This window comes from Gayadomonas joobiniege G7, assembly GCF_000300815.1.
In the GTDB taxonomy this organism is placed as follows: Bacteria; Pseudomonadota; Gammaproteobacteria; order Enterobacterales; family Alteromonadaceae; genus Catenovulum; species Catenovulum joobiniege.
The window spans coordinates 403,699-461,369 of the sequence record NZ_AMRX01000003.1 but is presented as its reverse complement, the minus strand read 5'-3'; the positions used below and the strand labels follow the sequence as shown (position 1 = coordinate 461,369).

Sequence of the window (57,671 nt, the reverse complement as noted above, 5' to 3'; positions counted from 1 at the left end):
CGCTGTGATTGATAACGCACTTTGTTGCTGCACTTGGTTAGCTGCTTGTTGCGCCGTTAAACTGGCATAATCCGCATCTTGCAGCCGTGATCGCGCTGCTTGCTGGTTAATGTCTGCAGTATTTAAATTATTGATAGTGCTACCTAAAGCGTTTTGAGTTGCGCCATAATTGGCCCGTTCTGCTGCTATTAGCTCGGCAGCACTGTCTAAGGCATCCAATGAGTCTTCGATATTACCCGAAGTGACATTTATATTTTGAATATCGGACAAACTACTGCTTAAATCACTGATATCTAAACTTTGTGTTTGCCCTGCGTCTGAGCCCACCTGAAAAACAAAAGATTGTTCTCGGTCAAATAAACTCTGCCCGTTAAACTCTGTATTCTCTAAGGTAGATTGGATGTTTTCTTGCAGCGCTGTGATTTCAGATTGAATCGCTTGACGATCCGCATCATTTAAAATGCCATTGCCGGCTTGCAGGGTTAATTCACGAATACGTTGAGTATCCTCTGTAACCCCTTGCAAAGCACCATCCGCAGTTTGAGCTAACGAGATCCCATCATAGGCGTTACGAACAGATTGCTGATAAGCGTTTGACTCAGCGGTTAACCGCTCGATAATCTGCTGCGCAGCTGCTGCATCTGCCGCACTATTGACTTTTTTACCTGAGGCAAGCTTTTCAGCGTTGCTGTCTTGCTTTTGCTGGATCTGCTCAAATAAAGTCTGAGTGGATGAAACACCGTTGATATTCATACCGTCACCTTTTACTATACTGCCCGTGCATTGATTATAACGGAATAACTAAAGTGTTCAATAGTTGAGCATCTTTAGCTGTGGAATGGAGATACCGAAAAGTCGAGATATTAGTTCTAAGCTTTCCAATATTAAAGCCGATACAATAAAAACAATAAGTATATAAGGACCTTACTATGCTATTTGATGAAAACTATTTTTCACCCGAATTAGAGTTGCCCATTTTAAAACAACGCACTAATTTTTTTAATCTCGCGGTTAACTACGGTCAGTTTAATACAATAGAAAAATGGGTTTGTGAAGACAAAAGGGGTAACCCAATCCCTTGGTATACCTACCCTGCTATTGAATATTTAAACAATCTCGATTTTTCTAAAAAGAAAGTTTTTGAGTTTGGCAGCGGTAACTCCTCTCTCTATTGGGCAAAACGGTGTAGTAAACTCGTTTCTGTAGAAAATAATAAAGCATGGTATGAAAAAATCATATCAAAAGCCCTTCCTAACCAAAAAGTAATATTGTGTGAATCCGAAAAAGATTATGCATCAACGATCGGCCACCAAGCGTTCTTTTTTGATGTCATCATTATTGACGGTATCGAAAGACGGGAGTGCGCGCTTGCAATAGAAGATAAATTAAACACGAAAGATGGATTTATGATCATCTTTGATAATTCTGACTGGCATTCCAATACTGCGAGAATACTCCGTGACAAATATGATCTGATACAGATAGACTTTCACGGATTTACGCCCATCAACAATTACACTTCCACAACTTCAATTCTACTCTCTAGAAATGCAAACTTTAAATCGAGCGACAATGTCCAACCACACTTTTCTCGCTGTGCACTCAGATTTTGTTCTGTAACCGATAAACCCGAATGAAGTCATTTTTTTGCAATAATCCAAGTGACTATCGGCCAAAGAGGATCATTTTTTGTCGCTAGCTTGTTTAGAGGATGCCAAGCTTTGTGGGGCACGGGTATCCCTCGAATGCCCTCATCAACAAACTTCCACACATCCTTATTACCCCAACCACCTAACTCTTCAACGGTTTCAAAATTCTGATGTAACAATTTAAGCGCATTAGGAGTAAAACGCCAATAGTCGTCTGGGGCCCCGTGAACTGGATTAATAAAACAGGTTGTATGAATAACATACCCTCCTTTTTTTAACACCCGATGACACTCATCAACCGCCGTGAACGGATCTCCTTCAACGTGCTCTAGCACTTGATCAGAAATAACAATATCGAAAGATTCGTCGGGATACGGCAGATCAACAATGCTTACATCAGGGTAATTGGCAACCTGAACCGTTTGGGCTTCTAAACCAATTTTATACATCATATTCGCTGAATTTCCGACGGCCAACAAAGCATTTGGCTGAATGTCGAGTTCCAACAAACACGCTCTTAGCCGTTTATACATACTGTACCGTGTAATATTGGCTCCAGTATCTAAATTCTCTGCTGACATAGCCCAAAGTGAAACCATCATTTTCCGGAAAACATTCATTAAAAATTCAGCTCTAATTTAAAAAGTTATTATTGAAACCTTATCGCCCACTAATGCATTTTCTTGAATCGTCATCAAGATATCTTTTTTAAACGCTTTTGATGCGATGATCAACGTATCTGGCGTAAACGCTTCTTGTTTAAGCTTAAAGGGACCTATCACGGGCATTCCTTTAACCGTGAAAGACTCGTAGTCGGCGCGCAGATCAACAAAGCAGATAACTTTTTCAGATAGTTGCTCTTTTTCCAATGCTTGCAGTATTTGAAGCCCAATTTCGCCACCACCATATATTGCAATTTTTTCTGCATTTATTGCTTTACATTTTAAAGCAATATCATCAACTGTTATTTTTTTGCCAAACGTGTTTTTTATAAAAGAAAACATATTTTTACACCGTGACCTAAAGAGATTTTTTTAATACAATATGTAAATTTGCGATTTTAGTTTCAGTATGTAATTCGTTTTTACAAGGCACCTTTTTAAATAAAAACAAGCCAAAATAAAAATCTAAACAAAATTTTTTCAACCGATTTAGCAAGTTGTTCCTTAAATCAGATTTTAAGAGCCTAACCAACCTATCATACGCTCCGGGATAACTTTCTGGATACAAGTCAATCGATTCAATTGTTACATTCGAAACTTTCTCAATTTCGTGAAGAATATCTTTTGTATTGAAACGATATTGAAAAAAAGTTTTATCCTTATTTCTTGCTTGATGAGAGTATATTTTTTGTTCGACCCACTCTTCCATTAACTCTGGTGCTGTATGTGTTGTCAGATAAATATACCCCCCAGGGCGAGTCACCCTAATCATTTCTTCAATCGCAGATAAATACTTTTGATAAATATGCTCAATCACGCTAATAGAATAAACAAAGTCAAAATGATTGTCTGGGAAGCTCAGCTTAGTTGCGTCCTCTTTTTTAAACCGAATGTTCCCTGTTTTTAGAGTATCAATAATGTACATCTCTTGAATATTGATATCCGTTTTAATAATTTCAGCATTAGCTTTTTTATCAAGACATTGGGCTGCAACATAAGGCGATGAAACATCAAGAATCAATTTTGGTTTGAAATCAGGATTTAAATTAAGCCACTTTAACATGTAGGATATTTCTAACGTACGGACCGCTTCAATCGGCCGAATGGCATGCCTTAACTGTGCTCTAATCGTTTTAAATCCACGACTCATTGAGATCGCAGTCAAAAATACAGACAACTTATTAGCAACAGTGATTTTCATATTGCCTTCTTTGGAAAAAGATAGTTAACTAAAGTTCGGCTTTTTACTTCACTGTAAGATACTTTTTGAGGAAACAAGGGCAATTTTTCTGCAGGTTTAACACTGTACCGCTCTGTCTCAGACAAATGCACCCCGGAGCCATCGTTTCCTATATTGTGAACAAGGGACTCTGGTGGTTGTAGGCAGGTCCCGCCTCTTATAAAAATACTCAGCGCCCAAAATACAGCCCAAGTAGAAATTGTTTTTTCTTTATTGCGAAGATACTGCTGCCAGTTAAACACCTGCCCATCATAACTAAATTGCTGTATCTTTTTCTCATCCATAAATTTATCTATCGTCGAATAGTCATTCGTAAAATGCTCCCAGCGATCTCTCCATGTTGCCCACCCCCAGCATAACATGATGTCGGTCAAATAAACTTGCTCAGAAATCTGTGTTCGGGACGAAAAAGCATTAATATGGAAAATTTTCGTGTTATTTTTGTATCGGTTTAAAGCCGTGTTCATATAGCGTAAAAAGACCTCTGAAACCTCAAGGTCATCTTCCATTATAATCAAGCTATCGCGATCAAAGAAACTAAACGCATACTCTATTCCCTCAACGATGCTCTGAGCTAAACCTAGATTCCTTTCTGATATTTTTAAATGCACGTCTGCGAAAGACGGAAAAAATGATTTACAAACCTCTATGACTTTTTTACTTAAGATATAATCTTCGTTTGTTTTGGGACCATCAATACAAATGCAAAGTCGACTGTTTTTAGCTTCAGAATTTTTTGCCAATGAGGTCAACGTTAATTCCAAATGCTGCGGGCGATTGTATGCAAATAGAACAATAGGGGTGTTTAAATTATCATGTGACATACTGTATAACCCTTTCAAAAACTGAATCCGCTGTAATACTCTCTGTATAATAGCTAGAACTAACCTGCAGTAATTTTATCTCATCAGTGCTTAGCTTATTTACATCCACCACTGGATATAAATAGTCTTGTTTCACCTTCAATTCTTCTGGGTAGGGATGAAACCTCAAATAATGATTAAGGTTAGACACACAAACATAAGGTACCTTGAGTCGTGCACAAATATGGGGTGTTGAGGATTCATTACAGACAACGATACTTGCACAAGACAATTCGGTGATAAAATGGGGCAAATCCGTTTTCCCCACTTTATTCACAATACGTTTGCCAAAACGCTCAGACAGTAATTGAGCCGCTTGCTCTTCACTTTTAGGACCGAGCAAGACTAGGTCCATATTTTCTCGTGAATGCAACTTATCTATTAACGCTGCAACCCGGTGAACTGGCCAGTTCCTTTTAGGGCTTCCAGCCCCTAATACTATGTAAAATGAGTTGTTGTTTGTATGACCGCTGGCGTTTGAAAATCCTCTCATTTTAAGATCCGCCACAGACCGATTAAAGGATTGACAGATAAATTCTCCATAACGGTTCGATTCAAACGTAACTTCCTTTGATAAAATAGTGACATCGCTAAATATTTTTTTTAATTCTTGCTGACGACAAAAACCATCTTTATCAGATGATGGAATAAAAGCTAATCGACTCTTTTTTATGGCACTTAACTCATTAAGATTAAAAAGTACCGGAAAGTGCTCTGGAGACCACATCCAAACACTCATTTCACTTGCTCGGTAACGCAGGAAAGCACATAGCAAAGCCAAACTTTGTTTTGCCGATCTGTGTTTTGGATCAATAAACAAATATCCATCAAAATCATTGTCTAATGTAACTAAAGTTTCTAATGCCTTATTTGCAACAAGAATTAGCTTCTTATTCGGGTAAACAGACCTAATCTCATCAACCCAATCACGAAAAATAACATAGTCACCTAAAGCATCAATTTTTACTATATAAACAGTACTCTTACTCTTTGGTAAAAGTGAGATAAAAATTTTTAATAAGGCTATTTTGATAGTGGTCAGCATTTTCACATCGAAAATTTAGCCAACAGCCAACCATTTTCTGAAGATTCAGCATAAATATCAAATCGGCTGTCATTCTGCATATAAAGACGACTTCTAAAATGTTTTAAGTGATGTATGTCATCTAATAGAAACCAGTAATTATTTTTAGAGTCTAAACACTGCAAGGTTGTTAAAAATTCTAAATACCCTATCCCACCTGCGGAATCCAAACAAATTAAGATATTCCCTTCAACTTCTTTAAGGGTGGAAGATATTAATCCCTCTTGAAGGATCTCATTTTGTTGACTACTTTGAGACAGTTGCCCGCTTAATTCATTCAAATAAAACGCTTTAGGGTCTGTGACATCATCAATATAGATATTAGGATAATCTTCATGTTGACTAATCGCTAAATCCGTATTCACAAACTCAATTGCATCTTGTTTCGAGACACTTAAACCATGCAAACAAACCACTTTAGGATACTTGATTAGATATTTCTGTGCAATTTCCCAGCTATACTTATCCACTTCACAGGAATACAGCTTTTTTAAGCTAGGTGTATCATGAAAAATCTGCGCTAAAAGCTCGGTAGATCCATCTCCTCTGTAGGTGCCCGTTTCCAGAATATAGTCAAAATCGACTTCATTTTTAAGGGAATTCAACGCTGAATGAAGGTTTTGATCGTGCACCATTTTAATTGACGCGTTTTCATACAATCGGTAAAGTTTCATAAACTACGCCTTTAAATCCCAATTAATTGGTAACGCTTATATATTTACGTTATCGTCCGCTAATTTTTTTTCTTTAATAATGTAGAAGTCTTAAGCTTCCAGCTTTGGCCTGAACTCCTATGTTACAATCAATAGAGAGCTCGGATTAACCGCTTATCACTTTAACTGTATCGTTTATTAACCGTTGTTCTTTAATGTTTTTTATAATTTTGTCGTGAAACGCTACTGAAGCGATCAATAAACAATCGATATCATCTGATTTCGACGTTAACAGAGACGGGCCAATAACCTGAATACCGCTAATATTAAAAGTTTCTTTTTCGGCACGCTGATCCACATAAAACTTAATTTCAATATCTGGCATTAGTGACTTAATCTGAGCCCCTAATTTATCTCCTAACTCACCCGCACCATAAATCGCTATTTTGTTCGCTTTATTGACAGCTAGCTTATGCAAAATTTTGTCAATATAAATAGATTCATCATTCTGTAATTGTTTCATACTCGGTAAAAATTTAGAGAATAATTGTAAAATCCAAATGCTCGCTCTAAGCATTAATAACTTCATACCGCGCAAAGGCTGTGTTTCTTTCACGTTTGCTATTTGTTTGTCGATTTGTACACCGACTGACTCTATTGCAAAGTTTTTATAAGCATATTCATACGCTCTGAAATTAAAACCTGGCGCGGACTGGGTAAGCGCATTTTTTATCACCTGAGCCCATTCTTCATATGAATTGGTTGTTGTGCAAAAACAATAATTTTCATGCTCAATACGACGAGCAAATCCTGTTTGAAACGTTAAAATAGGTCTGCCTAAAATAAGAGACTTAACAAGCCGAGATGACATCCGATATTCATTAAAACTATCTGCAAAACCTGGTGCTGCATTTATATCAGAATATAGATTCATCAACATATAATCGCGCTCATCGGGCGCATTCATAGAAACCCATTTAAAATTAAACACTGCATTGTTAAGCCCCTGGCCAACCTTTCCTCTACCTGTTGTCACCAAAGTCAATGGTTGATCAACCTGTTCGCAGACCAATTGCAAGGCTCGTAAAAAGCAATCAAATTCATCCGAGTAATCATATACCGTCCCAGAGATAAAAATAACTTTTGATGCAGGATCAATATTATAAAGCTCTAAAAACTTTACTCTGTTGCCAGAATCATACTGGTAGTCCAAATAATCTGACGCTTTTATCACCGGCGGAAGTACAAAATAGGGCTTTTCAAACCAGCCGTGGAGACGTTCTCCCATATCGTACCAAATAGCCCCATAACAACTGGCCAACCGGTAGCAAAGAATACGCAAAATAGGGTCTACCCAGCGATTACCATTGACCCCGACTAGATTATTCAAGCTAAACTTAAAGTTTAACTGGCTAATAAATTTGGCGTAATCACACCAACTAGGGTTCGGATAGTTAAGCGTCTCCAATATTTGAGTTGTCTGATACGGAGAATGTTTTAAAAAAGGTAAATACTCATCATCTTCGGCTTGTACAATCATTGGCACTGGCTGTTTAGCTATTAACTGCAATGCTGCTTTCATCGGCTGATTACGCACACCCACTTGAATTATAAAATCTGCTTTAAAATCAATTAATCGATTTAAAAAATCTTGGCAACATAGGCCATTTTCTAACTGAATATTAATCCACTGTACCCGATTTAAAAACGGGTATTTAATTTTACCCTCACACGCTACCAGCACCTGATGTCCATGTTGAACAAAGTGTTCAGCGACCACTTGTAAATAGAATCCAGATCCTGCAAATTGAGGGGAAGGATGTATGATTAACAGTTTCAATCTAACCGACCTATGACTTGTTCGGATAGCTTTTCAATAATTTCGTTGCCTTCCAATAAATAATCGGCATAGCCCCACCAAACATTATGCAACTGTCGCAAATGACTTGCCTGTAATTGAGGTAATTTTTTAACTTCTGGTGCCTCGTGCTCGGGCGTTAGTATCGCCCACCAAAACTCAGGAGAAATAAAATCTTCAAAACGAATTAACAAATGATCTTTTTTACCTGTTTGTATATTGAGCGGACAAATGGGAGCAAATAACACATGTGACTCTTTACCAAAAAATTCAGCTTCTTGCAAAACACTGGACGATAAACCAATAAAACTTGTATTGGTTGGCATGCTTAGATATTGATAAACAGAATATTCTGCTAACTCAATATTTTGCTCCAATATTTTTTCTATCTGTTGCTTTTCCTTAACCGCAAACTCTTTTGCCCATGGATGGGCTTTATACACAAGCTTGTGAGTGCCAACATAGTTTTTTAATTGGTCAGCATAATCTGCAACCCGCACAAACTCCCCTTGCTCGTTTAATAAAGAAGCATCAAACTCTGTCTGCCCAATATAAACAATTACAGGCTGGCCTGATGCACAATTAGGGTTATTTAACTCAGTCCGGATCTGCATCGCAGATTCTATCAAAGCGGCTTCTAGTTTTATTTCATTTGACCCAACGATGAACTTAGCTAGGCGGTTTTTTAACAAAGTATTATTAGTATTTACAGCTATGTATAAGTCACGTGCGAACCTAAGGGGCGCTATTCTGAAGTCGAAATAAGAAACCTTATTTTCTTCGAGAATTTTTTTCAACCATACCGGCAACTCATACGATAAACAAAACGAATCTGGCAAAATGTGCTTGTTTAAATACTGTTTGGCTCCGTCAGAAATATGATGATAATGTGGTTGCCACTTCCCATCAGGGGCAGCCATCTCTATAAAGGTGTTAAAATCAAATCCTGAACGCAAATTGTTGTTTTCACTGTCACGCGCTGAAAAGTTTAATGAAAACCCTGTTCCCTGACGCACAGGCTCTCTAAGCAGATTATAAAAAAAACGCTTTGCATGCGCATAGTCGCGGCGGATAAAGTCGTCGATGACAACTAGCTGTTTAATCTTCATTTAGACGTATGCAACCTTTGGTGTATAGACAGAAATTGCTCTTTAATTAACGGCTTAAATATATTGTATATAATGCTTTTATAATTGAAATATTGACTTTTTAACGATTCTAGCTGGTTGTTTTGGATTAGGTTCGAATAAGCGTCAATAAGATACCCGCTTGCTAGTTCTACGTTGTTATTTAGCGAGTAAAGTACGTGATCGACCGCATACAAATTGACACTGTTAGGCTCATATTCAAATTCACCGCTTATATTCACTCGATATTCGGGAAAGTGTTTTTTAATCAATTGGATGTCTTTTTTCTGACATTGGATCTGAATATTCTTAAAGGTTTGCTTCAACGCATTCACTATTTTTCTCAAGTTTTCGATATCAGTAAGACAAGTTAGAATTATTTGGCTCTCGGGGTCGAATTGAGAAAAAATGGAATGTTGTTCTTTTTCAAAAATATGATCGTCCCGCCGTCCTAACTGGTTGGAAAACAGTGCATTCAAAGCCAATAATTGGCTAACTGCGGTGTTATAACAGCCTTTTTTATGAGAAAAAAAGCTCATTTGCACTAATTTATCAATGTATTGATCTATCAAATCATTAACTTGTTCTGCTTGAATATGTTTTAAAAAAAACAAAATTCTATTTCGCTCAAAATAATAAGCACTGAAAGTGTTTTCTGAATTGATCGCCCCCATTTTATGTCGTACAGTCGCATCACGCATAGCATGGACTTGATATCCGGCCAGTTTAATACGCCAACACCAGTCCATATCATCCCAATAAATAAAGTGTTCAGTGGCAAAGTTGCCAGCTTTTAATACCGCTTCTCTTTTGGCAACCAAACAACATGCTGGCACATAATCACACTCTACTATTTTTGGCAGCGCTCGTGTATCAAGATATCCCTTGAAGGGGGTTCTTATAGAAAAATTATGCCAGTCTATAAAAGAACCCAATTCCTGTAATACCTCTGGACGATCCATTGTGCAGATTTTTGCACCTGCTACTCCAACTTCTGGCTGGTGTTCCAAATGAGAAATTAGTTTGACTAAAGTGTCAGGCTCAAGTTCTATGTCATTATCTAACAGGGCGAGGTACTCTGCATGAGTGTTTAAAGCGATTTCTATACCGCGATTAAAGCCACCCGAACCACCCGTGTTTATCACATTTTTAACGATGTTAAACCGATGAGATGAAAATTGCTCTTCAAGCATTTCAACCGAACCGTCCGTTGATGCGTTATCAACAATAATGATAGTGTGTTCAATTGACCCTAGTTCCGAATTTAACAGTGATAACAGACATCTTTTTAGATAGTCTTTTTTGTTATAATTGCAGATAACGATGGCAAGCTTAGTGGGTATCATTTCCGCCTCCATCACTTATTTCACTGATTAAATTATAATTTAAATTAGTTTTTAATAAATTCAGTTTTTTCATCGCGTCACTAGGACTTATATTAAACTTTAATAGCACCTGTTCGGTGATAGGTGTGTAACAAGGGCGTCCCCGAGCGCCTATCTTATCTATGCTTAGTGCTGCTAGATCACTGCCTCGTTCAGGGATAAGAATATATTCGGAAAATTCGATATGTACTGGGTAGTCGGCTAATTTCTTCGCTAATTCCTCTGTGTACGGATGATGAATGAGTTCATTTTCATTGACAAACATAAAACGAGGAATGATCAGTTCAGCGCTGCGCTCATCTAAAACAAAACTTGTCAGCAATACTTCAGTACGCGGCATTCGCCAAGGTTCGGTGCCGGATATGACCTTTTTAATATTTTCTTTGCTTAGAGGCTTCGGAGTAAAACAAACAATAACTTTGGGGCTTAACGTCTTTAGTTTAGCTAAATCTCGCGGCGTTGGCAGGTACGTTAAATTAATTAATATTCGCCCGTTTAATCGAGTGTGTTCAGACAGTTGTTTGCTTAAACAATCACATATGTACGAACACTGCAAGTTATCAAAAAAACCAATAAATGCATCATAGTCACGACATTGTTGATGATATAGGTGGTCAATGTCATAACTATCCGGCAAATAAATATTCATGAGTTTTTCTAACTCATAATTAATATAGTCTCCAATGCAAACTTGCCCGTCTAATTGATTATTATTCTTGGCATGAGACAAAATACTAAAATCTACCACATCATCCAAATTCTCAGTGCCTGAAAAAAACTCTAAGTCTTGAGCAGTACAAAAGACAACCTTTTTTGATTCAGTCAACTGCTGTAGATAAATTTTTTCGCGTTCAAAGTCAAATGCTGAACAAAAGTCGGGTAACATTGGAAACGCTTGATAATCTCTTTTTATCGTTTCTAATAAATGCATCCATTGCTCTTTAATTTGTAAAAAAGCAGTTAATCCAGCGTCACTCGTCAATGCTTTGCTCATAGATGCATTTGAATAATTGAGCGTTCCATATAATAAATAAAATAAAAGTGAATGACCTGATTGGTAAGATTCAAATAAAAGTATACGTTGCTTCTCGAGCAATGTTTCGGCTTCTTGGAGAGTCGAACAATTGTTTTTGTTTAGCTGTATAAGCTTATCTAAGTCTTTAAAAAGGGCTGAATCTTGATATTTTTTATGAAACAAATTTATATAGTTTTCTGCATCAATACAGGTATAACAAAGCTTTTTAATGTTCGATAAAGCTTTTCGTTTGCGGGCTTGGGATCCCAAAATTAAAATATTATCTGCTTTTAACGGAGTACTTCCCTTTATAAAAGCCCCATCACTACAGTTATAAACCTGAGTATTGCGACTGGTCGCTATCGCATTTTCGAGCAAGGTACGTGAGATTTTAAACTCATGTTTAGTAAATACAGTATTCCTAAAGTTGCCCTTGGTCGGAATATTAGTATTTAGCTTTTTATTGTAATCGTACAACTCTTTGCCGCCACTTTTGAAATAACCTGAATTGATTGAATGGTGCTTTTTATTATTTACAAAACCTAAGTCAACTCCGATTAAATAAACCTCATGTGGGCAAAACGACAAAACCACATTCATCACCAAATTTGCAACGGTTGGAAACGCAAACTTTAACACTTCATATTGAGATTCACCTAAAATATGTAAAGCTGAGGTCGTGGAAGATTCACCCTCTTTAAACGTTAAATAAACCTCTTTAAATAAAGACGCTGTATCAGGATGAATCCCATTACATGATATTAATGAGATACCTTTTAGATAATCAAAATCGTTTATCCGGCTACACCAATCAAAGGTTGCTCGGTTTTGCTCTACTTCAGCATGAAAATCCGGTTTAATCCCATACCTATGCAAGGCTTGTAGGGCCGTACCACAAGATATAATAATCGCTTGGTGCTGGTGCTCTTTTAACGCTTCGATAGAAGCATCCAATGAAGGACCATTTCCCACCACAAAAAAAGGAATTTCTCTATCCTCTAACGATAGCTGTTCAGCAGGTTTTTTTATTAAAAACTTATGATGAGACTTAATTGAATGAGTGGTGTGTGCAATACCATATTTAGCATGATCATAATATTCTCCCATTGCGATAACCGTTTGCAATTGTTCACGCAACTGAGATACTGCCGCATTGAGCAGCTCATTATAATAGCCTTGATAAAAGTAGGTTTGTGCTAAATTGTACGGCCCGATTGCGTAAAACTGCCTTAATAAGTCTCTAAACAGGCTTGTCCCATCGTCACCAACATTGATATAAACTCTTCCACGACTTTCGTCTGCACGTTTCAAAATGCCGTCCCAATCAATTGCAAATAAAGAGGCATAAAAAAAGTCTGGTTCGGGTTCACAAATAAAAAGATTTTCAACCTGGTGGTTTTGGCTGAACTCTGCTAATGAATACCCACAACCAATACCAAAAAATATAGTAGATTTTAGAGACTCAGGAAGCCTACCTTTTTTTTCTTCTAAAGCAGACAGTATGTGACTAACACTTTTTACATAACGCTGATGGTAATAATTTTTTAATTTAGTGCCCTGATAGCCTAAAATTAAGCCATCTTTATTTGGGTGACGGGCGAACCCTTCATATGACAGCCGCCCTTCCTGTTTAGGCTCTGCTCCCATCCAATAAACGTCTTCTTCCGTTTTGTGCAAGTTTACTTCGCCGTTTGACGACTCAAGTATACGCCAGTGTTTGGGTTTATAATCTTTAAACTGCTGATAAATCTCTGGGAAAAAATATTTTAGTGCGGCTAGGTTGCGCTCAAACAAGGCATGTTTAGACACATCCAGTTGTTTAAACTCATGCCTATCAACCGCAGTTGTCCAAGAGGGTAAATAATCACTCTGCGCCTTCCAAGCTTTAAATTGGATCGCTTGTTCTATAAAGCTTTGCCAATCACCTGATTGTTTTACATGCTTAAAAACACTGTTAAAGATAGGGTGATTATAGTGCCGATAAAAATAAATTTGAGATATCGATGGTGCAAAATCAATCAACTCTTGCAGGTTATTCTGAATGTCTCGACCGTCACTACCGAGCTGAAGGTATAAAACAACCTCTCGTTTTTTTAACTCTTCAAGTATCTCAAACCATTGAGTTACCAATACCGAATTTTTAAACAAATCAATATTGGGTTCATAAATTACTAAATGCCTAATATCTGCTTTTGCCAACAAAGCGTCCAGATGTAACCCTAATCCAAGCCCCAAAACGACCAAAACTTGCTCAGAATTTTGCCCGTAAGTGTGCCGAACCTTCAAACTAATAGGTTTTTTAAAATAAACATCAACTTGCTTCTCGACTTCAGCCCGAGGGTGTAAACCATAAAAGGTACGTCCAGTCAGCATGTCCACTAAGTTGAATTCACGCCATTTATTCAAAAACACACCGAATTCACCTTGCTCCCCTGTTTTTAAATAATTAAGGACCGAGGGCATATATTTAGAAAACGCGCGAATATTTTGGCGTTCAATTTTGGTAATAAGTTGAGCAGATTCTAACTCAAGCTCACTTTGCAAGGCTTCGTCGTCAGAGATATGTAGCTGGATATTATTTAACATCTATTCGAGTACACTTTTTAAAATTCGCCAAAAAGCTGATATTTGGGAGCTTTTTATATACATCATAGAGCTTTTGCAATTTTTTTGCCAAGTCAAAATAATGACATCTGGATTAGATGGTCAGATTCCGTGCTGTATGCTTAAAAATAACTGCGCAAAATTTAATTTATCCCGTTTATAATCGAACTGAGTGGCCTGGCCAAGTTTTACCAATTTAACATTTGGCAAAGCCAGTCGGTCACACAACTCAAAATTGATGATCAATTGAAAAAGTTGAGGCTGCACTTCAGTAAAGGCATGAATATCAAACCCAGTTTCATATAACAAACCTTGCCCCTTGTGGGCAGCAAAACAACCGGCAGTTATTTTAGCCATAGTGCAAACACTGAGCGCACCCACGGTTCTAAGAGGATTACATATATAATCAGAAAAGTGGTTTAATAAAAAACGATAAGTGGTACGTTGCGCAACTTTGTGTTTAATTGAAAAGTCGCTTTTAAAACAACCTAAATGCTTATGCAATGATTGCCAAAAAGCTTTTTGGTTTTCTTGCGTTGTCTCATACCAGTATATTGCTCTTGGGGAGGCGGATGCTTGCTGCTCAAATGGCAGAAGGTCGGCTAAAAAATCCTTTGCGATCTGATCGGCATCTTTTTTACGTTGAATGCTCAACAGCGCACACGAATATTGATAGGGTATTCGCACTATAGAAGGTGGTTGAATAGTATGCCCGTTACTGACGGCCTCGCCAGATGATCCCCAGCGCACCGACAAATCAGCCCAATCCATTAAACATTGACTAACGTAATTCATTTGTTCAGGATATTCAACTATTGCCAACCGCTCTGCGAGGCAGCGCCCAGCTCGCGTACGGCCATAAATAGCCAATACTTCAGCCAAAACTTGGCTTATGTTGCTAGCTCTTTGGTTAACATACAAAATGCATTGATTACCACAGAGTACAGAGAATAAAAGTGTGTATAAATATCCGATATCAGACCCCGATGGACCAATATGAAACACCCGGGCTGCAAGCCTAGCAATAGCAAACTTAGGTTTGTAGCTCACTGATAATTGTTCTAATTTAGATGCGTTAAACCAAAACGCAAACGCTGTAATTTCTTTTTTTTCTGTAAGGACCTTTTGCTTTAAAATGAAAGAGCTTAATTCAATAACCGAGGCGATCACTTTCGGATCCCAAGGCCTGTGTGGGATCGGTTTTTTATCAAAATCATGCGATTTCAACCGCCAATTAATCGACTCACTAAAGTTTAAATTAAGACTCACAGTAACCCCACTGGTCCTTTTCCGGGTGGTTAGCTTAAAATCTCTAGCGCCTCACTCGGATTATCTTGCAATTTGATCAAAGCCTGATGCCTATCATCAAACCTGTACCCATTTATATCGGACAGTTGAATGTATTTCTTAAATAAAGTTGGCTGATTAATTTTTAAAAAGAAAATCGCAGTGGCAAAATAATAATGAGCTTGGCCCTCTGCAATAATTTGTTTGGGCACATCAAACCTATGCCCATTATCAATAGCGAACAATTGATCTTGCAAAACTCGTTCACGACGGGATACATTTTTTAATGTTTGGGCACCAAAGCTGGTTGCATGCAATCGATATTTCCCAAGTGCCGTATCTAACCTATCTATGCTGCCATTTAAAAAACCTGCATTTAATATTTGGAAAGGCTGATCCAAAATAATCTGGCAACGGCTATCCACCACTTTGTTTAAATGAGGGTGGCTGCGAAACATCAAGCTACTTGCTTGGAAAAACGAACCGTATTTTATTAGGTGAGATATGTTTGCCTGAGTTGGTATATATTGCCGATTATAGTAGTCTCGGCAGTACCAGCCAGAAGATTGGCCCGTTTCGCTATTAAAAATTTCGCTTTCGTGATAAACCATGCCAGTGTCTGTATGCTCGTCTAAATAATCCACTTGAGCCTGTAATTTACCAGGCAACGCAAGGTCATCCCCATCCATGTAGGCAATATATTGCCCTTTTGCATGCGTTAATAACAGCTGCATGTTTTTAGCCAAACGCAAATTTTTTGAATTATTGATAAGCTTAATCATCTGCGGATATTGCTTTTGGTAACTTAAAATCACCTCGAGTGAGCGGTCGCTCGAACAATCGTTAGCAACAATAATTTCATAATCAAAATCAACCTGCTGGGTGACTAAACTCTGCAAACACGGGCCAATATACTCTGCCAAGTTATAAACTGGCACAATGACACTTAATTTAATCATATAACTCCCGGCAAAGGATCAAACTCGGCAATACAGCGTCGAAAACGTTTTTTAGCGAGCCAATCGGCTTTGTACAACTCAAAAACCCTCACCTGCAACTTGTTTTGATTTTTTTCAATATCGTATCTTGAGTCATGCTGTTCTTGATACCCGTGCAGCTGATGTAACTTAATCACTTGGTGATTATGAGCCAAAACTTCAGCGGTGAGTGTTTTGACTGGGGTTTGAGAAAATAAAAAATTATAAAAATAAGGCGGCACTAAACCACCAATATTTCGCTGGGTTAAATCTCCGATATAAAACCCCCAATCACAACTCTGTTTGTGTAAATCTAGATTAGACAGATTTAACACACCCACAGCTTTATTCGCAAAATAAATCAGCCAATAATAACAGTCTGATCTTTGATGAATTTTTTTAAACCAGTTTTGCTGCTGGCTTAAATTATTTTCAATCTCGGTAAACATATAATCAGCCACTTGTGGCTGCAGCCGCCAGTTGAGAACCAGCGGTAAATCCGTTTCAGTCAGTTTTTTAAACTCAAACATTATAATCCACCAGATAAGGTTCGTTGTTTTTTAAAACGCGCCGAAAACTGGCTATGCTCATCAAATTTTATTTTTGCGGGTATTTGGTAACTTTCTAACGCGTTTTTGCAATGCTGTTTAATCTTAGTTTTAATCGCTTTTTTATCCTCCATGGCCATTTGCTCATTTAACCGGATACGGGCACAGACCACCTGCCCAATGAGGGCATTTTTTTCCCCATACACTTCCGCTTCGGCAACAAAATTCAATTGTAATAACACACTCTCTATTTCGGCCGGATACACTTTTAACCCACCAACATTGATAATCTCGGATTGGCGGCCAAGGACTCGAATATAATCCCCTTTTTGCTCGACCAGGTCACCGGTATGAAACCAGCCGTCCTCAGTGTAAGGGCTAGCTGCATTTAAATAACCTAACATGCCTGAGTCTGCTTTTATTTGTAAGATGTTGTCATCAGTGATGCGGGTTTGAAAACCTTCCCCCCCCACTTTCATCCACAAAGAGGTAGAGCTTTCCGACTTTGAGCGCAAAATACCAAGCTCAGATAAACCATAGGTTTGTAAAAGTTTAATTTGAGGGAACAATGCATGAAAGCGAGTTAGAGTTGATTCCGGCATTGGCTCGGTGCCATAAGTCACCGTTTTTAAGCTGCTCAGATCATACTTTTGATAAGACTCGCTCAACAGTACTAAGTTAATAAAAGTCGGTGAGGTCGGCAGTAGCTCAACAGCATGCTGTTCAATCGCTTGCAAAACCGTGTCTGGCTTTCTATCAGCGACCACCACTAAACAACCCGCATTGGCCAATGTATATAATAGAGTATTAAAACCGCCAATATGGTCATAAAGTAAAAATGGAATGCTTCTAAATGCATGCCTGGGCAATTTAAATTTTTCTAATAGTTTTTTTAGATCATGAATTGCGGCTTTGCTTTTACCTGTTGAACCAGAAGAAAACAATATTAAACCCGGAACCTGACGCTGTTTTAAACAAATAATGTGTTCATGATCTGCCGTGTCTGCAATCACTTGATAACTCACGGCATCTTGCCCATCAATCTCGATCAATACTTGGGTTTGAGAAACCTCAATAAACTCAGACTTTTTATGAACGACCGACTCTGTTAACGGCACGATAATCGCTTTGGCCTCAATCAACGCCAACAGTAAAGCCACCGAATTAGGGGAATAATCGGCTTGTATCATTACGACTGTGCCCGGCTGTAAATCTTTTTTGCTTAAAAACTCTCGCCATTCGTTAATCTTGATTAGTAAGGTGGCGTAACAACAGCTTTGCTCATTCCAAACCAAGGCATCTTTATCTTTGTGCCGATTAAACTGCTCGATTAAAAAATCAATAAACATTACGCACCTCCCAAATACACCACTTGCCCGGTGATGAAATCGCTTTTTTCATCGATAAAAAACTCAACAAGGTGGTTGATGTCAGCAAATGTACCTAAGCGCTTGATACTTTGCCGATCGATTAATTGTTTAATTTTTTCTGCTGGAACATTTTTTATTAGGGCGGTCTCAACAGGTGTTGGTCCCAAAGCATTAACAGTCACATTAAAGTCGGCAAATTCTTTAGCCAGTATTTTGGTCAAAGACTCTACTGCCGCTTTTGACGAGGCATAAATGGCCTCTCCTTCTAAATCATAGGCAACAGCAACCGTAGATAAATTAACAATACGCCCACTTTGGTGTTTTCTCATTAATTTGGCCGCTTCTCGGCAAAATAAAAAAGCCGAAAATACATTCGTTTGGTACACGTTTTTAACGGTCGACATCGGAGTTAATAATGCGTGGTTCATAGCGGCGATCCCCGCGTTATTAATCAATACGTCTAAACGCCCAAACTGTTTACGAATAGTCGAGAACATTTTTTTTACAGCAGCTTCATCACTAATATCTAAACAAAAATGCTGATAGTTATCTGAGCTCAATGACGTTGGAGAACGACTACAACCCAACACCTGGTAATCTTGTTGTAAAAAATGCTCTGCCATAGCACGACCAATGCCGCGGCTGCTGCCAGTTATTAAGATAACTTTTTTTGAGATAGGCAGGATCATCATTGATTAATGGAGTCAGTTAAATAATCAGTTAAGGTTTTAACCGTGCGAAATGGGCTATTTTTTAATGAAAGCGCTTTTTCATTCGCCACAACAAAACTGATATCAAATTCATCTTCAAGCTGTTCTTCTACCCCCAATAATAGGTTGACTAAATCAACTGAGTCTAATTGGCTTCTCTGTCCAATCAATGGTGTTTGCAAACCTTTGTCGATTAAATTTTGATCGCGTAATTCATTCATTTGATCGATCACAGAATATATAACATCTGTAATTTGTTGTTCTGTTATCATGCCATTACTCTGGTTAATTGTTTATAAAGTATATCGGCCTTAAAGCGTAAATCTTAATAGGGCCAGGTTCAGTTTAAAGATAAAGCCTCGATTAAACGCTCCGCACCTTGAGCTAATCCAGGTTTTATCGATAAATACATTTGCCTACGTTTATCTGTTTGTAGAAGTTGCAAAATGCTATCAGTCAACGCAGATTTATCAAATCGGTGCCGAAAATCCAGCACCTTAGCCCAACCCTGAGCTTCAGTCGACTGACTGTTGCGCCATTGATTATTAAAAGACACCAATAGAATAGCAGGCGTATGCATCGCGTATAATTCAAATTGGGTACCACCAGCTGCAGAAATGGCAAATTTTGCTTCTGCAAAAATACTAGCTATATTACCCGGCTGATATAAATAACAAAAATTATCGGGTAGTTGTTTTATAAATGAAATGAGGGCATTTTTGTGACTAAAACCACCAGCAATTAAACAAGTCACAGGCAGATTGATATTTAGCTGGTGTAAAACCTCTAAACAAGACTGCGAGTAGTTGAGTGGATCACTCCCCCCCATAGTCACAACAATGCCATGCCGTTTTTCGAAATCATTCGGTGCTTGCTCTACAAACTCATTTCTTAACAAGCGATATTGGTTGCCTGCATAAACTTTAGCTTGTGGAACAAGCCGTGCATAGTCTGGCACATGACCATCTGCACAAGTTGGATTGACGACGATATCGGCAGCAACTAAATCTCCGTGCTGCTCACCACCATTGTCATCAAGGATCACTAAAGGGATACTATGCTGCATTAGCTGCTGTTTCAACTGCGTTCGATACGTTAGGCTAAACTGATAGCCGTCTAAAACATAATGTAAAACTTTATATTCACTAGTTATTTGCTCTAATAACTGCGACTCAATGTCTGACGTTAAGTGATCAATAAGATGAAGTTTAAAAGTAAAAGTATTGAGTTTGTTAGCTAATTCGAAAGTCGCTTTTGAAACAAAAAAAATTGCTTCAATATTCACTTGATGAGCGGCTTGAGCCAACGAAATACAACGCATTAAGTGGCCCATACCTATCTGTTCCCCAGCCTCAACGCGAAAAATAATAGCTTTTGAAGGTGGTGTAAACACAGTGCTTCCTATTAACCCTAATTGATTAGTTCAAAAAACAATGGGGTCCCCGCTGGCAAATCTTTTTGCGCTGATCTGCCAATAACCTCATCCCAATACTTAGGCGCTAAACCAATGGCTGGGCGAACTATTTTAATATTCTCTTTGCTTAAGGTTTCGCCGGCTTTAATATCACGACTGGCAAAAATAGAGCGGCGATAATATTTTGATTTTTTTTCGCTGGCGCTACCACCATATGTGACCTGCCCCATCGCCTGATGGGCGATCTGGCAATTTACCACTAAACTATTAAACTCTTCAGGTTGCAGCGAAAACTCAGCATCAACGCCCCCTGCCTCTCTGTCTAAAACAAAGTGTTTTTCGATCACACAAGCGCCCAATGCAACAGAGGCGACCGCAACACCTATGCCTCTTGTGTGGTCAGATAGTCCGATTGGATAGTCAAATCTTGCTTGCATATCTTTAATGGTATTTAGGTGTGTATTATCAGCTGTCGCTGGGTACGTGCTGGTGCATTTTAACAAGATTATTTGCTGGTTACCGACGCTATGTGCGGCTTTAATGGCATCGTCAATTTCTTCGAGCGAGGCCATGCCGGTCGACATAATTAAAGGTTTACCGGTTGCTGCAGCTTTTTTAATCAGGGGAGTATCCGTTAACTCAAAAGAAGCGATTTTATATGCAGGTACCGCCAAACTTTCTAAAAAGTCGACTGCGTCTTCATCAAAGGGTGAGCTAAACGCAATCAAACCAAGCTCATTTGCATAATCGAATAATAGTTTATGCCACTCATATGGGGTACAAGCTTTAGCATAAAGTTCATGAAGATGGCTGCCGGACCAAAGTGAATCTTTTTCTTGAATACGAAAGTGTTCTGAGTCTATGTTCAGGGTCATGCTATCGGCAGTATAGGTTTGCAGTTTGATAGCGTCAACACCAGCATCTGCTGCGGCTTTGACCATTTTTTTAGCCAATGATAAATCTTGGTTATGATTCCCTGACAGTTCAGCAATGATAAAAGGCCGTCCGTGATTGCTAATTTCTCGGTCGCAAATTTTAATCATATTTTAAGGGATCCCTTAGTTTAAGGCTTTATACAAAAGTTCTGCCGTTTGCCAATCTTCTAATGTATCAATATCTTGCACTCGGTATCTGGGCAAAAGGATTGGCACACTCGTGGCAGAAAATACTGGCCTTTGCTGTAAAAAGGCATCAGTTCGTCCCCAATAAAATTGCCCAGCATCATGAAATGCTTCAGCTAGATCCTGTGACCTTTTACCAATGTGCTCAGGGAACATGGGCTGCACACCATCGCCATCGGCTAATAGCGCACGTTGCACCGGAAACGCAAAAGTGCAGGCACTAAAAGCATAATCTTTTTCAGGTGCAGCGATTAATTGAGTTAAACCGTCTGCTAATTGCTCAGCTAATAATAGTGGCGCGGTTGCGTATAAGCAGCATACATACTCTGGTTTTACATTCTGTTTTGAACAATATGAGATCGCATGTCGCACAACAGCCTGAGTGCCTGTATGATCATCCGATAAACTTGACGGTCGAATAAAAGGCACCTCAGCACCATATTCTAGTGCAACTTCTGCTATTTTTTGGCAGTCTGTTGACACTATGATATGGTCAAATACACCGGCCTTTTGCGCTGTTTGAATACTATGTGCAAGTAACGGTCGACCAGCAAATTTTTTGATATTTTTTTGTGGTATTCTTTTACTACCACCACGAGCAGGGATCACGGCTAACTTCATTGATACCAACTGCGCAAGGCATTTGCAACCGCATTTTGCTCAGCATCTGTCATCGCAGGAAACAACGGTAATGTTAAGGTTTTTGCAGCATAGGCTTCAGCATGAGGAAAATCACCTTCGCTAAACCCCAGTCGGCGGTAATAAGGTTGCAAATGAACCGGAGAATAATGTACGTTTACTTGTACTCCATGCTGCCATAAATGCTCATATAGCGGCAGTCTTTGCTGCGCGTCGACTTCTATAGCGTATAAATGCCAAGCACTTTGTTCTAACATATCAGCATTCGGTAGTTGAATCGGCAGATCTGCCAATAAACCATGATATACAAATGCTTTATGTCTGCGACGGGCAATAAAGGCGTTTAATTTATTTAGTTGTGATATTCCTAGTGCAGCCTGCAAGTCACTCATTCGGTAATTGAACCCTAACTCAACTTGCTGGTAGCTCCAAGGTCCATCTAGTGGTGTCTCTAAAAGCTCGGGATCTTTGGTGACGCCATGTTTGGCGAACAGCGCTGCTTTTTTTATTAAAGCTTCACTATTAGATAAAACCGCACCACCTTCACCTGTGGTGATAGATTTAACCGGATGAAAACTGAATATCGTAAAATCAGAAAAACGACAGCTGCCTATTTTATGATTTTGGTAATCACCGCCGAGGGCATGACAAGCATCTTCGATTAACTTTACGCCATATTGATCACAGAGGGTTTTTAGCGTTTGCATATCACAGCTAGCCCCCGCAAAATGCACAGCAATCAGTACTTTAGGTAAAGTGCCTGCGTGTTCTGCTTGGATTAATTTTTTTAATAAGGCTTTTGCACAAATATTGCGAGAGCTAGGTTCTATATCAACAAAATCAACCTGAGCGCCACAAAACCGAGCAGCATTAGCAGTCGCGACAAAGGTGATAGGTGTCGTCCAAACCCAATCTCCAGGGCCTACATTTAAAGCTTTACAGGCAACATGCAGAGCTGAAGTGGCGCTATTGACCGCAAGCGCATACGCCGCGCCAGTATATTTGGTTAAGGCCTCTTCAAACGCAGGCACTTGTAAACCCTGGGTAATAAATTGATTTTCTAAAACATCAACAACCGCTTCGATATCATCATTTTCTATCTGATGTTTACCGTAAGGGATCATAGAGTGCTCTTATCCAAATTAATGAGTTCATCTAAACTTAAAAACTCTGGGTTAGTGCCTGAATGATATTCGAATTTATCTGCGACTGGACGCCCTTTTTCAGCTAACTTATTCAGTTGATAATTAATATCTTTTTCAAAAAATTTAATTGGTGGTGCTATGACATAATGGTCGTCAAATTCAAGTGTTTGATGCGCAACTTCTTCAGGTACCATGACTTCATGCATCTTTTCTCCGGGCCGCAAGCCTATGTTTTCATATTCACGATGCCCACTCATAGCTTGCACCAAATCTAAAATGCGAATTGATGGTATCTTGGGAACAAAAATTTCACCACCTTGCATACGCGAAAAATTCTTTACAACAAACTCCACCCCTTCTTCTAACCGTAACCAGAAACGCGTCATGTCTGGATGAGTAACAGGCAATGCCTGGCACCCTTCGGCTAAAAGTTTTCTAAAATATGGAACCACAGAGCCCCGTGAACCAACAACATTACCATATCTAACTACGGCAAACCGAGTGCCCTCGGCCCCAGCAATATTATTACCTGCAACAAACAATTTATCAGATGCCAGCTTAGTCGCGCCGTATAAGTTAACTGGATTTGCCGCTTTATCTGTCGATAATGCGACCACTCGTTTAACTTTATTTTGAATACAGGCTTCAACCACATTTTGCGCACCCAGAATATTCGTTTTGATACACTCCATAGGGTTGTATTCTGCGGCCGGCACTTGTTTTAATGCGGCTGCATGAACCACAAAATCGACCCCTTGCATAGCCGTTATCAAACGTTCCTTGTCACGAACATCCCCGATAAAATAACGTAAGGAGGGGTGGTTAAAAGCTTGCTGCATTTCGAACTGTTTTAGTTCGTCGCGGGAAAATACGATGAGTTTTTTTACTTGATAGTGTTTTAGCAGGTAACGGATAAAACATTGACCAAATGAACCCGTACCCCCGGTTATTAATATTGTTTTATTATCAAACACTTTGCTTACTCTATTTTGTATACGACTTAACTGCTTTACGGCCGCGATTTAATTTTAATAAATCCTTTTCTACCGTATTCAGTAAGTCTTTGCAAATACAAGTTAATTTATTATTAACCTGGCTTTCATTTAACGCAAATTGTTTTTTCTTTTTGTCGGTAAGCTGAGACAGCCAATTGACGATAAAACTGTCTCTTTTATCAACTTCTGCTTGTAGGGCTTTAACATCGGTTTCATCAGCGTTTAATAACTCACAAAGCCGTTCGTTAATATCGGCCAACTCAGCAGGCGTATGCTCATGAGTTAGATGCCCTATAGTAAGACGATTAGGTGCTTGTTTCATTAACCAACACTTTGTGTTTGTTGCTGTTGTTCCCGCGCTTGTTTCATCTGGTAGGCTTCTTGTTTTGCCGACTCAGGAATCGACGCCCAGGCTGTTTTGATAGGTAGCATCAATGAAATCACTTCATCAATAATTTGAGTATTATTTTGAATAGATGCATCGGTTAAACGATTCAACATGTAATCGTACAACGCAAATAAATTGTCGGTGACTTCACTTTCTACACTAAAGTCTAACGTATCACGTAACGACACAATAATGGCCGAAGCTTTTGAAATATGCTCAGATTTGGCGGCAAACTCTTTGCGCTCCATACAACCTTTTGCATAAGCCATTTTGTCTAAAGCGCCTTGCATTAACATCAAAGTGATCTGATGAGGATCCGCTTGGGCGATTTGCTGTTTTAAATTGCCTTTCTGATAAGCGTTAATGCCACGTTTATACATAATAAAACCTTAAAAATATTAATTAAAAACCTAAAGATGCAGTTAGCGCATTGCCAGTGCGCTGCAATTTAGCAACCGTTAAATCTAACCCTATGTATCTGTCCCGCAAAACCGATTCATAGTCTAACATGCGCAGTTCAAAGCGCTCACGTTCTTCCGTCAATAACTCTTTTTCACCTTTAGCGCCATCCTCACGTGATTTTAGCAATCCGCCAAACTTAGTGTACTCATCCAAAAAGTCGTACATTAAATTCGCAATACCACCATTTTCTGACGTAAAAAGTGCCGCAATGTCATCGAAGTTATCGTCCATGGCTTCATCTAAACGTTCTTGACCGCTGCCAAAACCGTATTCATCGGATTCGGTGATCTCCAATTTACTGTCATCACCAAAAGAAATACCAATTTGAAATAAAGTCCCTAACGCAGAATCACTGACTTGGCGACTAACAATATTTGATAAACCACTTTGAATACCTCGGATCATAAAATCACCGGCAAGTGCGCCGTCGTCTTCCAGTTCTGAGCTACCATAGCGAGTCATGGTTTCTATCGTCGACATCATGCTATTGTACTTATCAACAAACTCAGTAATCTGGTTTTTCAGGCCATCTTTGTCGTAACCGATATCAAGCGTTGAAGGAATAAATTCACCTTGCGCATCTTTACTGCTAACTTCGCTTGCTTCAAATGAGACGTTTTCGATGACATTTTCAAACTCGTTGCTCTCACTTTCAACTTTGATACCATCAATATCCGCTTTCGCATTTTTTGCAGCTTCGATACTGACGTTACCATAACTGGTTGTTTCACTAGAATCTGTGGTCGCAATTTGTTGTAAAGCAGCAATGTCGTTATCATTCACGATTGACAAATCATTGCCCGCACCCGTGGTTTCTGAGGTAAAAACCAATTTTGCTCCCGCTGCAGTACCAGTATCAACAATGCTGGCGTTTATCCCAAAATCGTTGCCAGTCGCCGAGTTGACCGCTGATCGCAATTGGGCTAAGGTCATACCAGCCGTTACATTCACTGTAAAGCTGTCCCCTGTAGCACCGATTTTGAACGTTAATGAACCGTCAGCATCACTGACCGATGCAGACGAGTTAGCGAATGCACCATCAGCCGTTTGTAAACGACTACCTTCAGCCAGTTGCTCTATGCTGATTTTATAACTACCTTTGGTTGCACTATTAGACGCCTCTGCGGTAAATGGGCCCTCTTCATCTTCTTCCAAGCTAGGATGGCTAACCACAGCTTTACGGTTTTGCAGGTCTGAACTTTCTCTCAGATCATCTACGGCTGTTTGAAATTCATCCATTTTAGATTTGAGCGAGCCTATCGCCGATATAACCGACTCAATATTCTCTTCTTGCTCATCTAATCTTGCTTGTTTTGGTGCTCGCTCGGCTTCTAATAACTGAGTGACTAAACCACTTAGATCTAAACCTGAACCAACACCTATAGATGAAATGCTCATACCAGCCTCTTAAAAGTTACACTTCACGATTTACCAAGATACCGACTGTCTCTCCGGCATCAGAACGCAGCTGTTCAATACGTTTTGCCAACTCAAGCATTTCTTCTGACGGTATCTGCCGAATCATTTCGCCAGTCTCTTTATCCGTTACTGTAATCACGAGTTTTTCACTTTCATCATCCAGCGTGAAATTTAGCTGTCGATTTTGCACCTGTAAAAACTCGGATACTTTTGAAACCGCTTGAGTCACATTTTTTGTCTCACTGACTAGGTTATCGTCAGCCTGTTCGTCAACTTTAGCATTTTTCTGTTCTAACTGACTAGATACTTGCGCTGAGCCTTGGGTATTTTCTGAAAGCTTAGCAATCGGCTCGGCCGTATTGTCAGTGGGGGAAGGTCGATGAGCAGAATAAGTTAAAGTATGAGGCGAAACAGAACCTATATGATCCAGATCCATAACACCCTCCTAAAATAAAGAAGTGGCTAACCGGTAACCACTTCTTATTTAAACGCTGCTTTATTAACCAAGCAATGACAACGCACTTTGCGGGCGCTGATTGGCTTGACTCAATACCGATAAGCTCGCTTGTTGAACAATTTGGTTTCTGGTTAAGCTTGCAGTTTCTTGCGCAAAATCTGTATCTCTAATTTGCGAGCGAGCCGCTGAAACGTTTTCAGAAATATTGCTCAAGTTACGAATAGTCGACTGAAAACGGTTTTGCAGAGCACCTAAGTCTGCTCTTGCAGCCCCTATGGTTGAGATTGCATTATCAATTGTATCTAATGCAGTCGCGGCACCAGCTTGCGATGAAACACTCAAGCTACCTAAACTCAAGCCGCTGGCACCATAACCGCCTGATTGTTTCAATGCGATTGCAATTGACTGAGAATCTCCGCCATTTGCACCCACTAAAAAGCTGGCTGAATAGGTTCCGTTTAAAAGGTTTACATCAGCAAACTGAGTGGTCGCGCCGATGCGGCTGATTTCAGTTTTTAATGCAGAAACTTCTTTTTGCAGAGCCGTTCTATCGGATGAAGTATTGATACCATTTTGCGATTGCACCGCTAATTGACGGATGCGCTGCAATGAAGAAGTGATTTCCTGCATAGCACCTTCTGCAGTTTGTACAACAGAAATCCCATCGTTTGCATTTCGTACCGCTTGGTTTAAACCTTCAATCTGACTGGTCATACGATCAGATATCTGCATACCTGCCGCATCATCAGCGGCTCGGTTAATGCGGAAGCCTGATGATAGACGCTCAAATGATGTATTTAATTCAGTCGTTGAGTTGAATAATTGACGCTGAGCCGTCAAAGACGACACATTTGTATTTACAAACATACCCATAGTTATACCTCCTGAAACTGTAACAGGTTCCCTCAAACCGGTTAGCAGCTCGCTAAAAATTTAACTCTTTTCAGAGCTACCTCAAATTGCTTTGCTGTTGGCCCCTCAACCAAAAAACAAAGTTATAATTCCCCTCGTTATAAGCTATCGGCATGAACTAAAGAAACTTTAGTCTTTTTTTTATTTTTTTTAAAAAAATTAATTCTGCTAAAATCAATGCAGTGTTAAACAACGAGGTATTTAAAATGGAAGAGATTATTAAAGGCGTAATGGCGTTTAAAAAACATGCCTACCCTGAGCGAAAAGAACTGTTTAAAACGCTAGCAAATGGGCAAAACCCTGAAGTTTTATTTATAACTTGTGCCGACTCTCGAATTGACCCTAACTTATTAACTAACTCTCAGCCTGGCGATTTATTTATTTGTCGCAATGCTGGCAACGTAGTGCCACCGCACAGTAACGTGACTGGGGGAATGACGGCATCCATCGAATTTGCCGTTGCTGTGTTAGGGGTAAAACATATTGTTATTTGTGGTCATACGGATTGTGGTGCAATGAAAGGCGTTATCGATCCAACAGGTTTAGATGCTATCCCACATGTTAAAGATTGGTTAGGACACTGCCGAGCAGCAGGCGACATTGTTAAAGCAAAACATTCAGGTGAACTCTGTAGTGAGCACATAAATGAAGTAATAGAAGCCAATGTGCTAATGCAGTTACAGCACCTTAAGACCCACCCAGCCGTCGCCACCCAACTGGCGCAAAAATCAGTTGAGCTACATGGATGGGTATATGACATCAAAAAAGGTGGTGTCAAAGTATATAAAGAAGAACAAGAGGCTTTCATTTCACTCGAAAAAGCCTACCCAGAGCTTCAATAATATATCAAACAAACAAAATAGTTAAACTTCACTTCTTTTCACAAAACTGCCCACCTAGTGCTGCTAATCCTGTCCACCTGAACGGATTAGTGGCAGCCACCCACAAAAAATAAACAAATAGTACATTTTGAAACAAAAGTGCTACAATGATGACACTGTATTCTTAAATATAAAAACACACATATGAGAGCTCTGATTTTAGCACTAACGTTAGCCTCACTGTCTTTTGTAGCAGCGGCAAAAAACAAACCTAATTTTATTTTAATTTTTACCGACGATTTGGGATATCAAGACTTAAGTAGTTTTGGTTCCCCTAAAATAAAAACGCCCAATATTGACAGTATGGCCGCAGGTGGCATGAAAATGACAGATTTTTATGCACAAACCGTTTGTGGTCCATCCAGAGCTGCTTTAATGACAGCCAGTTATCCATTACGAACCGCCAAAAAACAAAACAAAGTCACCATTCACCCTTTTCTACATTTAAAAGAAGTCACCATAGCTGAAGTACTCAAACCTGCTGGATATACCAGTGGTATTTTTGGCAAATGGGACTTAGCTGGCCATAATCCAAGCAAGTACGACCCCAACTTATTACCATTAAACCAAGGTTTTGATTATTATTTTGGTACGCCAGGTAGCAACGACAAATATGTGCCTTTAATTCGCAACCAAACGGTAATCGAAAACGAAGCAGACATGTCAACGCTGACCGAGCGCTATACTGATGAGGCGATTAAATTTATTACAGACAACCAAAACAAACCATTTTTTGTTTATTTATCGCATACCATGCCGCATACACGTCTGGCGGCGTCTAAAAAATTTAAAGGCCGGTCTGCCCGTGGTCTTTACGGCGATGTGGTAGAAGAAATTGACTATAATGTTGGACGCGTTTTACAGGCCGTTGAAAAACTCAATCTCATGGACAATACCTATGTGATCTTTACGAGCGACAATGGGCCCTGGCATGTTAAAAAAAGTCACGGGGGCTCCGCACTACCATTGCGAGGTGCAAAAACTTCGACTTGGGAAGGCGGCGTTAGAGTACCATTTGTCATTTACGCACCTGGACGAGTACCGGCCGGCGTTGTCAATAATACGATTACCACCACCATGGATATTTTACCAACCTTTGCCAACTTGGCGGGTACCCAACCACCTAGTGACCGAATAATAGATGGGATTGATATCTCTCAGTTAATTCATGGGGAAGTTGATACAATTAAAGATAGAACATTTTATTATTACCAGCACACCCACCTGCAAGCGGTTCGCTATGGCAAATGGAAATTGCATTTACCCAGATTAGCTCAATCTCCTTGGTCACCTAAATGGTCTTGGCACATAGCTAAAGAAGATGTAATTGATATACCTGAACCAATGTTGATCGATTTAGAAAAAGATATTTCAGAAACACAAAATGTTGCCAAAGAGCATCCTGAAATCGTTAACCACCTACTTAAACTAGCAAAAGCAGCGTCAAATGACATCGGCGATTATGACAGAGCAGGGACCGGAGCTAGGTTTTTTGATCCGGACCCAATTCGACAAGACGCTAAAAAATGGGCTAAATAAGCTTTAATCTATCTCATCTGATGGCTGGAATTCGGTCCCCCAGCCATCATATTCAACCTGATACTGCTCAGCTAACTGCATCATTTGTTTAACCTGCTCTTCTATCGCAGGCAACGAAAGCTCACTTTCAATTAGCACATCAAAAGCTAAAATCAACTGACCATCATCGGTTTCAAATTCTTCAGCATCTGTGACCTCGTGCTCGAGTTTAAACGCTGCGACCGCTGCTTTTTCTAGCTTGTCAAAATCATGTGAGGCAAAGTGGTGCTCAATCACATATATAGCATTAGGATCACTACCATCGGCAAGCAATGCATTCACTATTTCTTCGCTAAAAGCGCTCGGGTTATCAATAAATTCCATCATTTATCCTGGGGTTGATTCAAGGCTTTAACTTCGTCGTCTAGTTGATTTAACTTTGCCAACATCAAAGCATGAAAGTCTTGGCATGCAATTTTAATATTTTTTTGCTGGGCATCAGTAAGCTCAACCGGATCCATCAGTTCAATAATAATATGGCCATTATCCCAACGATTAAGTTTAATTCCATCCGTCGAGCTCATGACCACAGGCACAACTGGCACTTTAGCGGCAGCCGCTAGCTGAAACGCACCTCGCTTAAATGGCAATAATCCCCGCCCATAAGAACGAGTACCCTCAGGAAACATCCATACGGAAACCTGACGTTTAAGCAACACATCACGTGACTTTTTCAACGTGGCCATCGCAGCCCGGCGGTTTTCCCGATCGATCAATATATTGCCTCCCAGCCAGTAAATTTGGCCAAAAAATGGGATCCATTTAAGGCTTTTTTTACCTATTGTCACTGTATTGGGTAATACACTGCGGCATAAAGTAAAAATATCGTAGCTGTTTTGGTGGTTTGCGATAAATACCGCAGGCCGTGCAGCATAAGCTTTATCATTACTGCGAATGATCACTTTGCAACCGATAATAACAGCAGCGCGGCCAAACATTTGCCCGAGCCAATAAACGTTGTTTCGATGAAACGGACGCAATAAACAAAAAATGATCCCAGCTATACTTGCTAAAATAACAAAAACGCCCAACAAAAATACTCTAAAAATGGCTAACACTCAGCTACTTTCCTTTATTCATTATCGTCTTCTTCAGAAGCCGAATGTCCGGCTTCAATGATGACTTCGTCAACTCGCTGCAAACCTCGAGGTAGTTTGTTACCTCGACGACCTCTTTCACCTTGATAGTGCATCCAATCGCTTGGTTTAAGCGTCATTTTACGTTTCCCAGCGACTAATACTAAAGCATCATCAACTTTTAATAACGCAACATGGCGCATCAATTCTTCGCGGTTTTTTGCTCGCTGGGAGGAGATGCTAATAATTTTATTTCCTTTCCCTTTTGCCAATCTAGGTAAATCAGCCACAGGAAACAATAACATCCGCCCCTCGTTGGTAATAGCAACGATTAATTGCTCAGGATCGACTAGTCGCTGCGGTGCTAAAACATGTGCATTTGCGGGTAAGGTTAAAACGGCTTTACCGTTTTTATTTTTACTAACAAGGTCTGCGTATTTTACCACAAAACCGTAACCTGCATCTGAGGCAACTAAATAATGTTCATCTGGCTGGCCGCAAACCACGTGCTCGATTCTTTCTCCGGCAGCAATCGTAAAACGGCCAGATAAAGGTTCGCCCTGCCCGCGCGCGGATGGCAGAGTGTGGGTTTCGGTCGCAAATGCACGCCCGCTAGAGTCTAAAAATACACTGGTCAAGTTAGAACGGCCACGACTGGAGGCTAAATAACTGTCACCTGCTTTATAGTTCAAACCCATCACATCAACTTCGTGCCCCTTGGCACAGCGAACCCAGCCTTTTTCTGAGACCACGACAGTGACAGCTTCGCTCGGCACTAAATCTTTTTCACTTAATGCACGCGCCTCACCCCGCTCGACTACTGGAGAACGCCGCTCATCTCCGTATTTTTCAGCATCAGCTGTGAGCTCTTTTTTAACAAGCTTTTTAAGCTCATCTTGGCTACCTAAAATTGATTCAAGCCACTGGCGTTCTTTTTCGAGCTCGTCTTGCTCCGAACGAATTTTAATTTCCTCTAGTTTGGCTAACTGACGTAACTTAAGCTCTAAAATGGCTTCAGCTTGTTTATCAGAAAGCTCAAAACGAGACATTAATTCTTGTTTAGGCTTTTCCTCTGTTCGTATGATATGTATCACTTCGTCAATATTTAAAAAAGCGACTAACAAACCTTCTAAAATATGTAAACGTGCTAAAACTTTGTCAAGACGAAAGTTAAGACGTTTAGTCACAGTCGCTAACCTAAACTCAAGCCATTCAATTAAAATTTCTGCTAGCCCTTTTACCTGAGGCCGGTTATTGAGTCCCAGCATGTTGAGATTAACACGGTAATTTTTTTCTAAATCTGTGGTGGCAAATAAATGCTGCATCAGCATCTCAACATCCACTCGATTTGAGCGGGGAACTACCACTAAACGGATCGGGTTTTCATGATCCGACTCGTCTCGTAAATCCGCAACCATAGGTAATTTTTTTGCCTGCATTTGTGCGGCAATCTGCTCTAAAATTTTACCACTGGATGCCTGATGCGGCAGCGCTGTGATCACAATCTCGCCCTGCTCATCATGATAAACAGCGCGCATTTTTATCGAGCCCCGTCCTTGACTATAGATTTTTTTAATCTCTTCTCGAGGCGTAATAATTTCTGCTTCGGTCGGATAATCAGGCGCAGGTACAAAACTCATTAGTTTGTCTAGGCCGGCATTCGGGTGATCAAGTAGATATTTAGCCGCGCTCACCACTTCTCGTACATTATGCGGCGGAATATCGGTTGCCATACCCACGGCAATGCCAGTGACACCGTTTAATAAAATATGCGGTAAACGTGCTGGCAAATAAACAGGTTCTTTTAAGGTACCATCAAAATTAGGTCCCCAATCAACCGTTCCCATGCCTAACTCAGATAATAAAATTTCAGAAAACTTAGACAGTTTTGCTTCGGTATAACGCATCGCAGCAAAAGATTTAGGGTCGTCCGGTGCCCCCCAGTTGCCTTGCCCGTCGATTAACGGGTAACGGTACGAAAATGGCTGAGCCATTAATACCATAGCTTCATAACAGGCTGAATCACCATGTGGGTGAAACTTACCCAACACATCACCCACGGTCCGAGCTGATTTTTTATATTTAGCCAGAGCGGACAAACCCAACTCAGACATCGCATAAATGATCCGTCGCTGTACCGGCTTCAAACCGTCAGAGATATGGGGCAGCGCACGATCCATGATCACGTACATGGAATAGTTTAAATAAGCATCTTCGGTAAACTTGCGCATTGCAAGTTCTTCTATGCCTTCGTGGTTAATTTCACTCATCAGATTCAGTTTTTAATATGATTAAATAGTTGGTAAAAATTGGCAGTCGTAATTCGGCTTAATTCAGCTAAACTAATACCTTTTAAGTCAGCTACATATTGAGCGACTTCATGCACATAAGCGGGTTGATTTTGTTTACCTCGGTATGGTTTAGGTGCAAGCCACGGCGAGTCGGTTTCTACCAGTAAACGTTCAACCGGCAGGGCTTTAACTACCTCACGTAACTCACTTGCATTGCCAAAGGTCACTATACCTGAAATCGAAATATAAAAATTCAACTCGATCGCAGCTTTTGCCATCTCGAGTGATTCGGTAAAACAGTGTAAAACACCACCCGCTTTTTCCGCTTGATTGTTTTTTAAAATATCCAATGTATCTTGGCGTGCGTTACGGGTATGCACTATTAAAGGTTTATCTAATTCAACAGACAGTTGGCAATGCTGCTCAAAAGACTTTTGCTGCCAATCTTTGGTTTCTGCTGAATAATGATAATCTAAGCCTGTCTCACCAATAGCAACCACTTTAGCCTGGCTGGCAAGTTGGCGCAGCTGAGCATAGTCATATTCTGATTTGTACAACGGATGCACACCACAAGAAACAGATACGTCGTCAAATGGACTGACGGTGGCCGCCATCGACTCAAAACCATCTAAATCAACACAGACGCACAAAAAGTGTTCCACTTTTCGTGCTCTTGCTGAAGCCAAAATTTCATCTAACGTTAGGCCAGACTCAGATAATTTAATCCGATCGAGATGACAGTGCGAATCGACTAGCATAAAACTCCTAGTTACATAGTAAAAGTAGGTTCGTAAGAATTCATCATAGGACCTAATATGGTTTCAATACGTTCTTTTAGGCCATTATTTTCCGCACTGAATGCCACACCAACCCCTTGTGGTAAGTTTGAATGAGACGCTGCAGGGGTGATCCAACAAACCACACCAGAAACGACAACAGGTTCTACATTGCTCGGCAACATAACACTGAGCGTTAACTGAACGCCAATATCGTATTTGCGACTGGTTTTAACGTAAAGCCCACCATCCTTTGTAAAGGGTAAATAGCTTTTATATAGGGCTTGAACAGAATTATACTCAAGGATGATTTCTTCCATTTTCCTTAGCCTCGCAATAAATTGGACATTTCAACGCAAGCGGCTTGGAACAAAACTTTTTTGTTCACACCGCTATTTAAAACTTGCATTTTAACCTGAATCAAACTGTTTTGCATTGCACAGATTTTTAAACTAAGTGGCGTTTTAGGTTTGTTTTCTGCCTGTTTTTTTAACCATAGCTGTAATGCAGTAATTAACCAGTCTAACTGTTCATCAAATAAACTTTCATCAAAATGTGTTGCCAGCTGCAGCGGACCAATACGCCCAGATAAAAACGCTTTAAAGTCATTGAGTAGCTGATGTTTTTTATCGGCAGCTTGTTGTTCCAGCAGGGTCAGCGCTTGCAGCGGCGAAGCGGCAAACTCAGGATAGAGGCTAGAAAATTGCGTTTTATCTATGCCTTTGTCTTGCAACCAGTCATTCAAACTTTCAAGTGACGGTGGGGTCACTGAGTAAAGTTGACAACGACTTTTTATGGTTGCTAATAATCGTGCCGGCGCATCACTTGTTAATATAAAATACTTTTGTTGGCCCGGCTCTTCTAACGTTTTTAATAACGCATTGGCAGCAGATTCTGTCATTTTTTCACAGCGTTCAACAATAAATACTTGGGCACCACTTTGTTGAGATTTCTGTAACGCCGCAGCAACCAGTTGGCGAATTTGTGCCACCGAAATACTTGTATCAGAACGGATCTGTAAAAAATCTGGATGACTGTCGGCGTTTAATAACTGGCAGGACTTACATTCGCCACACGCCGCTGGCTGGGGCCGCGTGCATAACAATGCGTGAGCTAACCATACAGCCAATTGACCTTTAGCCAATTGTTTAACGCTTGAATGCAATAAAATAGCATGATGTAAATGGCCTCGCTGATACTGTCGTAACAGTTTATCAAACAAAGGCTCAAGCCAAGGAAAGCTCATAAGTACTTGCCCAACCTGTTGGAAAGTACTCGAATGATTGCCTGATGAACAGCAGCTATAGATTGCTCAGCATCAATGCATACTATACTTTCATCTTGTTCAGCAATCGCCAGATATTTGGCTCGAGTACGTTCAAAAAAATCTATCTGCTCTTGCTCTATTCTGTCAAGTTGGCCTCGTGCCGCCGCGCGTGATAAACCTGTTTTTGCAGTAACATCCAAATAAATCGTTAGATTAGGTGTAAAGTTTTTTAATACCAAGGCACGCAGACTATCTATCGTTGTATCAGCAATTTGTCGGCCTCCACCTTGATAGGCCCGTGAAGATAAATCATGGCGGTCTGCCAGCACCCATTGACCCGCAGCTAAAGCAGGTTTTATAACATTTTCTATTAACTGTGAACGACTGGCATACATTAATAAGAGTTCTGTTTCTATGGTGATTTTTTCTTCCACATCCGGACTTTTGACTAATGCACGTAATTGTTCTGCCAACCAAGTTCCGCCTGGCTCTCGGGTCTGCACAAAGTCAACCTGATGTTGTTGCAACCAGTTTTTAACCACATTTAAAGCAGTTGTTTTACCAGCGCCTTCAAGCCCTTCTATAACTATGAATTGAGCATTTTGCATAACTATTCTGTTCTATTAAGATAATTTCTGACCGCTTTATTATGATCGGCCAAACGTTTAGAAAACACGTGACCACCATCACCACTTGCCACAAAATACAAATATTCCGACTGCGCCGGCTCTATCGCCGCTTTAATCGCATTCTCGCCAGGCATAGCTATCGGTGTTGGTGGTAGCCCTTTTATATGGTATGTATTATAAGGGTTATTTTTATCGTTTAGATGGCTTCGTTTGATGTCACCGGCATACGAATCACCCAATCCATAAATAATAGTGGGATCTGTCTGTAAACGCATATTTTTTTGCAATCTGTTATAAAACACTGAAGCGACCAATGGCATCTCTTCGGTGACAGCAGTTTCTTTTTCTATGATAGACGCCAATATCAAAGTATCGTACCAGTTTAAAAATGGCGTGCCAGTTTCATAAACCTGCTCCTTAACTCGCTGCATCTGCTGATAGGCTTGGTAAATAATGTCAGTATCTTTACTGTCAGCAATAAAGTGATAGGTATCTGGAAACAAAAGTCCCTCGACACTTTTATAAGGGGCAATCAATTTATCCAGCCAGCGACTGTAGTCAGTTTGTTTAATATAAGGATGTGAGGTGAGTTGCCGTTGCCAATCTTTAAAGTGGCTGCCTTCTGTAAAGGTGATTTTAAACTGATGCTGATCGCCACGGACTAATTTTTCCAATACAGCAAAGCTGTCCATACCCGCGGTTAATTGGTATACGCCTGCTTTAATTTGAGCAAGCTCTGGGTCAATCCTAACTAATACCTTTAGTGCCCAACTATTATTCATTAAATTTTGCTCAGCAAGTTTAGCGACAGTGCGATAAAAACTTGTGCCTTGTTCTATTCGCACCAACTGGGCGTCTTTAACAACTGGCTGCTCTAAATGTTCAATGGCTTTTTCAAACTGCCAGTAAAATACCATTAAACTGATAAGCACCAAGCTAATGAATAGCAATAGAATTTTTTTAACCATAAACTAACTCTCTAAAGGCCTGGCTTTTAGCAACCGATAATAAACGATCATCAATTGATTTAACCGGCCGCACGCCAATTAAAGCATTTGTTAATACCGCCGCTTCTATCTTGCCTACATCTGCTTCACTAATATTACACACATCAATCGAATGGCGCGCGAGAATATGACTGCGGATAACGCCTGCCACGCCAGATCCTGTTAAATCAGGTGTGCACCAACGTCCGTTTAAAAAAACAAAAATGTTAGCCATACTGGTTTCAATTAAATGGCCACTGTAATTAAACACGAGCCCATCTGTTACATCCAAATCAGCTAATTCTTGTTTAATTAAAACTTGCTCCAAACGGTTGCAATGTTTTAATCCAGCCAAGAGTGGCTGTACCGATAACCGGGTTTTTAATGTCACCAATTCAGCTGGTGCAAGCTCTGAGGGGGGGTGAGCAGCCGGTACAATGTAGATATAACAAAGACTCAAAATTGAGTCAGGCACGGCATAACCTCGTTGACTTTCGCCTCGGGTCATCAGTATTTTTACCGTCGCGTTTGCATATTGTTCGGCAATATCTGTTATCTCAGCGGTGAGTTGCTGCGGGCAAAAGGCAGGAAAAGCGAGCTTTGAATTGGCGACTAACAAGCGCTCTAAATGGAGAGGCCAATGCTCAACTTTATGTTGTGTTATTTTTAGAGTGGTAAAGTGTGCATCTCCAAACTGAACAGCTCGGTTATACCCACTAACCTGCTTTGTGCCGGCTACCACTCTAATTAAGGCCATAAAACTCAATAGCCTAATTAATTAAACTTTGCGAAACAATAACGAACCGTTAGTGCCACCAAAGCCGAATGAGTTACATAAAGCATACTCAATATTTACTTGACGCGCTTCATGCGGAACATAATCAAGATCACAACCATCACTTGGGTTATCCAAATTTATGGTTGGTGGCACGCTTTGATCCTGCAGTGCTTTCACAGTCACAATTGCTTCAATTGCACCTGCAGCCCCTAACAAATGCCCTGTCATTGACTTAGTTGAACTCACCATTAGTTTTTTTGCATGGTCACCAAAGAGGTTTTTAACCGCGTTGGTTTCAGCCAGATCACCAACCGGAGTTGAAGTCCCATGGGCATTTAAATATCCCACTTGCTGTAAACTAATGTTGCCATCATTAATTGCATTCGCCATCGCAGCTTGTGCGCCAGCACCATCATCTGGAGGTGAGGTGATATGGTTAGCATCACCGCTCATACCAAAGCCAGTGAGTTCAGCATAAATTTTTGCACCACGCGCTTTTGCATGTTCATACTCTTCGAGCATCATCACACCAGCACCGTCCCCCATGACAAAACCATCTCTGTCTTTGTCCCAAGGTCGACTTGCAATTTCCGGTGCATCATTGCGAGTTGATAACGCACGCGCAGCAGCAAAACCACCTAACCCTAACGGGGTAGTCGCGGCTTCAGCCCCACCTGCTAAAATAGCATCGGCATCACCGTATGCAATCATACGAGCAGCATGGCCGATATTATGTACGCCTGTGGTACACGCGGTAGTAATTGCAATGTTTGGGCCTTTTAAACCAAACATGATCGACAAGTGGCCAGAAATCATATTAATGATTGTTGATGGCACAAAAAACGGTGACATCCGTTTTGGACCACTCGCTTGCAGCTTAGTGTGATTTTCTTCGATAAGTGAAAGACCACCAATACCAGATCCCACAGCCGCACCGATTCGGTGTGCGTTTTGTTCGGTAATTTCAAGGCCAGAATCTTTCATTGCCTGGATACCGGCTGCGACACCGTATTGGATGAAGGTATCCATTTTTTTGGCTTCTTTTTTTGGTAAGTAGTCTTCAAACTGAAAACCCTTAACCAATCCACTGATTCGAGTTGTAAAGCTGCTGACATCAAAGGTATCAATTAATTGGATACCGCTTTGACCGGCCAACAAAGCTTTCCATGAATCGTCTACTGAATTACCAACCGGAGATAACATCCCCATGCCGGTGACAACAACACGACGTTTAGACACTAGATTGCCCCCAAAAAGGAGTAATATTTGATAGGAAAAAGAAAGGCGGTTGGTTAACCGCCCTTTAGTACTTATTCTTTGTTAGCAACAACGTAGTCGATAGCTGCTTGAACAGTAGTGATCTTTTCTGCTTCTTCGTCAGGGATCTCAGTATCAAACTCTTCTTCAAGTGCCATAACTAACTCTACTGTGTCTAGAGAATCAGCGCCTAAATCATCAACAAAAGAAGCTTCATTAGTAATTTCTTCTTCTTTTACACCTAATTGTTCAACGATGATTTTGTAAACTCTTTCTTGAATGTTTGCGTTGCTCATAATTTTAACGTTCCTCAGATACTGCGCCGAATTGCGCATTTTTATCTAATAAATAATAAAAATTCGTTTGTTAAGCTTAGTGCTTATATTCAGGCTACTGGTCTAACCTGCAAGGTCGTAGCCTGTGCCAGACGCTTGGTAACCGAATGCGAGCGAATGATACCCGTTATCGGTCCAAGAATCTACCTTTAGGCCATATACATACCGCCATTAACATGCAAAGTTTCGCCTGTCATATAACTGGCTTCTGCTGCACATAAAAATAATACGGCCGCAGCAATCTCGTCTGGTTGCCCCAAACGACCTGCCGGTATCTGTGCAAAGATAGTCTTTTTCTGCTCTTCGCTCAACTCTTTTGTCATATCAGTGTCAATAAAACCAGGTGCAACCGAGTTAACCGTAATACCACGCGAAGCGACTTCTTTGGCTAACGCTTTAGTGAAACCAATTAAACCTGCTTTTGCTGCACAATAATTTGCTTGACCAGGGTTACCAGTAGAACCAACCACTGAGCCGATATTAACAATACGGCCTTTACGCTTTTTCATCATAGCGCGCAATACAGCTTTTGATAATTTAAAGACTGAGGTTAAATTCGTTTCGATAATATCTGACCACTCGTCTTCTTTCATTCGCATCATTAAGTTATCACGCGTGATACCAGCGTTATTAACTAAAATGTCTATATCACCATATTGGCTTTTGATATTTTCAAATAACGCAGCAATTGAGTCAGCGTCAGTTACATTTAAAACCATGCCCTGACCTGCATCACCTAAGTATTCTGAAATTGCTTGTGCACCTTTTTCTGAGGTCGCAGTACCCACAACTTTAGCACCATTGGCAACCAACTTAAGCGCAATAGCTTTACCAATACCACGACTTGCACCTGTAACCAGTGCAACTTGTCCATCTAATCCTGAGAACATATATCTACCCGTTTAAAAATGATTCTAATGATGCAGTATCATTTACTGCAACAGAGTTTAATGATTTATTTATCCGTTTAGTCAAACCTGTCAGTACTTTGCCCGGACCGACTTCTACTAATTGAGTTATCCCTTCGGCCGCTAATTTTTCAACAGTTTCAGTCCAGCGCACCGGGCAATAAAGCTGGCGAGTGAGCGCTTGTGCTATTTTTGCCGGGTCTGACTCTGCGCTCACATCTACATTATTCACAACCGCGATTTTAGGTTCTGTTAAGCTTAACTCAGAGAGCGCTGTTTGCAATTGTTCTGCAGCAGGCTGCATTAACTCACAGTGTGAGGGCACACTAACAGGTAATGGTAATGCTCGTTTTGCCCCTGCTTCTTTCGCCGCAGTGCAAGCACGATCAACTGCAGTTTTATGCCCGGCAATCACCACCTGACCTGGTGAGTTAAAGTTAACCGCAGCCACCACTTCATCACCTTTAGTTTGTTCACACACTTGACGAACTGCATCATCGGCCAAACCAATAATAGCGGCCATCGCACCAACACCTGCTGGCACTGCTTGTTGCATTAACTGGCCACGTAGTTGAACCAGCTTAACCGCATCACTAAATTGTAAAACACCGGCTGCCGTTAATGCGGAGTACTCACCCAAACTATGACCAGCCATCACTGTTGGGACAGCTGCACCCTGCTCTGTCAATAATCGATACAAAGCGGTACTCGCCGTTAACAAAGCTGGTTGAGTATGATGTGTTTGGTTAAGCTGCTCAGCTGGCCCTTGCAAAATTAATTGAGTCATATCATAACCAAGCGCGTCAGACGCTTCTTCAAAGGTTTCTCTCACTCTGGCGTAAGATTGATGCAATGACTCCAACATACCAACGGCTTGCGAACCCTGGCCCGGAAAAACATAAGCAATTGTTTGCGACATATAATTAGCTCTTTTTATTTTGTATAAATTAATATTTAATCAAAGCCGAAGCCCAAGTGAATCCACCACCAAAAGCTTCTAATAATAAAGTTTGTCCCCGTTGAATACGACCGTCACGAATAGCTTCATCCAATGCCGTGATCACAGAAGCAGCCGATGTATTTCCATGTTTATCTAGGGTTACTACCACATGATCCATACTCATATCTAGCTTACGCGCTGTAGCTTTAATAATTCGATAATTCGCCTGATGCGGCACTAACCAGTCAATTTGGCTTTTTTCTAATTGATTGGCTTTTAGCGTTTCTTCAACGATCTCGCTTAATTTGGTGACCGCAACTTTGAATACTTCATTCCCTTTCATATATCCATAAGCTTCATATACTGATGCTTCGATGCCTCGAGTTGGTAAGTCAGCACCCAGTAAGTCAGCGTAACGGCCATCGGCATGTAAATGAGTGGATAAAATACCGGTTTCTTCGTTAGCTTCTAAAATACAGGCACCGGCTGCATCCCCAAATAGCACTATCATGGTCCTATCGGTTGGATCTAATAAACGAGTCAGTGCATCTGTACCGACAACTAAAACGCGTTTAGCTGAACCTGCTTTAATAAATTGATCTGCGACACTAAGTGCGTAACAAAAACCCGCACACGCAGCAGCAATATCCATTGCCGGTACGCCCGGAAGTCCAAGTAAGTTTTGTATTTCACAGGCTGCGCTTGGCAAGGCCTTTTCCCAACTTGTTGTCGCACATAAAATTAAATCTATATCACTGGCTTGAATGTTGGCCGCAGCAATGGCTTTTTTGGCCGCTTCAAAACCCATAGTGGCAACATTTTCGTCTGGCCCAGCAATGCGGCGCTCATGAATACCTGTGCGCTCGACAATCCAGTCATGGCTTGTCTCAACCATTTTTTCTAAATCAGCATTGGTACGAACCTGCTGCGGAAAATAGCTACCGGTACCTGTTATTCTTGCATACATATTATTTTAAGACCTGTCTGTTAACGCCTGCTCTATCCGATCACCAATTTTAACCGGAACCTGATGGCGAATTTCATTAATCGCTTCCATTATCGCGTACTTAAATGCATCTTTACTGGCATTGCCATGGCTTTTAATAACAATGCCTCGCAGTCCCAACAAACTCGCACCATTGTATTGGTCCGGGTTCATTTGCCGATAAAACTTTTTGAATATGGGTAGCGCTAAAGCAGCTGCAGCTCGACTTAGCCAATTTTCTTTGACCAAATGAGTAATAGACTCAAGCACGGCTTTTGCTAACCCTTCACAGGATTTTAATGCAACATTTCCTGCAAAACCGTCACATACTATCACATCCGCTTTGCTGGTAAAAAAATCATTGCCTTCAACATAGCCAATGTAGTTTAACGAGGCGTCTGCTTTTAACAGTGAGGCGACTTTTTTTATTTTTGAACTACCTTTGATCTCTTCTTCACCAACATTCAATAAACCTATTCTAGGCTTTTCTAACGCTTCGCTTTCCGCCAGTACACTCCCCATGAGTGCAAACTGATGTAATATAGCCGCCTCGCTTTCAACATTTGCGCCCAAATCTAGCACGTAAGTTTTGTGACCTTTACCACTTGGAAAAGCGGTGACTAACGCGGGTCGTTTAATGCCTGGAAGCATTTTTAATACATAATAAGCCATGCTTAACAGCGCACCAGTATTGCCCGCACTAACACAAGCTTGAGCGGTTTCTTGCTGCACTAAATCAAGCGCAATACGCATTGATGATTCTGCTTTGTATCGCAGTGCTTGAGACGGCTTTTCACTCATAGAAACGACTTGACTACAGTGTTTTACTTCTAAACGCGCACGAGTATGAGCAGAAATATTTTTCAGTAGAGGGGTAATTTGGTATTTATCGCCACAGAGGATAAATTTTAATTGCGGTACTTCAGCAAGCACTTCGAGTGCGGCTGGAATGGTGACAGGAGGCCCATGATCGCCTCCCATCGCATCTAACGCTATGGTTAGATTCGTCAAAGCTGCCTCTTATGCAGAAACTACTTTTTTGCCTTTATAATAGCCATCAGCAGTCACATGGTGGCGACGGTGTGTCTCACCAGAAGTACTGTCGATAGACAGGCTTGAAGCAGTAAGCGCATCATGAGAGCGACGCATATCACGCTTTGAACGAGATTTTTTGTTCTGTTGAACAGCCATTACTCATCTCCTGTTATTTGGAATTCTTTAAACTTTTCAATACATCAAACGGATTTGCTGGTTTTTCACTGGCTGCTGGATCCAGCTGACCCCAGCTCATGTCTTGTTGTTTGATCGCACATTCTTCTACATTATGTTTAGGAACCAAAGGAATTGCTAACAATAATTCATCTTCAATTAAAGCTCGCAAGTCAATTTGACCATATTCATTAACTTCAACTAAACCATACTCAGAAGGTACTAGATCTTCTTCTAATCTGGCTGTTTTAGGTGTAAAAGTTGCAGACAATGCCAATTTAATCGGCATCGCTTCTGCGCAGCGCTGACAAGTCACTTCGACATCCGCCTCAGCACTGATGAGCATAACTGGCAAGCCTTGCTCATCATAGGCACATCTGAGCAGCACACTAACCTCCCCCTGATCAGAGACGATAGCATCACTCAAACGTTTTAAATTCCCCAGCGGATAAAACCCATCATAATCGGAGCGTTTTTGCGCACTTTTTACTGGATCTATCTCAACCGGCATTTTTACCTTTTGCATAGGGCGCGGATATTAACCATCTGCTCTTGCTTAGTCAATTGAAAAGCGGAAAAATAAGCAAACATTTTTCAAAAAAGAGTATTTAATGATAAATCAAGCAAAAAATCAAAGCGACTTTAAACTCGTTTTAGCCTCGACTTCTGTTTTCCGCAAACAAGTATTGGATAAACTAGGGCTACCATTTACAACCTGCAAACCACAAACAGATGAAACCGTCTTACCAAATGAGCCGCCCGATGAGTTAGTTCAAAGACTGGCCGCGGCAAAAGCGCAAGCCGGCGCCAGATTGCACTCAGCTGCGTATGTCATAGGATCTGATCAGGTTGCTTGGCATAACGGTGAAATTTTAGGCAAACCACACAATACAGACAATGCGCTAAAACAACTGCGTAAACTCAGTGGTCATAGCGTCACTTTTTATACTGGTTTATCTGTGATATCCCCTCAAGGCGAACAAAAAACCCTTTGTGAACCATTTACCGTACATTTTAGACAGCTAAGCGATGAAGAAATACTCGCTTACCTAGCAAAAGAGCAACCGTTTAACTGTGCCGGTAGTTTCAAAAGCGAAGCACTTGGCATCACATTATTTAATCAGCTCGAAGGAAAAGACCCAAATACCCTAATTGGACTCCCACTCATTAGTTTGTGCGAAATTTTACGCGAGTTTGGTGTCAATCCTCTGCTTGAGTCAAGCTTAACTGCTGAATCACACTCGTAAGTTGCGACAGGCTGTCGACAATGGCGATTGGCTGATAAGCAGCCAATCGTTCAGCTGAATCTGCGCCCATAGTCACAGCCACTGACATCATTCCAGCAGCTTGAGCCATTTTTAAATCATGGACTGAATCACCAACCATGATCGCCGTTTCAACGGGGACATTAAACTTTTTTAATAACAGGGTTAACATCAATGGATCTGGTTTTGAACGGCTTTCATCTGCGCATATACTAGCATCAAAAAAATCATTGAGCCCAACCGAAGCCATTGCACGCGATAAACCCGCCCGTGCTTTACCAGTTGCCACAGCAAGCAAATAACCTTGTTCTCTCAACTGTTGCAAACAGGCTTTTGCATCGGCAAAAAGCGGTGTTGGGGTTGGGTTTAACTCAATATACTCTTCCCGGTATAATTCAATTAAATGGTTAATTGTTGGTTCATCGGCGGTTGGAAACACAATCGCAAGAGCTTTATTTAAACTCAAACCGATAACTGAACTGGCTAACGCCTCGCTAGGAACAGCCAAACCCGCTTTGCGCGCCGCATTCTGTATTGAAGATACGATGCGATCAATCGAGTCCATTAGGGTGCCATCCCAATCAAAAATGATCAGTTTTTTATTTTTTGGCATTTTGTAACTGCTCCAAAGCTAATTGCAAACTTTTTTCAAGCGGTGCTTCAATGCGAATGGTGGTTTTTTCTTTCGGATGCAAAAAACTAATAGATGCAGCATGTAAAAATAAACGTTTAATACCGTAAGTTTTCATCCTTTTATCAAATTCTGCTTCACCGTATTTGTCATCCAGCGCAATCGGGAACCCACTCGCCGCTGCATGCACACGGATTTGGTGGGTTCGCCCGGTCACCGGAAAAGCTTCCACTAAACTGGCCCTATCAAACTTATTTAAAACCCGAAAACGAGTTTCGCTGGCTTTTCCTAGCTCAGCGTCTACCCGCACCACACGTTCACCTGAACTTAAAGTATTTTTATGTAACGGCTTTTGCACTTTTTTTAAAGCGTCAGGCCAAACACCACTGACCAATGCCCAATACCTTTTATCAACCTGTTTGTCTCGTAACTGCTGATGCAAAGCCCGTAGCGCCGAACGTTTTTTGCTGATGACCAAACAACCAGAAGTATCCCTGTCTAATCTATGGACCAACTCTAACTGCTTTAAATGCGGGTATAACTGGCGGATGGCCTCTATTGCGCCAAAGTTTAATCCCGAACCACCATGCACTGCCAAACCAGAAGGCTTATTGATAACCAACAGATGACTGTCTTCGTACAAAATAGAACTTTTTATACGCTCAACTAAGTTGTCACTGATTTTGATGGGTTGATCAGGTTTCGCTTCTAAACGAATTGGCGGGATCCGTAAAACATCACCCTCTTGTAATTTATAAACTGGTTTGACCCGCTTTTTGTTTACCCGAACTTCTCCTTTTCTTAAAATTCGGTAGATTAATGTTGTGGGCACACCTTTGAGCTCTCGCTTGAGCCAATTGTCTATTCTTTGACCAGAATTATCCTGATCTACCTCAAAATAGCTAACTGACTTTAGGTCATCTTTATTCATGAATAAATATCTTTGCTTAATTGCGAATTTAGATTGCCGCTATGGCAACTGCTTTGCTATATTTTCACTGATGGCAGAAATGATTGCCAGAAAATTATATAATGCGCGCTGATGCGCAACTGAATTTAAAGAACCCTGACTGTGTAAGAGTTCACTGTGCTGCACAGATATACCATATTTATTTGGTGTACTGCTACGCATTTTAAAACCAAACGAAGTGAGTAATTTTTCGCCAACGTTTTAAACACAGCACCAACAGCAGAGTTCCTTAGTCGTTAATTAATGAATATTAGAAACGCTAAAATTCTCTGAATTGAAAGCCTGAGATTATCCGTAATTTGTTGCAAGATAACAAGTTACAACTACAACCGATAATAGATATCAAGAAGACCAGTGAAACAATCAAACAAAGATGCTGGTTGTAGTGATTTATACCCACAGAGACTCGTGAGAGTCACTGAACAACAGCCCTTTACAATTTAGGTTTTGGCGTTTCATATGTGGTGAAAATAAAAATATGAAACGTATGTTAATCAATGCAACTCAGGAAGAAGAGTTGCGCGTTGCCCTGGTTGATGGGCAAAGACTGTATGATTTGGATATCGAAAGTCATGGTCATGAGCAGAAAAAAGCCAATATCTACAAAGGTAAAATCACCCGTGTAGAACCTAGCTTAGAAGCTGCATTTGTCGATTATGGTGCAGAGCGCCACGGCTTCTTGCCGTTGAAAGAGATTGCTCGCACCTACTTCCCCGAAGGTTATAGCTTTAATGGCCGCCCTAACATCAAAGATGTGATTGAAGAAGGCCAAGAAGTTATTGTGCAAATTGATAAAGAAGAACGCGGCCAAAAAGGGGCAGCGTTAACCACTTTTATCAGTTTAGCGGGTAGTTATTTAGTCTTAATGCCAAATAACCCACGCGCAGGTGGTATCTCGCGCCGCATCGAAGGTGATGAACGCACCGAATTAAAAGAAGCGTTAAATAAACTTTCATTGCCCCAAGGCATGGGATTAATCGTCCGTACTGCAGGCGTTGGCAAAGCATTCGAAGAGCTTGAATGGGATTTAAACGTATTGCTTAAACATTGGCAATCTATCCAGCAAGCTGCTGCGCAAAAAGCGGCTCCGTTTTTGATTCATCAAGAAAGTAACGTCATCGTTCGTGCGATCCGTGACTATTTGCGTCGAGACATTGGTGAAATATTAATCGACCATCCAAAAACTTTTGAACAAGCAAAAGCACATATTTCCTTGGTTCGCCCTGATTTTGTTAACCGTGTAAAGCTTTATCAAGGTGACGAGCCGTTGTTCAACCATTTTCAAATTGAAAGCCAAATCGAATCGGCTTTTAAGCGTGAAGTGCGTTTACCCTCTGGCGGTTCTATTGTAATCGACCAGACCGAAGCGTTAACGTCGATCGACATCAACTCATCAAAAGCCACTAAAGGCGGTGATATCGAAGAAACCGCACTAAATACTAATCTAGAAGCTGCAGATGAAATTGCACGCCAACTAAGATTGCGTGATTTAGGTGGCCTGGTTGTTATTGACTTTATTGATATGACGCCAGCGCGCAACCAACGTGAAGTTGAAAATCGGTTACGAGATGCAGTACGCACCGACCGAGCTCGCATTCAACTGGCCCGTATCTCTCGTTTTGGTCTATTAGAAATGAGCCGTCAGCGTTTACGCCCATCATTAGGTGAGAGCTCAAGTTTAGCCTGCCCAAGATGTCAGGGGACAGGGGTGGTTCGTTCAACAGAATCATTAGCTTTGTCTGTTCTGCGCATTCTTGAAGAAGAAGCAATCAAAGAAAACACAGTACAGGTACAAGCACAATTACCGGTTGAAGCCGCCACTTATTTATTGAATGAAAAACGGGGTGCAGTGCGTTTTATCGAAAAAAGCCACGAGGTTCGAGTGGTCGTCGTGCCAAACCCACATTTAGAAACGCCCAACTTTGAAGTTGCTCGCATAAAAGCAGAAGAAAACGGCAGTGACATCAGCTACAAACTGATCTCTAAACCAGAAGAAGATTTTACGATCCCAATTTCTCCATCTATTACCAAGGTTGAGAAAAAAGAAGAGCCGGCATTAAAAGGTTTTGCAGCACCAGAAACGCCGGCACCAGTCGCTGAAGTCAAACCAACCCCTACGCCACAGGGAGCGACAAATAACCCTAGTAAACAAAACACTGGGATTTTTGGTCGTTTAGTAAGTTGGTTTAAACGGTTATTTGCCACTCCCGAAAGTGAGCAGCCAGCCCCTCAAGAGGCTAAACCTGACTCGCGAGCAAATAAAAAACCAAACCAGCAAAACCGTCGACCAAACAAAAAACGTCGTCCGAATAATGCCGAAAAAGCAAAACCGGAAAATAAAGCTAAAGGTCAAGAAGAAGCGGCTAAAAATGCTAAAGCGAAAACTGAACAGCCTAAAAAGCGTAAACCTGCTAGCGAGAAAAAAACGCAAGAGCGTCGGGCTCGCAGAAACTTGCGCAAGTCAGTACGTATCAAACAAGATAATACTGAGTTAAAAGCAGCCCCGCAGGCAGTCGAAAAACAGTCTGATACGGCTGTTATTCATGAACCTAACACTGAAGCCAACAGTCAGGTAATTAAAGCGGCAGCAGCGGACAATGAATCCTCGTCAACAACGCCTGTTGAAACGTCTAATTCAGTGTACGCAAGCAGTCTTGACGCGCCAGCGGAGCGCTCAAGCAAAATTGCTGAGTCAGATGAGCAATCAACGGCAGAACAAGCGGAAGCGCAACTAACAGATGGCCAAAACGAGCGCGAAAATAAACCGCGTAATCGTCGCGGTACTCGTCACCTGCGTGGCAATAGTCAGCGCAGACGTCGCAATCAACAAGAGACGAATAACGACCAAAATCAGGCAAATAACGATAAGTATGATAAATATTATCAGAAAAAATCAGAGACTGACGGTGTCAGTCAAGATCCTGTGATCAGCCGTTATCCGGATGATGGTGACGCTGAATCGACCATTAGCGAGCAAGTTACTGCGAGTGAAGCTAAGCCAGAGGCGAGTAATGACGCAGCAAATACTATAGTTAAGCAACCGCAAGCTGATATTCAAAAATCAAATATACAAGCGACAAGTGAGCCGGAAGTCAATGCTCAGGAAACCAGTGTTCCACAGCAAGAAACTCAATTAGAGGTGGCCCAAGAGCCTGTTTCTGAGAGCCTAGTTGCACGCGAAGCCAGCCAAAGTGCATCAATCACAGAAGAGGCAGCGCAACAAACGAGTCAGGAAGACTCAGCGGAGCCGACAGTCAATGAAACAAATGCAGGCGATGCAGAGTCATCTGAGCAAGCCAGCGAGCAGCAGCTTCAATCAGCCACCGCAGCTGAGGAGTCACTAGCCGAAAATGAAAGTGTCGAAAAGGAAAGCACCGACAAAACGCCTGTGGCAGTTCAAACAAACGCTAGCTCTCAAGCAAATGCTCAACAAGCTCAAGCAAGCCAAAACGACGATGCAATTGCTGAAAATACCGCTGAGTCATCGACAACCTGCGAAGTTGACACCCGTATAGATGCAACTGTGGATAGTAAATCGCAAGCTGAAACATCCACTGAGGCGACAGCTAGCCTAGAAGCGACTAACGTTTCGCAAGCGAGCTCAGAGGCGGTAAGTAGTGAAGAAGCTGTTCAAGCTGAGCAACCAGTGACGGCAGATTCAGCGCCAGCATCAACCGATGAAACCAGTGCTCAGGCTCAGCAAGAAGACGCAACCACCAGCAAAAAGAAAGCAATTGCACGCGCTAAATTTGGACATGCTTCTTCGCCGATGGCAAAAACACATCCGGAAGCGGTAGACTCGAGCCGAGTTTTACCAACAGCCAGTATTCCGGCAAGCGAACGCCATGCACCTGCAACTTCAGGTCGTGCGGGGGGGTCTCAGTCAGCCTCTGCTAAGAGTGCGGCACCAGCGACACAAACTCGGCCATAAAAAAATAAGTAACAGTGTCTCTACGCTGTTACTTTTTTTGCCACAATGAGATGATCAGCTCAGCCTCAGCTCGGCTGATCTCACACTCGTCGATGAGTTCTTGAATGTCAGCGCCTTTTTGTGCCAGTTTATTAGCTCGGTTATATAATTTAGCGGCGGGATCTTGCAATGAAATATCAGCCAAGCTTTGCTTAAGCTGCTGATATTTTTGTTCATTCCGGGTCAGGTGCTGCTCAATAAGGCTTATCTTTTTACCTAAACCCAAGCTGCTTTGCACCGCCTCAGAGGCTGTTTGTTGCAATAACAGCTGCTCTTGTTTAAGTGTTCTTAGCTGCGCCTGATAGTCTTGCAGCTGCTCATTCAGACGCTGAATTTTGCGATATAAAAGCCAGCCAATCAGCAGTGCTAAAACGGCTAACAAGGCTGATGCAAGAAGGCTAAATAAAGTCATTTATAAGGTGCTCAAATCATCCCATTCATCATCGGTTAACAGTTTGTTCAGATCGACTAAAATCAATAGCTCACCATCTCTATTTGATACGCCCTGAATAAACTTCGCACTTTCTTCTGTCCCTACGTTGGGCGCACTATCAATTTCTGATGATTTTAAATAAACCACCTCAGCCACTGAATCCACTAAAATGCCGACCACTTGCTTGTCCGCTTCAATAATCACAATACGCGAGTTGTCTGTCACTTCGTTCGGCATCAAACCAAAACGCGTCCGTGTGTCAATCACAGTCACCACATTACCACGCAAGTTAACGATGCCAATCACATAATCTGGTGCTCCCGGTACTGGGGCTATTTCTGAATAGCGCAACACCTCTTGAACTTGCATGACATTAATACCATAGGTTTCTTCATCTAACTTAAAAGTCACCCACTGCAAAACGGCATCATTATCGCCACTATCTACCACATTCTGACGTTCGGTCTGGTTCATTTTATTATACTCCGCTGTTATTCTTTTCGCTGCGACTATTAAAGCCTTTATCCAACAGTAAAATCAACTCATCTACTGACAATAATGCACACATTTTATCGCGCACTAACCCACCTAACCATCTACGTTTGCTTTGTTCGCCGCTCCACTTCACATCATCAGGTTGTAAAGTCACAGTCGCCACCAAGGTTTCACACGCCAATCCCCATTGGCTGTCACCCAGCATAATTAAATATTTATACTCTAATTCGGCGGCGGTCTCTGTGTTAAATTTTTCAGGCATCACCCAGAGTGCTGTATCGACCACGTTCAGTTTTTCTGCTTTATTTAACATAACGCCTTTAAACCAATCCGGTTTACCAAATAAAGAAGAGGTCGGCTGCAAATTGTGAATACCGCCTAACTCAATCAGCGGCACAGCCAATGTGAGCCCAGCAACTTCAAAAAATAACGCTTGAAAGGCGGTTTCTGGGCGCTTAGATTTAGGTGTTTTAAGTGCCTCTACTGACTTTGATGCAAACGACTCGGCCGGCTGCGTTTTTTCTGGCTCAACTGGTTTTGTTTTTAGTTGTTCGCTGGGAGCGGTTTCAACAGCCCACTTTTCTTTAACGTCTTGTTCATCCTGAATATTTTTTTCGGCTAGACTAGCTTGTTGTAATAATTTGTTTAATTCGACTTGCCGAGATTCTACCAATTGAGATTGGAGAGGGGCTTCGTCCGCCGCTTTTTTATTTTGCTCAAGCGCCTGATTTGGCTCTGCAGACTCGTGTAACAGACCATCAAAATAGTCTTGTATAAGCGACTCATTTGCTAAACCTTTTTTGCTCATAATTAGCCTATTTAATTAAAGTTTTAAGCAATGCCGAATACGCCAACACACCACGGGTTTTTCCCGCATATACCGACGGAAAAGCTTGTTGGATACTGGCATCTCTAAACTTAGTATCCACGGGGATCACATTTGACCAAACCGCACTATTGTATTGCTTTTTTAACGATTTAAACGCATCTAGCGATGCGCGCGTTCGTTTATCAAACATAGTCGGCACTATCGTATAAGCAAATTCACGGTTTTGCGACTGCGACATTAACTTTAAGGTTTGCACCATTCGCTCTAGCCCTTTTAGCGCTAAAAACTCGGTTTGCACCGGCACTAATACACGCTGACAAGCCGCTAATGCATTCACCATTAAAACCCCGAGTACCGGTGGGCAATCTATTAATGCATAATCATAATCAGAGGTTAAGCGGCTGAGTGCTTTTTTTAGGACCAACCCCATGCCACCTTGTTGGCCAAACCGCCTGTCTAACGTTGCTAGCGCCATAGTTGCGGGTAAGATATCTACATTCGCATGACTGGTGGGCGATAAAAGTTGCATCAATTGGTGGCTGTCTAAAGTGTCTCGGGCAATAAAAAGGTCAAATAGGCTGTGCTCTAATGACTCTGAGTCAATACCAAAATAATAAGTCATAGACGCATGGGGATCTGTATCTATTAATAATACACGCTTACCTCGTTGGGCCAACAGCCCTGCGAGGCTAACACTGGTTGTTGTTTTGCCGACCCCACCTTTTTGATTGGCTATCGTCCATACTTGCACCCGAGCCCCCCTAGTCGTAAAAGGCTTGCATGATTCGATCTGCCATTCGATTTAATGGCACTGTTTCTTTGGCTATTCCGGCGCTGACAACCGCTTGTGGCATGCCATAAACGACACACGAGGCTTGATCTTGCGCTAATACTTCGGCTCCTTGCGATTTTAACATTCGGCATCCTTCACGACCGTCAGCCCCCATCCCAGTTAGGATCACAGCTAAAACTTGTTTCTGGAAGGTTTTTGCGGCTGTCGCAAAGGTTACATCAACACTGGGTTTGTAGGTCAAACGTTCACTCTGATCATCACGAATAATGAGTTTAACTTGAGCACTGCCACCATCAAGCAGCATTTGTTTACCACCTGGTGCTAAATAGGCACAGCCCGGCCGTAAAATATCGCCGTTTTCAGCTTCTTTCACTTGGATTAAACACTGACTGTTTAAGCGAGCAGCAAATGCACCAGTAAATGCAGCCGGCATATGTTGTACCAGAATAATAGGTGCAGGAAAATTGGCTGGCAGTGCTTTTAAAATGGCTTGCAATGCCACAGGCCCACCTGTTGACGTTCCAATGGCCAACAATCTGGCACGCTGTGATTTAATTCGCTTGGGTAAAAATGCTGGGCTAACACTATCTGGTTTAACTTCGCTGCTGCGTGTGGGCGAAATACTGGCAGTTTTTGCTGGTGACATACGCCGGTTGGCAATGTGCCGGATGCGAGTGGTCAATAAGGTTTTGGCTTCTTCTCGATCACGTGCAATATCTTCAAATTTTTTCGGTAAAAAATCCAAAGCCCCTGCCTCTAACGCGTCTAAGGTCGCTCGTGCGCCGTCATGAGTCAGTGACGAAAACATTAAAATAGGGGTGGGACAACGCTGCATAATGCGGCGAACAGCAGAAATGCCATCAAGTACTGGCATTTCGACATCCATAGTGATGACGTCAGGCTTTAAGCTCAATGCTTTTTCTATCGCTTGCTGCCCATTATTTGCAGTGTCTATCACCTCTAAGCGAGGGTCCGAATTGATAATCTCACTCACCCTGCGACGGAAAAAGCTCGAATCGTCAACCACGAGTACGCGTTTTCGCATTTATCGTTTCTCAGCGTTTAGCATATTTTTTCAACAAACCCGGAACATCTAAAATCAGGGCTATCCCACCATCACTGGTAATAGTTGCACCGGCCATCCCAGGGGTTCCTTGTAATAAGGCATCTAATGGTTTAATGACAACTTCTTCTTGACCGACTAAGGCGTCAACAACAAACCCGATTTGTTTGTTAGTACTTAGCTGAATCACCACTAAATGACCATTATTTCTGCCACATCTTTTACTTTCATTACTTGGGCGAGTTAACCAATCTTGCAGATAAAAGATTGGTATCGCTTTATTTCGAACTATCATAGTCAGCTGGCCATCAACAGTATTCGACTTTTTCAAATCCAAATTGATGATCTCATTCACACCCGTTAACGGTAGTGCAAAAGTTTGCCCAGAGACAATCACCATTAAAGTAGGTAAAATCGCTAATGTTAAAGGCACTTTGATCGATAATTCAGTGCCTACACCTTTTTCAGAGTGGATCACCACAGAACCATTTAACTGGTTAATTTTAGTTTTCACCACATCCATGCCAACACCTCGACCTGAGATATCAGAAATCTGCTCTTTCGTTGAAAAGCCAGGTGCAAATATTAAATTATAGGCCTCACTATCCAGCATGCGAGCCGCTGAGTCCACATCTAAGATGCCGTTTTTGATAGCTTTTTCTTTAAGCTTTTCTGGATCCATACCTGCACCATCATCTTTAATGGTTAATAAGATATGATCGCCTTCTTGAGCAGCGGATAAAGTCACTTTACCACATCTGGGTTTACCTGCAGCTTCCCGTACGTCGGGCATTTCAATACCATGGTCAACTGAATTACGTACGAGGTGAACCAAGGGGTCAGCCAGTGCCTCTACTAAATTTTTATCTAAATCAGTTTCTTCCCCAACCATTTCTAATGAAATTTCTTTATTGAGCGAACGCGCCAGATCTCTGACCACGCGAGGGAAACGACCAAATACCTTTTTGATAGGCTGCATGCGAGTTTTCATCACAGCCCCTTGCAGATCCCCTGTCACCACATCCAGATTGGCTATCGCTTTCGACATTTCTTCGTCACTGACATTGCCACCCAAACTTAATAAGCGGTTGCGTACTAATACCAACTCACCCACCATGTTCATTATCTGATCAAGACGTTTGGTATCAACTCTCAGGGTAGTTTCTGCCGCAGCGGTGGCTGGCTTTTTCTTATCCGCATTCGGCATGGGTTTGCGCTGCGGTGCCGCTGGCGTATTCACTGCTTGGCTTGGTCCTTTATCCGCCCTGTCAGCAGAACTTACAGCTGAATCTGGCGTCGGACTAACATTGATTTTTTGTTCATTTGCAGGCGGGGTTGCTTTGTCTGTAGGGCTTGTTTTACCAATAAGTGCCCCAGGTGCCTGTCCTTTTCCATGTAACTCATCCAACAAAGCTTCAAATTCGTCGTCACTGATTTCATCTTTATCATTGACTGATTCGCTCACCGTCAATGCTGGGTTATTTTCAGCATTCGGCTTTGCGGTCGATTTGTCCTCTGGACTCGCGTCAGGCGTCGCTTTAAACTGACCTTTACCATGAATCTCGTCTAATAAAGCTTCAAATTCATCATCACTGATTTCATCACTGCTGTTATTGGCTGAGCCACTCGCTATTGAAGCTGTGGCTGGCTTCTCCGCTGCTGTATGAGTGGCTGGTGCAGACGTGCCCGCTGTTGGTGATTTGCCTGGCCCTTGATTTACACCATGCAGCTGATCTAATAATCGTTCAAATTCTTCATCGGTAATTTCATCAATACTGGCATCGCCCACGTCTTCGATCTCGGCAGCTTGAGCTGGTTTTGCGATCGCAGTGTGATTGGTCGTCGCAGGGTTTTCAACTTGTCGACTCTCAGCCTGTGGCTGGGCACCTTCAGGCTCGCTTAGTTGATGCAATGCGTGCAGTAATTCAGCATCCGCTGGGTCAGGTTCTTCACGATTTTGAATTTGTGCAAACATCACGTTAATAGTATCTAACGCGAGTAAAATCACGTCCATTAATTCGGCGGTGACTTGACGCTGTCCTTTACGCAATATATCAAAAACATTTTCGGCACCGTGACAGGCGTCAACAAGCGGGGTCATGGCTAAAAAACCAGCACCGCCTTTAACCGTGTGAAAACCGCGAAATATAGCATTTAATAAATCAGTATCTTGTGGATTATTTTCTAACTCTACAAGTTGTTCCGACAACTGTTCTAAGATTTCAGCCGCTTCAACTAAAAAATCTTGTAATATATCTTCATCTACTTCGAAGCTCATTCAAGCGGCCCTCTGCTAAAATCCTAAACTAGATAATAAATCGTCGACTTCATCTTGATTACTCACCGCATCCAGTGTTTTAGTATGATCTATAACTGGGCCTTGAGGGCCTGTCTGCGATTTTTGGCTAACTGGTCGGGCGTCATCGTCGGCGGCATATGCTTTTAACAAAGCTACCAGGTTGTCTTCAACTTCTTTAACTAAACTGATCACCTTGGTCAATACTTGACCGGTTAAATCTTGAAAGTCCTGTGCCATTAAAACATCATTCAAGCGGTTTTGTAAATTTTTTGATCCAGCTTCAGATTCGTATAATAGGTGGTTAAGACTGTGACATAACACTTTGAATTCAGATAACTCAATCTGTCGAGTCATTAATTTATCCCAAGTTGGGATTAGATCTTTAATGTTTTTATTCAGTTGTTGGGCAATCGGCAGGCTTTCTTCAACCGCATCCATTGTTTTATTGGCTGCGGCTTCGGTGGTTTTAATTACGTACTCTAAGCGACTACGAGCATCGGGTATTTCTGCTTTCGCCAGATCAATTAAACGTTCATCGATCTGAAAATCTCCCATAGCATCATGTAGTTGGCGGGTCAGTTTTCCCACTTCGTCAATTAAATCTGCATTAGCAGATTGCGAAGCTTGCACAAAAATCTGGTTAGCGCTTTGGTTGTCTCCTTGCTCCAGACATTCAACAAGTCTGCGCGCATCAGCAAGGCTTATCATAGGTACGTTCGACTGCAAGAGTTATCTCCCGAACATAAATCAGGCTAAGCGCTCAAAGATTTTGTCCAATTTTTCTTTTAACGTTGCGGCGGTAAAAGGTTTAACAATATACCCATTTACACCAGCCTGAGCGGCTGCAATAATTTGTTCTTTTTTAGCTTCTGCAGTCACCATTAATACTGGAATATGTTTTAATTTTTCATCTGCACGGATCGCTCTCAATAAATCAATTCCTTGCATCCCTGGCATATTCCAATCGGTCACAACAAAGTCAAAATCCCCGCCTTGCAGCATAGGTAGTGCCGTGGCGCCATCATCCGCTTCGGATACATTAG

The 57,671-nt window shown here is 41.3% G+C and carries 59 protein-coding genes (2 of these 59 only partly in view); 5 read left to right on the top strand and 54 right to left on the bottom strand.

Features of this window, described 5'->3' with window-relative positions; translation table 11 throughout:
* Nucleotides 1-753 carry the 5' portion of a flagellin N-terminal helical domain-containing protein gene (locus C727_RS0106245; protein ID WP_017444771.1) on the bottom strand. It extends 45 nt beyond the left edge of the window, so 753 of the gene's 798 nt are visible here — the first part of the coding sequence; its start codon is at nt 751-753; the stop codon falls past the left edge of the window.
* A gap of 176 nt (nt 754-929) precedes the next feature.
* On the opposite strand from C727_RS0106245, the gene C727_RS0106240 reads away from it, so the two are divergent.
* A complete protein-coding gene (locus tag C727_RS0106240) occupies nt 930-1,637 on the top strand; it encodes a hypothetical protein (RefSeq protein ID WP_017444770.1) in 708 nt (235 codons plus the stop codon).
* A gap of 2 nt (nt 1,638-1,639) precedes the next feature.
* Here C727_RS0106240 and C727_RS0106235 read toward each other — a convergent pair whose 3' ends face one another.
* The 26 genes from C727_RS0106235 to C727_RS0106110 form a co-directional block, all read right to left on the bottom strand.
* A complete protein-coding gene (locus C727_RS0106235; RefSeq protein WP_155949176.1) occupies nt 1,640-2,251 on the bottom strand; it encodes a class I SAM-dependent methyltransferase in 612 nt (203 codons plus the stop codon).
* A 36-nt stretch (nt 2,252-2,287) separates the two neighbouring features.
* Nucleotides 2,288-2,653, bottom strand: coding sequence for a nucleoside-diphosphate sugar epimerase/dehydratase (locus C727_RS0106230; RefSeq protein ID WP_017444768.1), 366 nt, complete (start codon nt 2,651-2,653; stop codon nt 2,288-2,290).
* Between the two features lie 16 nt (nt 2,654-2,669).
* Nucleotides 2,670-3,512, bottom strand: coding sequence for a class I SAM-dependent methyltransferase (locus C727_RS0106225; protein ID WP_017444767.1), 843 nt, complete (start codon nt 3,510-3,512; stop codon nt 2,670-2,672).
* Nucleotides 3,509-4,375, bottom strand: a complete 867-nt coding sequence (locus C727_RS0106220) for a glycosyltransferase (protein ID WP_017444766.1) — start codon at nt 4,373-4,375, stop codon at nt 3,509-3,511. The genes C727_RS0106225 and C727_RS0106220 overlap by 4 nt, the downstream gene beginning before the upstream one ends.
* Nucleotides 4,365-5,459 carry a glycosyltransferase family 9 protein gene (locus C727_RS0106215; RefSeq protein ID WP_040459175.1) on the bottom strand — a complete coding sequence of 365 codons (1,095 nt, stop codon included), beginning with the start codon at nt 5,457-5,459 and terminating at the stop codon, nt 4,365-4,367. The genes C727_RS0106220 and C727_RS0106215 overlap by 11 nt, the downstream gene beginning before the upstream one ends.
* Before the next feature lie 2 nt (nt 5,460-5,461).
* The gene (locus C727_RS0106210) at nt 5,462-6,172 is read right to left on the bottom strand and encodes a hypothetical protein (RefSeq protein WP_017444764.1); all 711 of its coding nucleotides are present in this window, start codon (nt 6,170-6,172) and stop codon (nt 5,462-5,464) included.
* 145 nt (nt 6,173-6,317) lie between these two features.
* On the bottom strand, nt 6,318-7,991 hold the full coding sequence (locus C727_RS0106205) for a nucleoside-diphosphate sugar epimerase/dehydratase (RefSeq protein ID WP_017444763.1): 1,674 nt from the start codon (nt 7,989-7,991) through the stop codon (nt 6,318-6,320).
* Entirely contained in the window at nt 7,988-9,118 is a 1,131-nt protein-coding gene (locus tag C727_RS0106200) for a hypothetical protein (protein ID WP_017444762.1), read from the bottom strand. Before C727_RS0106200 ends, C727_RS0106205 begins: the two co-directional genes overlap by 4 nt.
* Complete coding sequence (locus tag C727_RS18125) at nt 9,115-10,482, bottom strand: glycosyltransferase family 2 protein (RefSeq protein ID WP_017444761.1); 1,368 nt, start codon at nt 10,480-10,482, stop codon at nt 9,115-9,117. Before C727_RS18125 ends, C727_RS0106200 begins: the two co-directional genes overlap by 4 nt.
* Nucleotides 10,469-14,122, bottom strand: a complete 3,654-nt coding sequence (locus C727_RS18120; RefSeq protein WP_017444760.1) for a 6-hydroxymethylpterin diphosphokinase MptE-like protein — start codon at nt 14,120-14,122, stop codon at nt 10,469-10,471. Before C727_RS18120 ends, C727_RS18125 begins: the two co-directional genes overlap by 14 nt.
* 120 nt (nt 14,123-14,242) lie before the next feature.
* Entirely contained in the window at nt 14,243-15,409 is a 1,167-nt protein-coding gene (locus C727_RS0106185) for an acyl-CoA reductase (RefSeq protein ID WP_017444759.1), read from the bottom strand.
* Between the two features lie 29 nt (nt 15,410-15,438).
* Nucleotides 15,439-16,386, bottom strand: a complete 948-nt coding sequence (locus C727_RS0106180; RefSeq protein ID WP_017444758.1) for a glycosyltransferase family 2 protein — start codon at nt 16,384-16,386, stop codon at nt 15,439-15,441.
* Nucleotides 16,383-16,934, bottom strand: a complete 552-nt coding sequence (gene pseH, locus C727_RS0106175; RefSeq protein ID WP_017444757.1) for a UDP-4-amino-4,6-dideoxy-N-acetyl-beta-L-altrosamine N-acetyltransferase — start codon at nt 16,932-16,934, stop codon at nt 16,383-16,385. Before pseH ends, C727_RS0106180 begins: the two co-directional genes overlap by 4 nt.
* Nucleotides 16,934-18,301 carry an ANL family adenylate-forming protein gene (locus tag C727_RS0106170; protein WP_017444756.1) on the bottom strand — a complete coding sequence of 456 codons (1,368 nt, stop codon included), beginning with the start codon at nt 18,299-18,301 and terminating at the stop codon, nt 16,934-16,936. Before C727_RS0106170 ends, pseH begins: the two co-directional genes overlap by 1 nt.
* Nucleotides 18,301-19,011 (bottom strand): SDR family NAD(P)-dependent oxidoreductase, encoded by a 711-nt coding sequence (locus C727_RS0106165; RefSeq protein ID WP_040459219.1) that lies wholly within the window; start codon nt 19,009-19,011, stop codon nt 18,301-18,303. Before C727_RS0106165 ends, C727_RS0106170 begins: the two co-directional genes overlap by 1 nt.
* Nucleotides 19,011-19,304: a hypothetical protein gene (locus C727_RS0106160; RefSeq protein WP_017444754.1), complete on the bottom strand. Its 294-nt coding sequence runs from the start codon at nt 19,302-19,304 to the stop codon at nt 19,011-19,013. The genes C727_RS0106165 and C727_RS0106160 overlap by 1 nt, the downstream gene beginning before the upstream one ends.
* Nucleotides 19,305-19,372: 68 nt before the next feature.
* Nucleotides 19,373-20,425, bottom strand: coding sequence for a UDP-2,4-diacetamido-2,4,6-trideoxy-beta-L-altropyranose hydrolase (gene pseG / locus C727_RS0106155; protein WP_017444753.1), 1,053 nt, complete (start codon nt 20,423-20,425; stop codon nt 19,373-19,375).
* A gap of 17 nt (nt 20,426-20,442) precedes the next feature.
* A complete protein-coding gene (pseI, locus tag C727_RS0106150) occupies nt 20,443-21,489 on the bottom strand; it encodes a pseudaminic acid synthase (RefSeq protein WP_017444752.1) in 1,047 nt (348 codons plus the stop codon).
* A 15-nt stretch (nt 21,490-21,504) separates the two neighbouring features.
* Nucleotides 21,505-22,188 (bottom strand): pseudaminic acid cytidylyltransferase, encoded by a 684-nt coding sequence (gene pseF, locus C727_RS0106145; RefSeq protein ID WP_017444751.1) that lies wholly within the window; start codon nt 22,186-22,188, stop codon nt 21,505-21,507.
* On the bottom strand, nt 22,185-23,330 hold the full coding sequence (gene pseC / locus C727_RS0106140) for a UDP-4-amino-4,6-dideoxy-N-acetyl-beta-L-altrosamine transaminase (protein WP_017444750.1): 1,146 nt from the start codon (nt 23,328-23,330) through the stop codon (nt 22,185-22,187). The genes pseF and pseC overlap by 4 nt, the downstream gene beginning before the upstream one ends.
* A complete protein-coding gene (gene pseB / locus C727_RS0106135) occupies nt 23,327-24,325 on the bottom strand; it encodes a UDP-N-acetylglucosamine 4,6-dehydratase (inverting) (RefSeq protein WP_017444749.1) in 999 nt (332 codons plus the stop codon). The genes pseC and pseB overlap by 4 nt, the downstream gene beginning before the upstream one ends.
* Nucleotides 24,326-24,335: 10 nt before the next feature.
* Nucleotides 24,336-24,668 (bottom strand): hypothetical protein, encoded by a 333-nt coding sequence (locus C727_RS18115; RefSeq protein WP_017444748.1) that lies wholly within the window; start codon nt 24,666-24,668, stop codon nt 24,336-24,338.
* Entirely contained in the window at nt 24,668-25,114 is a 447-nt protein-coding gene (gene fliS / locus C727_RS0106125; protein ID WP_017444747.1) for a flagellar export chaperone FliS, read from the bottom strand. The genes C727_RS18115 and fliS overlap by 1 nt, the downstream gene beginning before the upstream one ends.
* A 22-nt stretch (nt 25,115-25,136) precedes the next feature.
* Nucleotides 25,137-26,594 (bottom strand): flagellar filament capping protein FliD, encoded by a 1,458-nt coding sequence (gene fliD / locus C727_RS0106120; RefSeq protein ID WP_017444746.1) that lies wholly within the window; start codon nt 26,592-26,594, stop codon nt 25,137-25,139.
* Between the two features lie 16 nt (nt 26,595-26,610).
* Nucleotides 26,611-27,051, bottom strand: coding sequence for a flagellar protein FlaG (locus C727_RS19005; RefSeq protein ID WP_017444745.1), 441 nt, complete (start codon nt 27,049-27,051; stop codon nt 26,611-26,613).
* Between the two features lie 63 nt (nt 27,052-27,114).
* A complete protein-coding gene (locus C727_RS0106110; RefSeq protein WP_017444744.1) occupies nt 27,115-27,945 on the bottom strand; it encodes a flagellin N-terminal helical domain-containing protein in 831 nt (276 codons plus the stop codon).
* A 245-nt stretch (nt 27,946-28,190) separates the two neighbouring features.
* Here C727_RS0106110 and C727_RS0106105 point away from each other — a divergent pair, with 245 nt between their 5' ends.
* Together C727_RS0106105 and C727_RS0106100 are read left to right on the top strand one after the other, a co-directional pair.
* Nucleotides 28,191-28,826: a carbonic anhydrase gene (locus C727_RS0106105; RefSeq protein ID WP_017444743.1), complete on the top strand. Its 636-nt coding sequence runs from the start codon at nt 28,191-28,193 to the stop codon at nt 28,824-28,826.
* 183 nt (nt 28,827-29,009) lie between these two features.
* Nucleotides 29,010-30,404, top strand: a complete 1,395-nt coding sequence (locus tag C727_RS0106100; protein ID WP_017444742.1) for a sulfatase family protein — start codon at nt 29,010-29,012, stop codon at nt 30,402-30,404.
* 3 nt (nt 30,405-30,407) lie between these two features.
* On the opposite strand, the gene rraB is transcribed toward C727_RS0106100, so the two are convergent.
* The 17 genes from rraB to yceD all read right to left on the bottom strand — a co-directional run bounded on the left by rraB (nt 30,408) and on the right by yceD (nt 44,406).
* A complete protein-coding gene (gene rraB / locus C727_RS0106095) occupies nt 30,408-30,767 on the bottom strand; it encodes a ribonuclease E inhibitor RraB (protein WP_017444741.1) in 360 nt (119 codons plus the stop codon).
* Nucleotides 30,767-31,501 carry a 1-acylglycerol-3-phosphate O-acyltransferase gene (locus C727_RS0106090; RefSeq protein WP_017444740.1) on the bottom strand — a complete coding sequence of 245 codons (735 nt, stop codon included), beginning with the start codon at nt 31,499-31,501 and terminating at the stop codon, nt 30,767-30,769. Before C727_RS0106090 ends, rraB begins: the two co-directional genes overlap by 1 nt.
* A gap of 14 nt (nt 31,502-31,515) precedes the next feature.
* Nucleotides 31,516-33,789: a DNA topoisomerase IV subunit A gene (parC, locus tag C727_RS0106085; RefSeq protein WP_017444739.1), complete on the bottom strand. Its 2,274-nt coding sequence runs from the start codon at nt 33,787-33,789 to the stop codon at nt 31,516-31,518.
* A gap of 5 nt (nt 33,790-33,794) precedes the next feature.
* Nucleotides 33,795-34,568 carry a TatD family hydrolase gene (locus C727_RS0106080; RefSeq protein WP_017444738.1) on the bottom strand — a complete coding sequence of 258 codons (774 nt, stop codon included), beginning with the start codon at nt 34,566-34,568 and terminating at the stop codon, nt 33,795-33,797.
* 11 nt (nt 34,569-34,579) lie between these two features.
* Nucleotides 34,580-34,906: a PilZ domain-containing protein gene (locus tag C727_RS0106075; RefSeq protein ID WP_017444737.1), complete on the bottom strand. Its 327-nt coding sequence runs from the start codon at nt 34,904-34,906 to the stop codon at nt 34,580-34,582.
* 5 nt (nt 34,907-34,911) lie between these two features.
* A complete protein-coding gene (holB, locus tag C727_RS0106070; protein ID WP_017444736.1) occupies nt 34,912-35,832 on the bottom strand; it encodes a DNA polymerase III subunit delta' in 921 nt (306 codons plus the stop codon).
* Nucleotides 35,829-36,461, bottom strand: coding sequence for a dTMP kinase (tmk, locus tag C727_RS0106065; protein WP_017444735.1), 633 nt, complete (start codon nt 36,459-36,461; stop codon nt 35,829-35,831). The genes holB and tmk overlap by 4 nt, the downstream gene beginning before the upstream one ends.
* 2 nt (nt 36,462-36,463) lie before the next feature.
* The gene (mltG, locus tag C727_RS0106060; RefSeq protein ID WP_017444734.1) at nt 36,464-37,450 is read right to left on the bottom strand and encodes an endolytic transglycosylase MltG; all 987 of its coding nucleotides are present in this window, start codon (nt 37,448-37,450) and stop codon (nt 36,464-36,466) included.
* Entirely contained in the window at nt 37,443-38,225 is a 783-nt protein-coding gene (gene pabC, locus C727_RS19000; protein ID WP_017444733.1) for an aminodeoxychorismate lyase, read from the bottom strand. Before pabC ends, mltG begins: the two co-directional genes overlap by 8 nt.
* Before the next feature lie 21 nt (nt 38,226-38,246).
* Nucleotides 38,247-39,485, bottom strand: coding sequence for a beta-ketoacyl-ACP synthase II (gene fabF / locus C727_RS0106050; RefSeq protein WP_017444732.1), 1,239 nt, complete (start codon nt 39,483-39,485; stop codon nt 38,247-38,249).
* Between the two features lie 71 nt (nt 39,486-39,556).
* Nucleotides 39,557-39,799, bottom strand: coding sequence for an acyl carrier protein (gene acpP, locus C727_RS0106045; RefSeq protein ID WP_017444731.1), 243 nt, complete (start codon nt 39,797-39,799; stop codon nt 39,557-39,559).
* 188 nt (nt 39,800-39,987) lie between these two features.
* The gene (gene fabG, locus C727_RS0106040; RefSeq protein WP_017444730.1) at nt 39,988-40,728 is read right to left on the bottom strand and encodes a 3-oxoacyl-ACP reductase FabG; all 741 of its coding nucleotides are present in this window, start codon (nt 40,726-40,728) and stop codon (nt 39,988-39,990) included.
* Nucleotides 40,729-40,732: 4 nt separating this feature from the next.
* Nucleotides 40,733-41,665 (bottom strand): ACP S-malonyltransferase, encoded by a 933-nt coding sequence (gene fabD, locus C727_RS0106035; protein WP_017444729.1) that lies wholly within the window; start codon nt 41,663-41,665, stop codon nt 40,733-40,735.
* A gap of 28 nt (nt 41,666-41,693) precedes the next feature.
* Nucleotides 41,694-42,653 carry a beta-ketoacyl-ACP synthase III gene (locus C727_RS0106030; RefSeq protein WP_017444728.1) on the bottom strand — a complete coding sequence of 320 codons (960 nt, stop codon included), beginning with the start codon at nt 42,651-42,653 and terminating at the stop codon, nt 41,694-41,696.
* 6 nt (nt 42,654-42,659) lie between these two features.
* Nucleotides 42,660-43,682 carry a phosphate acyltransferase PlsX gene (gene plsX, locus C727_RS0106025; protein WP_026052586.1) on the bottom strand — a complete coding sequence of 341 codons (1,023 nt, stop codon included), beginning with the start codon at nt 43,680-43,682 and terminating at the stop codon, nt 42,660-42,662.
* 9 nt (nt 43,683-43,691) lie between these two features.
* Complete coding sequence (rpmF, locus tag C727_RS0106020; protein ID WP_017444726.1) at nt 43,692-43,862, bottom strand: 50S ribosomal protein L32; 171 nt, start codon at nt 43,860-43,862, stop codon at nt 43,692-43,694.
* Between the two features lie 13 nt (nt 43,863-43,875).
* Nucleotides 43,876-44,406 (bottom strand): 23S rRNA accumulation protein YceD, encoded by a 531-nt coding sequence (yceD, locus tag C727_RS0106015; protein WP_017444725.1) that lies wholly within the window; start codon nt 44,404-44,406, stop codon nt 43,876-43,878.
* 85 nt (nt 44,407-44,491) lie between these two features.
* On the opposite strand from yceD, the gene C727_RS0106010 reads away from it, so the two are divergent.
* Nucleotides 44,492-45,127 (top strand): Maf family protein, encoded by a 636-nt coding sequence (locus tag C727_RS0106010; protein WP_017444724.1) that lies wholly within the window; start codon nt 44,492-44,494, stop codon nt 45,125-45,127.
* Here C727_RS0106010 and C727_RS0106005 read toward each other — a convergent pair.
* Entirely contained in the window at nt 45,081-45,758 is a 678-nt protein-coding gene (locus tag C727_RS0106005; RefSeq protein WP_017444723.1) for an HAD family hydrolase, read from the bottom strand. The two genes, C727_RS0106010 and C727_RS0106005, sit on opposite strands and share 47 nt — an antisense overlap.
* A complete protein-coding gene (gene rluC / locus C727_RS0106000) occupies nt 45,745-46,707 on the bottom strand; it encodes a 23S rRNA pseudouridine(955/2504/2580) synthase RluC (RefSeq protein ID WP_017444722.1) in 963 nt (320 codons plus the stop codon). Before rluC ends, C727_RS0106005 begins: the two co-directional genes overlap by 14 nt.
* Nucleotides 46,708-47,224: 517 nt before the next feature.
* Between rluC and rne the strand changes: the two genes are divergently transcribed.
* A complete protein-coding gene (rne, locus tag C727_RS0105990) occupies nt 47,225-50,677 on the top strand; it encodes a ribonuclease E (protein ID WP_017444720.1) in 3,453 nt (1,150 codons plus the stop codon).
* Between the two features lie 28 nt (nt 50,678-50,705).
* Here the strand turns inward: rne and C727_RS0105985 are convergent, their stop codons facing one another.
* The 8 genes in view from C727_RS0105985 to cheY are tightly spaced (at most 39 nt apart) and all read right to left on the bottom strand, a layout consistent with a single transcriptional unit that may run on beyond the window.
* On the bottom strand, nt 50,706-51,128 hold the full coding sequence (locus tag C727_RS0105985; RefSeq protein WP_017444719.1) for a DUF2802 domain-containing protein: 423 nt from the start codon (nt 51,126-51,128) through the stop codon (nt 50,706-50,708).
* Nucleotides 51,129-51,623 (bottom strand): chemotaxis protein CheW, encoded by a 495-nt coding sequence (locus C727_RS0105980; protein WP_017444718.1) that lies wholly within the window; start codon nt 51,621-51,623, stop codon nt 51,129-51,131.
* 4 nt (nt 51,624-51,627) lie between these two features.
* Nucleotides 51,628-52,452 (bottom strand): chemotaxis protein CheW, encoded by an 825-nt coding sequence (locus tag C727_RS0105975; RefSeq protein ID WP_017444717.1) that lies wholly within the window; start codon nt 52,450-52,452, stop codon nt 51,628-51,630.
* A gap of 7 nt (nt 52,453-52,459) precedes the next feature.
* A complete protein-coding gene (locus C727_RS0105970; RefSeq protein WP_017444716.1) occupies nt 52,460-53,224 on the bottom strand; it encodes a ParA family protein in 765 nt (254 codons plus the stop codon).
* Between the two features lie 10 nt (nt 53,225-53,234).
* Complete coding sequence (locus C727_RS0105965; protein ID WP_026052585.1) at nt 53,235-54,311, bottom strand: protein-glutamate methylesterase/protein-glutamine glutaminase; 1,077 nt, start codon at nt 54,309-54,311, stop codon at nt 53,235-53,237.
* Between the two features lie 10 nt (nt 54,312-54,321).
* Nucleotides 54,322-56,607 carry a chemotaxis protein CheA gene (locus C727_RS0105960; protein ID WP_017444714.1) on the bottom strand — a complete coding sequence of 762 codons (2,286 nt, stop codon included), beginning with the start codon at nt 56,605-56,607 and terminating at the stop codon, nt 54,322-54,324.
* Between the two features lie 15 nt (nt 56,608-56,622).
* On the bottom strand, nt 56,623-57,336 hold the full coding sequence (locus C727_RS0105955) for a protein phosphatase CheZ (protein WP_017444713.1): 714 nt from the start codon (nt 57,334-57,336) through the stop codon (nt 56,623-56,625).
* Nucleotides 57,337-57,375: 39 nt separating this feature from the next.
* A protein-coding gene (gene cheY, locus C727_RS0105950; protein WP_026052583.1) for a chemotaxis response regulator CheY crosses the window boundary here: on the bottom strand, nt 57,376-57,671 show its 3' portion. The gene runs 88 nt beyond the window's last position; the window shows 296 of its 384 coding nt (coding positions 89-384); its start codon lies beyond the right edge, outside the window — the gene reads right to left on this strand; its stop codon occupies nt 57,376-57,378.

Bases quoted from the DNA above. Each gene is read 5' to 3' on its own strand.
- C727_RS0106170 (WP_017444756.1), bottom strand. From the start codon at position 18,301: ATGTTTATTGATTTTTTAATCGAGCAGTTTAATCGGCACAAAGATAAA.
- fliD (WP_017444746.1), bottom strand. From the start codon at position 26,594: ATGAGCATTTCATCTATAGGTGTTGGTTCAGGTTTAGATCTAAGTGGT.
- rraB (WP_017444741.1), bottom strand. From the start codon at position 30,767: ATGGAATTTATTGATAACCCGAGCGCTTTTAGCGAAGAAATAGTGAAT.
- parC (WP_017444739.1), bottom strand. From the start codon at position 33,789: ATGAGTGAAATTAACCACGAAGGCATAGAAGAACTTGCAATGCGCAAG.
- pseC (WP_017444750.1), bottom strand. From the start codon at position 23,330: ATGATCCCTTACGGTAAACATCAGATAGAAAATGATGATATCGAAGCG.
- holB (WP_017444736.1), bottom strand. From the start codon at position 35,832: ATGAGCTTTCCTTGGCTTGAGCCTTTGTTTGATAAACTGTTACGACAG.
- rne (WP_017444720.1), top strand. From the start codon at position 47,225: ATGAAACGTATGTTAATCAATGCAACTCAGGAAGAAGAGTTGCGCGTT.
- C727_RS0106235 (WP_155949176.1), bottom strand. From the start codon at position 2,251: ATGATGGTTTCACTTTGGGCTATGTCAGCAGAGAATTTAGATACTGGA.
- tmk (WP_017444735.1), bottom strand. From the start codon at position 36,461: ATGCAAAATGCTCAATTCATAGTTATAGAAGGGCTTGAAGGCGCTGGT.
- C727_RS0106075 (WP_017444737.1), bottom strand. From the start codon at position 34,906: ATGGAAGAAATCATCCTTGAGTATAATTCTGTTCAAGCCCTATATAAA.
- C727_RS0106225 (WP_017444767.1), bottom strand. From the start codon at position 3,512: ATGAAAATCACTGTTGCTAATAAGTTGTCTGTATTTTTGACTGCGATC.
- C727_RS0106240 (WP_017444770.1), top strand. From the start codon at position 930: ATGCTATTTGATGAAAACTATTTTTCACCCGAATTAGAGTTGCCCATT.
- C727_RS0105955 (WP_017444713.1), bottom strand. From the start codon at position 57,336: ATGATAAGCCTTGCTGATGCGCGCAGACTTGTTGAATGTCTGGAGCAA.
- yceD (WP_017444725.1), bottom strand. From the start codon at position 44,406: ATGCAAAAGGTAAAAATGCCGGTTGAGATAGATCCAGTAAAAAGTGCG.
- C727_RS0106105 (WP_017444743.1), top strand. From the start codon at position 28,191: ATGGAAGAGATTATTAAAGGCGTAATGGCGTTTAAAAAACATGCCTAC.
- rpmF (WP_017444726.1), bottom strand. From the start codon at position 43,862: ATGGCTGTTCAACAGAACAAAAAATCTCGTTCAAAGCGTGATATGCGT.
- pseH (WP_017444757.1), bottom strand. From the start codon at position 16,934: ATGTTTGAGTTTAAAAAACTGACTGAAACGGATTTACCGCTGGTTCTC.
- C727_RS0105980 (WP_017444718.1), bottom strand. From the start codon at position 51,623: ATGAACCAGACCGAACGTCAGAATGTGGTAGATAGTGGCGATAATGAT.
- C727_RS0105985 (WP_017444719.1), bottom strand. From the start codon at position 51,128: ATGACTTTATTTAGCCTTCTTGCATCAGCCTTGTTAGCCGTTTTAGCA.
- C727_RS0106030 (WP_017444728.1), bottom strand. From the start codon at position 42,653: ATGTATGCAAGAATAACAGGTACCGGTAGCTATTTTCCGCAGCAGGTT.
- C727_RS0106220 (WP_017444766.1), bottom strand. From the start codon at position 4,375: ATGTCACATGATAATTTAAACACCCCTATTGTTCTATTTGCATACAAT.
- fabG (WP_017444730.1), bottom strand. From the start codon at position 40,728: ATGTTCTCAGGATTAGATGGACAAGTTGCACTGGTTACAGGTGCAAGT.
- C727_RS0106200 (WP_017444762.1), bottom strand. From the start codon at position 9,118: ATGAAGATTAAACAGCTAGTTGTCATCGACGACTTTATCCGCCGCGAC.
- C727_RS0106100 (WP_017444742.1), top strand. From the start codon at position 29,010: ATGAGAGCTCTGATTTTAGCACTAACGTTAGCCTCACTGTCTTTTGTA.
- C727_RS0106230 (WP_017444768.1), bottom strand. From the start codon at position 2,653: ATGTTTTCTTTTATAAAAAACACGTTTGGCAAAAAAATAACAGTTGAT.
- C727_RS19005 (WP_017444745.1), bottom strand. From the start codon at position 27,051: ATGGATCTGGATCATATAGGTTCTGTTTCGCCTCATACTTTAACTTAT.
- pseI (WP_017444752.1), bottom strand. From the start codon at position 21,489: ATGATTAAAATTTGCGACCGAGAAATTAGCAATCACGGACGGCCTTTT.
- rluC (WP_017444722.1), bottom strand. From the start codon at position 46,707: ATGAATAAAGATGACCTAAAGTCAGTTAGCTATTTTGAGGTAGATCAG.
- C727_RS0106005 (WP_017444723.1), bottom strand. From the start codon at position 45,758: ATGCCAAAAAATAAAAAACTGATCATTTTTGATTGGGATGGCACCCTA.
- acpP (WP_017444731.1), bottom strand. From the start codon at position 39,799: ATGAGCAACGCAAACATTCAAGAAAGAGTTTACAAAATCATCGTTGAA.
- C727_RS0106010 (WP_017444724.1), top strand. From the start codon at position 44,492: ATGATAAATCAAGCAAAAAATCAAAGCGACTTTAAACTCGTTTTAGCC.
- C727_RS0106080 (WP_017444738.1), bottom strand. From the start codon at position 34,568: ATGCTAGTCGATTCGCACTGTCATCTCGATCGGATTAAATTATCTGAG.
- C727_RS0106165 (WP_040459219.1), bottom strand. From the start codon at position 19,011: ATGATCCTGCCTATCTCAAAAAAAGTTATCTTAATAACTGGCAGCAGC.
- pabC (WP_017444733.1), bottom strand. From the start codon at position 38,225: ATGGCCTTAATTAGAGTGGTAGCCGGCACAAAGCAGGTTAGTGGGTAT.
- C727_RS18115 (WP_017444748.1), bottom strand. From the start codon at position 24,668: ATGAAACAAGCACCTAATCGTCTTACTATAGGGCATCTAACTCATGAG.
- C727_RS18120 (WP_017444760.1), bottom strand. From the start codon at position 14,122: ATGTTAAATAATATCCAGCTACATATCTCTGACGACGAAGCCTTGCAA.
- fabD (WP_017444729.1), bottom strand. From the start codon at position 41,665: ATGTCGCAAACAATTGCTTATGTTTTTCCGGGCCAGGGTTCGCAAGCC.
- C727_RS0106160 (WP_017444754.1), bottom strand. From the start codon at position 19,304: ATGATAACAGAACAACAAATTACAGATGTTATATATTCTGTGATCGAT.
- C727_RS0105960 (WP_017444714.1), bottom strand. From the start codon at position 56,607: ATGAGCTTCGAAGTAGATGAAGATATATTACAAGATTTTTTAGTTGAA.
- C727_RS0106215 (WP_040459175.1), bottom strand. From the start codon at position 5,459: ATGCTGACCACTATCAAAATAGCCTTATTAAAAATTTTTATCTCACTT.
- mltG (WP_017444734.1), bottom strand. From the start codon at position 37,450: ATGGTTAAAAAAATTCTATTGCTATTCATTAGCTTGGTGCTTATCAGT.
- fliS (WP_017444747.1), bottom strand. From the start codon at position 25,114: ATGTATAAACGTGGCATTAACGCTTATCAGAAAGGCAATTTAAAACAG.
- C727_RS0106180 (WP_017444758.1), bottom strand. From the start codon at position 16,386: ATGATTAAATTAAGTGTCATTGTGCCAGTTTATAACTTGGCAGAGTAT.
- C727_RS0105965 (WP_026052585.1), bottom strand. From the start codon at position 54,311: ATGCGAAAACGCGTACTCGTGGTTGACGATTCGAGCTTTTTCCGTCGC.
- C727_RS18125 (WP_017444761.1), bottom strand. From the start codon at position 10,482: ATGATACCCACTAAGCTTGCCATCGTTATCTGCAATTATAACAAAAAA.
- C727_RS0106210 (WP_017444764.1), bottom strand. From the start codon at position 6,172: ATGAAACTTTACCGATTGTATGAAAACGCGTCAATTAAAATGGTGCAC.
- pseF (WP_017444751.1), bottom strand. From the start codon at position 22,188: ATGAAGTTAGCCGTGATCCCTGCTCGTGGTGGTAGTAAAAGAATACCA.
- C727_RS0105975 (WP_017444717.1), bottom strand. From the start codon at position 52,452: ATGAGCAAAAAAGGTTTAGCAAATGAGTCGCTTATACAAGACTATTTT.
- C727_RS0106110 (WP_017444744.1), bottom strand. From the start codon at position 27,945: ATGGGTATGTTTGTAAATACAAATGTGTCGTCTTTGACGGCTCAGCGT.